Genomic DNA, 56330 nt, shown 5'->3' on the forward strand with positions numbered 1-56330 from the left:
GACGAGAACCGCCATGGCGATTTCTTTGATGCCTTGATGAAGGCTCAGCCAGACACCGTTCGGGGCTTCACCGCCAGGCTTTGGTGCCGCTTCTTCCTGCTGGCAGTGTTTGCCACCATGTATGTCCGAGATGTTGCTCGCAAAGAGTTCTACGAAGCCCTGGGCCTCGATGCTCGCGAATACGACAAGGTCGTGATTGCTAAAACCAATGAGACCTCCGCCAGAGTGTTCCCAGTGGTGCTGAATGTTGACCATCCCAAGTTCTACATCCGCCTAGAACGTCTGGTTAGCAACAACGCCAAGCTCAGCGAGGCCGACGCAAGCGGTGCTCCTGGAGCAATAAAAGTTTTGCGCAAGCTGCCTTATTGGATCGCCAATGGCGCAGAAATGGCCAAGCTCTATTTCACCCCTGCTATCCGCAGCGAGCAATTCCAGCCCTCAGTTCGCTGAGCAAGTGCGCTGATTTTTTCTTGGGCCTGGCCTGCCTTTGCCTGGCCTGCAGTTACATCATTCCTTCGCTTAGTTCTTTTGGTTGCCTCCAAACCGGTTGTTCTCCAGTCGGCTGCAGCCCAGCCGGCAGTGGTAGTTGCAGATGCATTTGATCAAAGCTGGATGCTGCGGCTGGAGGCCTTACTGGCGAGCGGCAGGGCAGCAGGTGCCGATTTAGTTGAGATTTTCCTGGAGCGCACCGACCACCTCGGCGTCTTGGCCGAGCAGGACACCATCACCAGCGTCAGCCCCGCCTTCGGCATGGGCGCTGGTATCCGGGTGTTCCTGGGAGACCGCGATGGCTTTGTTAGCACCAACGACCTGAGTGATCGCGGCCTGATGCAGGCCCTTGAGCAAGCCCTCGGCATGCTCGGGCTGAGCCACAGCAGCAGCAACTCCAGCCCTTTCGAAGGTCTGCAGGTGATGCGAGATTTCGCCGCCGCCAAGCTGGACTGGCTTGATAGCTGCCCCTCCCTAGCTGAAGCCACCTTGAAGCTGCTGGAGGGCACCTGCCGTCTCGATCACCACGGCCGCCACCTCCAGGCCAGGCGAGGCAGCTACTCCCGCGACTGGCAGTCGGTGCTGGTTGCTGCCAGTGATGGCACCTTTGCCCGCGATATCCGCCTGCACCAGTCCCTCGGTTTAAACGTGCTTGCCGCCGACGGCGACCACCGCGCCGGCCTCGGCCGCCGCTACGGCACCTCCGATCGCCCCGATGACCTGCGCCAATGGGACGCGGACGCCGCCGCCCAGGAGGTGTGCTCGAGTGTGGGCACCATGCTCTACGCCGATTACGTCGAAGCCGGTCAGATGCCTGCGGTGCTGGCCAACCGCTTCGGCGGCGTGATTTTTCATGAGGCCTGCGGCCACCTGCTGGAAACCACCCAGGTGGAGCGGGGCACCACCCCCTTTGCTGAGATGGTTGGTCAATCCATTGCCCACGAGGCCGTCACGGCCATCGACGAAGGCCTCAGCGATGGCGCCTTCGGCTCCCTTTCCATGGATGACGAAGGCATGGAGCCCCAGCGCACCGTGCTGATCGAAAACGGCGTTCTCAAGCGCTTCCTCAGCGATCGAGCCGGCGAGCTGCGCACCGGCCACAGCCGCACGGGCAGCGGCCGGCGCCAGGGCCATACCTTTGCTGCGGCCAGCCGCATGCGCAACACCTTCATCGCCGCCGGCCCCCACACACCGGAGCAGCTGATCGGCTCCGTCGACAAGGGGCTCTATTGCAAATCGATGGGCGGCGGCAGCGTCGGCCCCACCGGCCAGTTCAACTTCGCCGTGGAGGAGGGCTACTTGATTGAAAACGGCCAGCTCACCAAACCGGTAAAGGGAGCCACCCTGATTGGCGAAGCCAAGGAGGTGATGCCGCGCATTTCGATGTGCGCCAACGACCTGGAACTAGCAGCGGGCTTCTGTGGCTCCGTGAGCGGCAGCATCTTCGTGACCGTCGGCCAGCCCCACATCAAGGTGGATTCGATCACCGTGGGAGGACGCTGACCATGACCCAGCCCACCATCCAGACCCTGAACGCCGAGGCCCTCAGCGGCCGGCTGCAGCAACTCGCCCAAGGCGCCGGCATCCAGCAATGGGATCTCGGCGCCTCCTGCAGCACCGACACCTCCGTGCAGGTAGACCGCGGCGAAGCCAAACAGATGAAAGGGGCCCAACGCAGCGCCATCACCTTGCGGGTTTGGAACGGCGACGGCCTAGTTGGCATTACCAGCACCTCAGACCTCAGCGATTCCGGGCTGGCCCGGGCCCTGAGCGGCGCCCGCGACGCCAGCGCCTTTGGCAATGCGGAGGAAACACCAGCGTTCTCGCCCCTGGCCACCGCACCCCTGGCCCCACTAGATCAACCGCTGCATCAACCCCAGCCGATCCTCAGCCTGCTGGACACCCTCAAACAGGCCGAACGGCAACTGCTTGATCGCCACATAGCCATCGGCACAGTTCCCTACAACGGCCTGGCCCAGCGCAGCAGCGAGCGCCTCTATCTCAATAGCGAAGGGGCCTGCCGCCACCAGACCCTGACCACCGCCAGCCTCTACCTCTACGCCAGGGCAGAGGAAGCCGGTCGCAAACCACGCAGTTCCGGTGCCGTGCGCCTGGCCTACGGCACCACCGAACTCGACATCGCCGGCTGCATTGAGGAGGCCGCCGAGCGAACGATCGCCCACCTTGACTACGCACCGATCGAAACCGGCTACTACACCTGTGTTTTCAGCCCGGAAGCCTTCCTCGACTTGATCGGCGCCTTCAGCAGCCTGTTCAATGCCCGGGCCGTGCTCGATGGGGTGAGCCTCAGCCACCGCGACGCCCTCGGCGACAGCGTGGCCGTGCCCTTTTTGAGCATCCGCGATAACGGCCTGCACCCCGGCAATGTGGGCGCCTCTGCCTTTGATGGCGAGGGCACCCCCACCGCGCCGCTAGACCTAGTGGCTGGCGGTGTGCTGAAAAACTTCCTGCACTCGGAGGCCACGGCCCGAGCATTTGGGGTGGCGCCCACCGGCCATGCCGGCATGGGAGCAAAGGTGTCTGTGGGGGCCGATTGGTTCGAGATTGGCGTTACCCCTGGCAGCGACGGCGGCCAGCAGGGGCTAGACCGCTTAAACCATTCTGGCCCAGTTGTGGTGATCGACTCCCTATCAGCTCTGCATGCTGGAGTTAAAGCCAGCCAGGGTTCCTTCTCCTTGCCTTTTGACGGCTGGTTAGTTGAGGGTGGTGTCAGCCGCTCGATCGAAGCCGCCACCGTCGCCGGCGACATCCGCACCGTGATGAAAGCGATCGTCGGCTTTGAAGGCCTGGCCAAGATCACCCCAGATGGCCTCTGCCCTTACGTCTGGGTGGAAGGGCTCTCGATCACCGGCGAGGCCTGATCATCTGTCCTTGAAGATCCTGTTTTGGGGCACCCCCGCCTACGCCGTGCCCAGCCTTGATGCGCTGGTGGTGGCAGGGCACGAGCTGGTGGGGGTGGTTACCCAGCCCGATCGGCGGCGGGGCCGGGGCAAGGATTTACTGCCAAGTCCTGTCAAGGCCCGGGCACTGGAGCTAGGCCTGCCGATATTCACGCCGGAACGGATCCGCCGCGAGCCAGAGCTCCAGGCCAGGCTTGGCGCCCTCGGCGCCGATGTGTCCATTGTGGTGGCATTTGGCCAGATCCTGCCGCCTGAGGTGCTTGCCCAGCCCCCCCTGGGCTGCTGGAACGCCCACGGCTCCCTACTGCCCCGCTGGCGTGGCGCCGGACCGATCCAGTGGTGCCTGCTGCAGGGCGACAGCAGCACTGGCGTAGGAGTTATGGCCATGGAGGAAGGCCTCGATACCGGGCCGGTGCTGCTGGAGCGCTCTATTTCCATTGGCCTGCTGGAGAACGCCCAGCAGTTGGGGCAGCGGCTGGCCCAGCTCAGCGCCGAGCTGCTGGTAGAGGCCCTGCCGAGCATAGAAACCGCTGGAACGGGACCAGAAGCCGAACGGCTAGCCCGGCTAGGGGTTCGTGTCCAGGGAGAAGTGGGCCTCAGCTACGCCCGGATGCTCACCAAAGACGACTTGGTAGTCGACTGGAACCAGTCGGCTCTGGAAATTCATCGTCGGATCATGGGCCTGTATCCCGGCGCGGTCACCCAGTGGCAGGGCAAGCGGCTGAAACTTCTAGCCACCGAACCTCTGGTCGCCAGGCTCGCTTCTCAACTGAGTCCAGAAGCCCGCTACTTACTAGCTGAGCCAGCAGTATTTTCGAAAGGATTGTTGTCGGAAGGAGCGTTGTCGAAAGGATTGTTGTCGGCAACAGCCGCACCCGGAACCGTGCTGGCGGTTGCTGCCGATGCGGGACTCGTGGTTGGCACTGCTGGCTGCCCATTGCTGGTAAGAGAAGCCCAACTGGAGGGCAAGTCACCTGCCCAAGGCCAGAGCTTGCTGCAACAACTCGGCTGCAGCGCAGGTGATCAACTTGGGGGCGCCTAGAGCCAACTTAAGTTCTGTGTTGTTAGGGCTCCCTCACTTTTCGGCGCCAGTAACCGCAGCTAGAGAGGAAGGAGACCTTGCTCGGGAACCATGGGAAACGAACTGTCCTACGTCGGTGAAACCGGCACTGGTTGTCTGATCTACAGGGAAACGACAGGCCGCTACGTGGTCAGCCACGAGCAACAGCCCCACAGGCGCCGCCGGGTTGCAACCCTGGCCAGCGCCTATGCCACCTGTCACGGTTTTGAAATGGGGCGACAGACCAGCGGGCTCCTAGCTGCCCAGGCAGCTAGTTGATCCTCAAGGCTCGCCCGCAGACAGTGGAGCGGCAACTGCCTTGCGGTGGATGGCGTGCAGCCCCTCAAGTTGGTTATACACAGACAACAGCTGGTCGAAGATGTGCTGGCTGTTGTCGATGCGCCCCAGGGCCAGCAGCATCGACTCGATCTGAACCTTGCAGTCGATCAGGACGCGGCATTCAGGGGATCCGGGCTCGTAGGGCATTGGGGGAGATATCAACGTCCCCATCCGAGCGGAGACAACCCTTAGCCGGTGTGTCGATTGCTGCCGTTAGGGCTTTGATCAACGCCCAGAGCTATAGCGCCCCCGGCGGCCCCCATCGCTGCCGCTGCGGGAGGGTCCTGCTGGGGGGCCACCCCGGCGAGCACCACCGCCCCTGCCCTTACCCCGACCACCGCTGAGATCCAGGGGTGGAGCTGAAAGCACCTTGGGCTCAAAACCCGGCACCTCCTGCCGCGGCAGACGGGTGCCGATCATGCGTTCAATGGCCCGCAGTAGCTCACTTTCCTCAGCTGCCACCAGGGAGATTGCGTGGCCGTTGTGGCCGGCCCGGCCGGTGCGGCCGATCCGGTGTACGTAGTCCTCCGCCTGGTTCGGCAGGTCCAGGTTGACCACATGGGGCAGCTGGTGAATGTCAATGCCCCGGGCAGCCAGGTCTGTTGCCACCAGCACCCGCAAAGAACCAGCCTTGAAGTCGGCCAGGGCTCGGGTGCGAGCTCCCTGGCTCTTGTTGCCATGGATAGCCGAAGCCGACATCCCCTCGCGGGTGAGTCGCTCGGCCATGCGGTTGGCGCCGTGCTTGGTGCGTGAAAACACCAGCACCTGCTGCCAGTTGTTGCTGCTGATCAAGTGGCTGAGCAGATCACCCTTGCGATCCATGTCGCAGGGATGGAGCAGGTGCTCCACCGTGGGAGCGGTGCGGTTTTCGGGAGTGGCCTGGAGCTGCACGGGGTTGTGCAGCAGGCCGGTGGCAAGGCGGCGAATATCCCCAGAGAAGGTGGCTGAGAACAGCAGGTTTTGACGCTTGGGGGGCAGCAGGGCCAGGATTTTCTGGATATCGCGGATGAAGCCCATATCCAGCATCCGGTCGGCCTCATCGAGCACCAGGATCTCGACCCGGTCGAGCCGCAGGGCTTTCTGCTGATAAAGGTCCATCAGCCGGCCCGGGGTGGCTACCAGCACGTCAGTGCCGCGCTGCAACCTGGAAATCTGGGGATTCACCTTGACCCCGCCGAACACCACGTCGCTGCGCAGATCGAGGTAGCGGCCGTAGGCCCGCACGCTTTCGCCAACTTGGGCAGCCAGCTCGCGGGTGGGGGTGAGCACCAGGGAGCGCACAATGCCGGCGCGGGCGGGGGGGCCGTGGCGCAGGCGCTCCAGCATCGGCAGGGTGAAACCGGCGGTCTTGCCCGTGCCGGTCTGGGCCGCCGCCATCACGTCGTGACCCGCCAGCACCGCCGGGATGCACTGGCCCTGGATCGGTGAGGGCTTGGTGTAACCCTTTTCGGTTACCGCCTTCAAGATCGGCTCACCCAGCCCAAACGATGCAAAGTCGAGCAGCTCGGGAGCATCGCTGCTGAGCGCAGCAGCGTCCACCGCCGCCGTACTGGAATCGGCAACCTCTGTGCCGGATCGTGGAGAGGGCTGACGGATTGCAGGTGTTGCGTGATCCCCCACCCTAGGGACCAGCTAAGTGGCTGCAGCGCTCACATGGGCCATCGGGAAGCACGGCACAGCGCAGCAGCGGGCTGCGGGCGTTGAAACGGCAATCGGGGTTCCCGATCACCCACTGGTTTTGCCACCAGTGGGCATCGGTGGGCTGGCGCTGGGGCTTCACCTGCAGAGCGACACTGGCAAGTTCGTAGCACCCATTGCGCAATTGATAGCGGTGGCGCCGCTGCAGCACCAGAAAACTGCGGCCGCCAGCCTCAAGCCAACGGCCCGGATGGGGCACCTCAGCCAGCTCTGGCACCTCAAGCCAATCGAGCAGGCGATCGCTGCCGATCTGGCGCAGCTCCACCCTCATGGCTCCAGCGGTTTCGGCGCCAGAGGCAGGCGCACCGAAAAGCCCCAAGTAAACAAGGCAGCCACCAGCAGCAGCAGCAGCCACTCCGGCGGCACCACCTGGGGCAGGCCCAGGCGCAGCAGCAGCTTCATACCCACCAGACCCACCGCCAGGTAGCCGGCCGTTTCCAGATGCTTGTAGACCTCAAGCCAACGAATAAACAGCTCTGCGGTGAGTCGCAGGGCGATAACGCCGATCACCCCACCGGCCATCACCAGCCACAGCCGATCACTCACCGCCACCGCTGCGGCAACGCTGTCAAGCGAAAAAGCCAGATCGGTAAGGGCCAGGGTGGCCACAATTGAGCCAAGCCCGGCGTGGTGCAGCGAGCCGGGCTTGGCTCCTGCAGTGGCTGCACCATCAGCAGCACCAGCCGCGCCGGCCCCCTCTTCGGGCTCAAACCACACCAGCAGCAGGTGGCGCCCGCAAAGCCACAGCAGATAGGCCGCCGCCGCCAGTTGCAGCGGCCAGAAATTGAGCACCCAGCGGGCAGCCACGATCAAACCAAGCCGAAAAACCAGGGCCAAGGCCAGGCCGAGGTTGAGGGCCTGGCGCTGACGGGCCGGATCCTCCAGGCCCCGGGCGATCGCCGCCAGGGCAATCGCGTTGTCGGCGGAGAGCACCGCCTCTAAGGCCACCAACAGGGGCAGCAACAACAGCACCTCACGCCACTGGTCTGCCTGGTTCAGCAGGGGGGTGAGGGATTGGATCGACTCCGCTTCCACGGGCTGCAGCGGGTCAAGATGGGATCCACTCTAGAAAGCTGGGTTGGAGTATCCGTTAGGCGAACTGCAGTTCAACGTCCAGCTGCTCCATGCCGAACCAGGCAGCCGAGTGGTACTGGTGCAAATAAGCCGTGCTGGCCAGGTAATCGACGCGGCCCTGGGCGAAGCAGCGACCGCCGAGGCTGCAGAAGACCGCGCCCGCCAACGCCTGGGTGAACACCTTCCAGTGGCCGCGCCCCCCACTTCGACCGCCCCCACTCCCGTCAGGGTTAGTAGTCCGCCCGCCCAGGTTCAGCCCAAACCCCAAGCCGAGCGCCCAGCGGCGCCAAGCCCCCCGCCGGCCCAGGCGATCGAAGAACCGCCGGCCGACCCGGAGGATTGGAGCAGCGAGTTGGCCAGACTGGATTTACAGCTGCAGCGGCTCGGCTGGAATCGCGAGCAGGAGGCCGTATATCTCGAGCGGGTATTCGGCCACCCCAACCGCAACCGACTCACCAGCTATGGGGACCTGCTGGCCTACCTACAAGCCCTAGAAGGCTTTGCCGATGGCAGCGAACCCGCCAGCGCACCACCCCCCTTACGGCGCAAGGAGCTGCTCAACCAGTGTGAGGAGCTGCTTAGCCAGTTGCAGTGGGATCCGGGCCAGGGTCGTGCCTTCCTCGAGCAGCACTTTGCGTTAGCCAGCCGCCAACTACTTAGCGACAGCCAACTACTGCAATTTAATATGTTGCTGGAAAGTGAGTGGCTCGCCCGCAATGATGCGCCAGGGACGTCACCTTGAAAGAGACGACGCTCGATTTAGCAATGGAGGCGCACCAACTGGGCCCCCAGGTTCAAGCGGGTTTGATTGGCATAGGCCTCCCTCTCCAGTTGCCGCTCCTGCTCCGATGCCTGGCTGTAGACAGATTCATTCAGCACACCATTTAGGTGATCGGGCAAGGCCGAGGGCAGACCCAGGGGCCGGGGGCGGGAACGCAATCCCCGATTACTGCAGCTCTGGGCAACGTGAATCGCCTCATGGTTGAGCACCCGGGCAAACTCCACACTGCCCTTAGCCACCACCCGGGGCTGAATGCGCAGGGTGCGTGCTGCCGGGTCCCATTCCCCCGCCGCCCCAGGCTTGCGGGGCTGACCCAGCTCCAGACGCACTCCTGCTTTGGCCAGCACCACGAGCAGCTCACCGATCGCCAGGCGCTCGGCCCCAAAGCTGGGCGGGTTGGCGATCAAGGCCCGCAGCTCCGCCACAGACAGCCTGGGTTCGTTGGCCCGGCGGCGGTAGTGGTAACGCACCGCCCCACTGGGAAGGGTTTCAGCCCGCGGCAGCCACTGACGATCAGCTGTAGCCAGTCGCTGCAGCAAAGCCGCCTCCTGTTCAGGCAGCAGACCCGCCGCCTGGGCCGTTGGGCGCGCAGGCTCGCTTGCCAAGCAAGCCCCCAGCAAAGCCAGCAAGCCGCCCAGCGCCAACACGGCTGGCGCCTTGCGCAAGCTGTTGGTGTTGGACAGGCTGTTGGTCTTGGACAGACAGTTGGTCTTGGACAGACAGTTGGTCTTGGACAGACAGTTGGTCTTGGACAGACAGTTGGTCTTGGACAGACAGTGAAGTCGAAGCAGAAGTTGGCGGCAACCAACACCACTCTGGTGCCAGTTGCGAAGATCGGAGCCTTCTGAGATTCCCTGACCCCATGCCCCTCACCGCCCTGGTGCGCCAGCTGCAGCAGGTGCCCCTCACCGGCGAGGTTTTGCTGCGTCTGCAGCGGGCCGACCGACTGCGGCTCAGTGGGGCGGGGCGCAGTGCGCGGGCCCTGGTGAGCAGCGCCCTGGCCGGGGCTGCCGAGGCGCCCTTGCTTGTTCTGGTTCCGACCCTGGAGGAAGCGGGCCGCTGGGCAGCGCTGCTGGAGCTGATGGGGTGGAACAGCTGCCAGCTCTACCCCACCAGCGAGGGCAGCCCCTACGAGCCCTTTGACCCCACCAGCGAAATCACCTGGGGCCAGTTGCAGGTGCTCAGCGAACTGCTGGATGCCCCCCGCCGCCTGGCAATCGTGGCAACGGAAAGGGCCCTGCAGCCGCACCTGCCGCCTCCCGAAACCCTGCGGGATCAATGCCTGAGCCTGCGCAAGGGCGACACGATCGACCTTGAACAGCTCGCCACCACCCTCAGCCGGCTGGGCTACGAACGGGTGCCCACCATCGAGCAGGAGGGCAGCTGGAGCCGTCGCGGCGACATCGTTGATGTGTTTCCGGTGAGTGCCGAGCTGCCCGTGCGGCTGGAGCTGTTTGGCGAAGAACTGGAGAAACTGCGGGAATTCGATCCCGCCTCCCAGCGCTCCCTAGACGCCATCGAGGTGGTGCGGCTCACACCCACCGGCTACGGCCCCCTGATCGCCGATGCCCTGCGCGAGTCGATGCCGGATGGGCTCGAGCAAATGCTCAGCCCTGAGGCCCTCGAGCAGCTACTCGAAGGGGGCACCCCGGAGGGCATGAGGCGGCTGATGGGCCTGGCCTGGCAGCAGCCGGCCTCCCTACTGGATTATTTGCCGGCCCACACCCTCATCGCCATCGATGAGCGGCGCCACTGCCTCTCCCATGGCCAGCAGTGGTTTGACCATGCCTGCGACCACTACGCCGACGTGGTGCAGGAGCTGGAACTAGATGCCAGCGCGGCGCCAACCATCCTGCCGCCGCTCCTGCATCGCCCCGCGGCAGACGCCCTGGAGCAGGCGGAGGTGTTTGCGGGTTTCGATCTGGCCGAGCTGCACGAAACCGACCAGCACCCCAACAGCTTTGACCTGGCCTCCCGCTCGGTGCCGGCCTACCCCAACGCCTTCGGCAAGCTGGCCGGCCTGGTGAAGGGCTTTGTGGCCGAGAAAGCCACGGTCTGGCTGCTGTCGGCCCAGCCCTCGCGGGCGGTAGCCCTGCTGGAGGAACACGACTGCGTCACCCGCTTCGTGCCCAATCCGGCCGACTTTCCGGCCATCGACCGACTGGTGGAGCAGGCCACGCCGGTGGCCCTGAAAACCAAGGGCACCGCCGAGCTCGAAGGGCTGCAGCTACCGGCCTGGCGGCTGGTGCTGATCACCGACCGGGAGTTCTTTGGCCAGCACGCCCTGGCCGCCAGCGGCTACGTGCGCCGGCGCCGCAAGGCTGCTAGCCGCACCGTGGATCCGGGCAAGATGCAGCCGGGCGATTTCGTGGTGCATCGCAACCACGGCGTCGGCAAGTTTCTGAAGCTGGAAAAGCTGGCGATCGGCGGCGAATCCCGCGACTACCTGGTGGTGCAATACGCCGACGGCCTATTGCGGGTTGCCGCCGACCAGCTGGGCAGCCTCGGCCGGTACCGCGCCAGCACCGATGCGCCTCCAGAGCTCAACCGCATGGGCGGCACGGCCTGGGCCAAGGCCAAGGAGCGCGCCAAAAAGGCCGTGCGCAAGGTGGCGGTGGATCTGGTCAAGCTCTACGCCGAGCGCCACCAGGCACCGGGCTTCGCCTTCCCCGCCGACGGCCCCTGGCAGCACGAACTCGAAGACTCCTTCCCCTACGAGCCCACCCCCGACCAGGTGAAGGCCATCGCCGATGTCAAGCGGGATATGGAGCAGCCCCAGCCGATGGACCGGCTGGTGTGCGGCGACGTGGGCTTCGGCAAAACCGAGGTGGCGATCCGGGCCATCTTCAAGGCCGTCACGGCGGGCAAACAGGTGGCGATGCTGGCCCCCACCACGGTGCTGGCGCAGCAGCACTGGCGCTCCCTTTCGGAGCGCTTTGCGCCCTACCCGATGAAGGTGAGCCTGCTAAATCGCTTCCGCACCACCGCCGAACGCAAAACAATCCTGGAAGGATTGGGCGAAGGCACGGTCGATGTGGTGGTGGGCACCCACCAGCTGCTGTCCAAAAACACTGGCTTCAAGCAGCTGGGTCTGCTGGTGGTGGATGAGGAGCAGCGCTTTGGCGTCAACCAGAAAGAAAAGATCAAGGCGCTGAGAAAAGACGTAGACGTGCTGACCCTTTCCGCCACGCCGATCCCCCGCACCCTCTACATGAGCCTTTCCGGTGTGCGGGAGATGAGCCTGATCACCACACCACCACCGCTGCGCCGGCCAATCAAGACCCACCTGGCCGCCCTCGACGAGGAGGCGGTGCGCAGCGCCATCCGCCAGGAGCTCGACCGCGGCGGCCAGATCTTTTACGTGGTGCCGAGGGTGGAGGGTATCGAAGACGTGGCCTCCGGCCTGCGGCTAATGATCCCGGGCCTGCGGCTGCTGGTCGCCCACGGCCAGATGGCCGAAGGCGAGCTGGAGAGCGCCATGGTGGCCTTCAACGCCGGCGAAGCAGACCTGATGCTCTGCACCACGATCGTGGAGAGCGGGCTTGACATCCCCCGGGTGAACACGATCCTGATCGAGGACGCCCACAAGTTCGGCCTGGCCCAGCTTTATCAGCTGCGGGGCCGGGTGGGCCGCAGCGGTATCCAGGCCCATGCCTGGCTGTTTTATCCCGGCAATGCCTCCCTGAGCGAAGCGGCACGGCAACGGCTGCGGGCGATTCAGGAATTCGCCCAGCTGGGATCCGGCTACCAGCTGGCTATGCGCGATATGGAGATCCGTGGCGTCGGCAACCTGCTGGGGGTGGAGCAGAGCGGCCAGATGGAAACCATCGGCTTCGACCTTTATATGGAGATGCTGCAGGAGTCGCTGGCTGAAATCCAAGGCCAGGACATCCCAGTGGTGGAAGACACCCAGATCGACCTGCCTGTGACCGCCTTCATCCCAGGCGATTGGATCACGGAAAACGACGAGAAGATCGCCGCCTACCGGGCCGCCGCCGAGTGTGGTGGCAAGGAGGAGTTGCTGGAGTTGGCCACCGGCTGGGTGGATCGCTATGGCGCCATTCCGGCGCCGGTGATCTCGCTGTTGCAGTTGATGGAGCTGAAGCTGGTGGCCAAGCGCTGCGGCTTCTCCCGCATCAAGCCGGAAAAACCCAACATCGCCCTAGAAACCCCCATGGAGGAGCCCGCCTTCCGCCTACTGCGCCAAGGCCTGCCCCAGCACCTCCATGGCCGCCTGGTGTTTCAGCCCGGATCGGGCGCCACTGCCAAGGTGCTGGCCCGGGGCCTGGGGGTGCTGCCTGCTGAGAAGCAGCTCGAGGAGCTGATGGGCTGGCTCAACCAAATGGCGGAGCAGATCCCAGGCAGCGATGGCCTCACCGAAGCCCAGCGGCGCGAGCAGCTCAAGGCCCGCAATGAAGAGGTGCTGGCGGTGTAGGCGCCGCAAGCGAGCCGCTCTTAGGCCCAAGGCCCCTTAATCCGACCGGGGCCCGCAAAAATCCGTTACATTCATGAGAAGTTGTGTAACGGCGATCCATGGGCGAAGTGATCGGAGCAGGTTCGGGCTTAGGGGGCGGGTTCAGCCTCGTTTCTGGAGTGGTGAGCCTCCTGGCGATCGGCATGTACGCCCTGCTTCAACCAGGCCCCGGCAACAACAACGATGACGACGATTCCGGCCCAGGCGGTGGACTGATGCAGCCGGTAGCCTGATTTCGCCTAGTTAGGCGCTTGAAATCAAGCGGATTTCAAGGCTTTTCAGGTTCTTCAGCAGCCCGGAGTTCGGCCTGATAGCCAGCTGGCACCACAACCAGAAAAAGCAGCCACCAAGCCAGCACCCCTATGACTACGGGCGCGGTGATCCACCAACGCTGAAGTAGCAACCAGCTTCCTGCCACCACAACTGCACCGGTGAGCAAGATGCTCCAGGGCTGGCACCACCATGGCTTGATCTCCCAAATAGATGCAGGGTGGATCATTTGAGGTGGGGGCGAATCAAGCGGCAAAGCCACCAAATTTCTATATGAATACGCCATCCTCGCCGCTTACTGCCCAGATGCGGCGTGAAACCTTGCTCTCCCACAACTCTGGCGATTGGCAGGGCTGCTTCATTCGCTGTGATGGCCGTGGCCTGGAGCAGGAGCGCTTCAAAAGCCAGCTCTCAGTGCAAGACCAGGGCGGCAAAGTAGTGGCTGCGTTAACCAACGTCTGCAGTGGCCAGGTGCGCTCAATGAATTTTGCTGAGCCTCCGGCGGAAATGCAAATCAGCCCACAGGGGCACTGGAGCCTGGGCCCCGATCGCATCGGTGCCTGGCCCTGGGTGAGCGAGCTCTGCTTGGTGTGGGGAGAGCGCCGCCGCCGCGCCGTGATTCGCCATGGCAGCGAACGGCTCGAATCGCTGGTGGTTGTAAGCGAGGCGAAGCCAGGGATGGAGGAACCATTACCTCCCGCGCCGCTCCAGGCCCTAGCTAGCCCGGCCCCCGCTAGCGCTGGCTTGATCTGGAGCCTGCCGGCAGCTTTAGGCGTAACCCTCCAAACGGCGGATCGCCGGCAGTCTGGGGTGCCAGAAGAGGTAGCCCTGTGCTGGCAGCCCGAACCGGGGATTCACCTGGAAATTCGCAGGCGCTACAGCGCCTATGGCGCGCTGGAGTCCTGGGGGGCCACGGCCGCCGGCACATTGGCGCTGCGTGGGTTGTAGGCCTTCTCCACGCTGTTTGCATTGCGAAGCCGTTTGACCAGCGTGGATTCCGCCACCCGGTATTGGCTGTCCTTCTTGGTGCCGAGATCCTCGAGCTTGAGGCGCTGGGCCTCGAGCTCAGTCATTTTTGCCGTCACATCAGGGTCGATGCCGTGCTTGTGGATGTCGCGGCCACTGGGGGTGAGGTATTTGGCGATGGTCACGGTCATCCCGGAGCCATCAGATAGCCCCCGCACCGACTGCACCAAGCCCTTACCGAAGGTTTTCTGGCCCACCAGCACCGCCCGGTTGTTGTCCTGCAGGGCGCCGGAGAGAATTTCACTGGCGCTAGCTGAACCCTCATTGACCAGCACCACCATGGGCTTGGTGGTGAGGGCACGGCCGTTTGCGCGCTTGACATCCTGGATGCCGTCACGGGTTTTGGTGGAAACGATCGTGCCTTCGTTTAGCCACTGGCGGGCAATCTCCACGCTTGCCATCAGCAGGCCGCCTGGGTTGCTGCGCAGATCGAGCACATAACCTTGGGCCCCTTTTTCTTCGAGGTCCCTCACCGCCTGGCGCATGTCCTTGGTGGCGGTGGCATTGAATTGCTTGAGGCGGATATAACCCACCTTGACGCCATCAGCACTGGTGTTGATCTGGTGGTCGACGGCATGGAGCTCGATGCGCTCCCGAGTAAGGGGCAACTCCAGGGTCTGAGCCTTGCGCTTGAGGGTGAGGGTCACCGTGGTGCCGGCCTGACCACGAATCAGCTTGACGGCATCTTCGGTGCTCATGCCCTTGGTCGACTTGCCGTCGATCGCCACAATCACATCCTTGGGCTGAACGCCAGCCCGCGAAGCGGGCGATCCTTCAATCGGTGAAACCACCACCAGATTTTTTGTTTCCTTATCCAGGCTCAGCTGGATTCCCACCCCGGAGAGTTCTCCGGAGGTGTCGATCTGCATCTCCTTGAATTCCCTTGGATCGAGAAAACGGGTGTAGGGGTCATCGAGACTGCCAAGCATGCCCCGGATCGCTTCATAGGCCTCCTTAGGGCTGCCGTAACTCTTGGCGAGTACGTCACGCCGCAGGCTGCGCCATTGCTCTGGCTTGTACTTGCCGTTGATATCCAGATAGTCGCGGAAGACGATCTGCCAGGTCTGGTCGATTACTTCCTTGGGGCTGTCGCTGATGCGGGAAGAGCCCCCGGGAGGGGTCACCACTTCCCTGGCCACCACCGCCGTGGCCGCACAAGCGCCTATGCCAACCAGCACAAGCATGCTGGCGCGGGGGCTGGCCATCGGGAAGAGCCGTTGCGGCGAGGGAAACGTCCTTTCAAACTAGCGCCGCAATCCAGCCCTAACCGGGGCGGGTTACCGGAAGTGAGCAGGCGCTCAGGGATCAACCCAGCGACCGTCCTCCTTGATCAGGGCGATCAGGGCTGACACTCCCTCGGCCTCCGGCACCCGCCGGATCTCGTCGCGGCCCCGATACAGGGAGATGGTGCCGGGGGTTTTACCCACATAGCCGTAGTCGGCGTCGGCCATTTCGCCCGGCCCATTAACGATGCAACCCATCACGGCGATATCGAGGCCAGTGAGATGGGCGGTGGCGTTGCGCACCTGATGCAGCACCTCCTCCAGGTTGAACAGGGTGCGGCCGCAACTGGGGCAGGCCACGTATTCCACCATCGTCTTGCGCAGCCCCAAGGCTTGCAAGATCGAATAGCAAACAGGAATTTCCTTCTCGGGGGCCTCCGTGAGTGACACCCGGATCGTGTCGCCTAGGCCCTCAGCCAGCAAGGGCGCAATGCCGGCGGTACTTTTAATTCGCCCGTAGTCGCCATCGCCTGCCTCGGTGACTCCCAAATGCAGGGGGTAGGGGAAGCCCTCCGCATCCATGCGGTCGGCCATCATTCGGTAGGCGGCCATCATCACCGGCGCCCGCGAGGCCTTCATTGACACCACGATGTTGTGGAAGTCGAGCCGGTCGCAGATGCGGATGAATTCCATGGCGCTCTCCACCATGCCCAGGGGCGTGTCGCCGTAGCTGAACAACATCCGCTCAGCCAGGGAGCCATGGTTGACACCGATGCGCAGGGCCTTGTCCTGCTGCTTGAGCAATTGAACCAATGGTTCAAATGTTTCGGCGATGCGCTCGCCGATGGCAGATACCTCCTCTGGGCTGAATTCGGTGCGATTTGGGTCGGGCTTGTCAAACACGAACAGACCCGGGTTGATCCGCACCTTGTCGACGTGCTGGGCAACCTCCAGGGCAATCTTCATGCCGTTGTGGTGCACGTCGGCCACCAATGGCACCGGCTGGTAAGTGTCTTCAAGCCGCTGGCGAATTTCTTTTACCGCCTTGGCGTGGGCCAGGGAAGGCACCGTAAGTCGCACGATTTCGCAACCGACTTCGTGCAGCCTCCGGATGCCGGCGGTGGCACCCTCAATATCGAGGGTGTCCTCGTTGATCATCGACTGCACCGCCACCGGGTGATCGCTGCCGATCCAAATATCTCCCACCCGCACGCTGCGGGTCTGGCGGCGGTGAATCACGGTGTCGTAGCGAGCCGGGGTGTCGTAGGGAGCCACGCTGTCGTAGGAAGCCGCGCTGTCGTAGGGAGCCGAGTTGCCGGTCATGGCTGGGTGAAGCGGGGGGCCGGGAAGGCCAAAGCCTGTCACAAAAGCCGCTCAAGCGAAGAGGGTGTCAAACGGATTGAGCAGTTCAGCAAGGCGGGCGGGATTGGCCAGAAAAGGATCGGCGTACCTCCTGGAAGTCGGCTGCCGTGAGCGCGCGGGGCGAGCCCTCGGCCTGCGAGTTAAAGCGCAGTAGATAGGAGGGATGCAGGACCGGCATCAGGCGCCGGCCCCGCAAAATTTCAATCTCGCTGGCTTGCCACTGGCCCCGCAGGCTGGTGATGCCGCCCTTAATTCCAAGCACCCCCTCCAGCGCCGTGGCCCCCACCAGCAGGATCACGGCCGGATTCACTAAAGCGATCTGATGATCAAGCCAAGGGCGGCAGGCCGCCAGCTCCATGGGCTTGGGCTTGCGGTTGCCGGGGGGGCGGCACTTGACCACATTGGCCACGTAGGCATCTCGGTTGCTGTCGATGCCAGCGGCAGCCAGCAGCTGATCGAGCAGCTGGCCGGAGCGACCCACAAAAGGCAAGCCAGCGCTGTCTTCCTGAGCGCCGGGTCCCTCGCCGATCAACATCAGCCGGGCGGCGGGATTGCCCCGACTCACCACCACCTGCTGCCTGTCCGCGGCCAGATCACAGCGGCGACAGGCTGCGCAATCGAGCAGCAACTGCCCCAGGGGATCGGGCGCTGCAGGGGTAGATGTCGTCACGGCAAAACCATCAACGTGTAACTAGCTGGCCATTTCGTGCCCCTTTGAACCGTACGCGGCAAATCCGTAAGGCAGGATGCCAGTCAGTGCTGAAGCCGCGCGTCCTGATGCCGGACACAGGGATGACCGCCGCGCCCACCACCACTCCGGCCCTCTCTGCCCGGGCCCGGGCCCTCCAGCCCTCCCTCACCCTGGCCATTGCCGCCCGAGCCAAGGCCCTCAAGGCCGATGGTCAAGACATCTGCAGCCTCAGCGCCGGCGAGCCTGATTTCGACACCCCGGCCTTCATCCGCCAGGCCACCACGGCTGCTCTGGAGGCAGGCCACACCCGCTACGGCCCAGCTGCCGGAGAGCCTGCCCTGCGCGATGCGATAGCCGCCAAGCTCAGCACTGAAAACGGCATACCGACCAGCGCCCAACAGGTGCTGGTCACCAACGGCGGCAAGCAGGCGCTCTACAACCTGTTCCAGGTGCTGCTCGAGCCCGGCGACGAGCTGCTGCTACCTGCGCCTTACTGGCTCAGCTATCCAGAAATAGCCAAGCTGGCCGGCGCCACGGTGACCATGCTGCCCAGCTCAGCGGCCCAGGGCTTCCGCCTCGATCCGGCCCAACTGGAGGCAGCCATCACTCCAGCCAGCAAGTTGCTTGTGCTCAACAGCCCCGGCAATCCCACCGGCATGGTGCTGAGCCGGCCTGAGCTGGAGGCGATCGCCACCGTGCTGCGCCGCCATCCCCAGGTGGCCGTGGTGTGCGATGAGATCTATGAATTCCTGCTAGCCCCAGGCCACACCCACCACAGCTTTGCCGCCGTGGCACCAGACCTGGCCGATCGCGTCTTCACGGTGAATGGCTTCGCCAAGGGCTGGGCCATGACCGGTTGGCGCATTGGCTGGCTGGCCGGCCCCCAGCCGGTGGTGGCCGCCGCCAGCGCCCTGCAGAGCCAGAGCACAAGCAACGTCTGCAGCTTTGCCCAGTTCGGTGCCCTGGCTGCAATCGAAGCGCCCCGCGACTGCGTGCACGCCATGGCGGCCCAGTTCAACGAGCGCCGCAGCCTGCTCAGTGCGGGGCTGATGGCAATCGAAGGATTGAAACTGCTGCCGCCTGAGGGGGCGTTCTATGCCTTCCCCGATGTAAGCGGCTTCGGCCTCGATTCCATGACCCTGTGCAACCGCCTGCTCGATGAGGTGGGCCTAGCGGTGGTGCCTGGAGTTGCCTTCGGCGACGATCGCTGCATTCGTCTCTCCTGTGCCGCGTCACCTGCCACGATCGAGGATGGCCTCGAGCGGCTGCAGCGCTTCCTGGCCGCCCTCTGATTCCCACCCCGTCCCATGCCTACCCGAGAACGTTGGACCGCCGCTGTGGCGGGGCTTTGCCTAGCCCTGCTACCGGCGGTCCTTCCCCCCGTGCCCGCCTCCCTGCTGCCGGCGGCCGAAGCCCAGCAGGTGCTGCGCATCGGTGCCATCCCCGACCAGAACCCTGAAAAGCTGAATCGCCTTTACGGCCTGGTGGCCGATGAGCTCAGCCAGCAACTAGGGGTAAAGGTCAGCTATGTGCCCGTCACCGATTACGCAGCTGCTGTAAGTGCCTTCCGCACCGGCAGTCTTGATCTGGTCTGGTTTGGCGGGCTCACCGGTGTGCAGGCAAGCCTGCAGAAACCCGGTGCCCAGATGCTTGCCCAGCGAGACATCGATGCGCAGTTTTACACCGTGTTTATCGCCAATGCCCGCAGCGGCCTCAAGCCGATCCAGAACCAGAAGGGGCTAGTGGCCCTTAAGGGCAAGCGCTTCACCTTTGGCTCGGAAAGCTCCACCTCCGGCCGGCTGATGCCCCAGTACTTCCTCGCACAGGCCGGCGTCAAGTTGGCTGATTTCGCCGGCGGAGCCCCCGGCTTCAGTGGCAGCCACGACGCCACCATCGCCCTAGTACAGAGCGGCACCTACGACGCCGGCGCCGTCAATGAGCAGGTGTGGAAGAGCAACCTGCGCAGCGGCAAGGCCAACCGCAGCAAGGTGGTGCAGATCTGGCGCACCCCCAGCTACCCCGACTACCTATGGCTGGGCCAGCCCAACCTCGACCAGCGCTTCGGCAAGGGCTTCAGCGCCAAGCTGCGCCAGTCGATCATCAGCTGGCGACCCACTGACCCAGAGCAAAAGCAGATCTTGAGCCTATTTGGTGCCCAGCAATTCACCACGGTGAAGCCGGACGAATACAAGCAGATCGAGCAGGTGGGGCGGCAAATCGGCAAGATCCGCTGACACAGGCCGGCGTTTGGGTCCAGCAGCATTCAGAATCAATCCTCTCCAGCGCCTCAGATCCGTGGTCTGGTTGATTGATTTGGTCTTGCTGCTGGCAGGCTTTGTGCTTTGGAGCCGCGCCAATAATGAAGGCGATGAGGCTTGGTCCCTGTTTCTGCGCAGCATCGCCTTTCTTGATCTGGCCTTCATCACCTTCGGCAACGGCCAACTGCTGATTGAGATTCCCGCCCTCGCCCTTGCCCTGGCCCTGCCATCAGCGGCCAGCCTGCACCGGCGGCGCACCTGAAACGTCAATGAATCCCCGCGGCCCTGATCTGATTGAGGTGTCCTTAGTGGCTCTGATCCTGGCGCTGATCGTTTACCGCCTCACCCTGGTCTGAAGGGGGGCATGTCTGCACTGCTCAAACTTCAAGACATCACCGTCAAGGGCCGCAGCCAGCCTCGCCTTGATCGGGTGTCGCTGCAGGTTGATGCCGGTGAACGGATCGCCCTGCTCGGTCCCAGCGGAGCTGGCAAAAGCACCTTGCTTGCCGTGGCCAATGGCTTGCTGACCCCGCAGCAGGGCAGGGTGTTTTGGCAAGGGGAGGCACGGGCCCGCAGCGGACGGGCCCGACGACGACAGCAAGCCCGGATCGGCACCCTCTGGCAAGACCTGCGCCTGATCGAGGAGCTCACCGTGCAGCAAAACCTCAACGCCGCCCGGCTAGCGGTCTGGGGCTGGCCGCGGGCCCTACTCAACCTGCTGATGCCCCTAGAGACCAAGGCCTGCACAACGATGTTGCAGCGGCTTGATCTCGATCCAGCCCTGCTCAGCCAGCCCGTCTCCGCCCTCTCCGGCGGCCAGCGCCAGCGGGTGGCCCTAGCCCGACTACTGCGACAGGAGCCCGAACTGCTACTAGCCGATGAACCCGTAGCCAGCCTTGATCCCCGCCTGGCCAGCGAACTGTTAAACCTGCTGCTGGAGCTCGCCAACCCGCCTCGGGCCTTGCTGCTGAGCCTGCACCGTCCCGATTTGCTGGCTGGTTTCGATCGGGTGCTGGGGCTGCGGGCCGGGCGCCTTGTCTTTGACCAACCCATGGCCAGCCTTGAGCCAGGCCAGCTCGAGGAGCTTTACGCCGGGACCCCAGGGGCATGAGACCAGCGGCGCCGTTGTGGGTGTTGCTGCCCGCCCTAATCGTGCTGCCGCTGCTGGCGTTGCTGCCGGGAATCAGCCATGGCGGTGGCTGGGAGCTGGTGGGGCAATTTGCTGCCGCAGCCCTGCGGCCCTCCCTTGATCCCATAGTGCTGGGATCGGTGCTGGGCGGCCTAGCCGTAACAGCCGGCATGGCCCTATTGGGCTGGGCCGGCAGCCTGGTGCTGGGCTTGGTGCTGGGAATTGCTAGTTCAAGGGTGGTGTGGCGCACCTGCTACGGCAGCGCTGCTCCAGCCAGCGGGATACGCCGCCTACTAGCCATACCGCGCTCGATTCACGAGCTGCTCTGGGGGCTGCTGTTGCTTCAGGTGGTCGGGCTTCAACCAGTGGTGGCGGTAGTGGCAATCGCCATTCCGTTTGGAGCGCTGGTAGCCCGGGTGGTCAGCGACCTGCTGGATGCCCTGCCCACCGCCAGCCTGGAGGCCCTGCGCTGCGGCGGCAGCCCCGCCCCCACCGCCCTATTCACGGCCCTGGGGCCGCCCCTGCTGCCCCAGGTGATCAGCTACAGCGGCTACCGGCTCGAATGCGCCTTGCGCAGCGCCACCCTGCTGGGAGTATTTGGCCTGGGCGGGCTGGGCACCGAGCTGCGCCTCACCCTGCAATCGCTGGCCTTCAACGAGCTTTGGAGCGGCCTATGGCTACTACTGGCGGTGATGCTGCTGCTGGAGGCATTGATGGGCTGGCTGCGGCGTCGCTGGGCCATGCCGGCACGGCTGGGGCTGAGCCAGCAGGGGGTGGGCAGCCAGGGCCAGGAGATGGTGGCTGTGGCCATGGCCATGCTGCCCGTGCTGGTGCTGGTGGCATGGCGCCTGGAGGTGCAGCCCGCCACCCTGTTGCAGTGGCAAGGCCTGCCACCGCTGGGCGCGTCCGACTGGGGATCCGTGGCCGCCCTGCCCTGGCCGAGCCTGATACGCAACACTCTGGTGCTCACCTTCGTAGCCGCGGCCCTAGCTGTGGGGCTGGCGCCGCTGCTACTGCTTCTAGCGACGCCCTGGCCTGCGGCGGGCGCGCTGGTGCGGGGGCTGTGGGCCCTGGGCCGGCTATGGCCGCCACCGCTAACGGCGCTGTTGCTGCTGTTTGTGCTCCAGCCCGGGGTGCTTACAGGTGCCCTTGCCCTGGGCTTCCACAACCTGGGCATTCTCGGACGCCTGCTCCTAGAAGCCGCCGAAACCAGTGGCGGCAACAAGGAGCAGGCCCTGCTAGCCGCAGGGGTGGGTCCTCGCCTGGCCCTGCTCTACGGCCGCTTCAGCGGCCTGGCCCGTCCCTACTTGGCCTATGGCGCCTACCGGGCTGATGTAATTTTGCGCGAATCGGTGGTAGTTGGGCTGGTTGGGGCCTCGGGCCTGGGCAGCCAGCTGCTGGAAGCCCTGAGTTCGTTTGCCGGCGACCAACTGCTGGCCCTTGTGCTGGCCTATGCGCTGCTGACCTTGCTGGGGGAAGATCTCAGCGACCGCGCACGCCAGTGGCTGCTGGAGACCCCCCATGGTGATGGCCATCCCCAGGAAGCTGGTGGCACTTGGCGATAGCGGCGTTTTGGGCTGGGGTGATCCCCTTGAGGGGGGCTGGTGCGAACGGCTACGGCGCCACTGGATGGAACTGCCGGGCGGCCCGGTGCTCTACAACCTCGGCGTGCGTGGCGATGGCCTGGAGCGACTGGCAGCCCGCCTCAGCGCTGAGGTTGGCTGCCGCGGTGAGCTACGACGCCAGCTGCCCCAGGGGATCCTGCTCGGCATAGGCCTCAACGACACCGCCCGGGTGGGACGTCCTGATGGGCGACCCCAACTGGATGCCGAAGGCTTTTTGTTTGGCTTGCAGCAGCTGCTGCACAAGGCCAAGGAGATCGCTGCGGTGCATGTGATCGGCCTCACCCCGGTGGAGGAGAGCGCCATGCCCTATGCCGGGGTGCTCTGGTATTCCCTGGCAGACATCCGTCGCTACGAGGCCCTGCTGGAAGAGGCCTGCCTGGAGGCGAATGTGCCGTTCCTGCCCCTGCTGGAGGGGCTGCTGGCCGATTCCGACTGGCCCCTATGGCTGAGCAACGACGGCCTGCACCTCAACAGTGAGGGGCATCGCCGGGTATTTGAACGGGTGCGCTCCTGGCCGGCCCTTCTGGACTGGGCCGATCTGCAGCTGCGCCAAGAGCCCACCCCCTTGGGCTACTAAGCAGCACAGAGCGAAGGTTTCTTATCACCCATTCGGGTGAGAGCGCTTCACCGCCCTGGGGGAGCCAGCCGCATGGGCACCGCGGCGACGGTAATAACACCGACGCCTCCACCCCATGGCATCTGCCTTCCCAGCTACTGCCCACTCGAAAACATCTGCCCGCCAGCGCCGCAGCGGCCAAGCCGATCCAGCCCAGGCCGAGCTGGGCCCCTCCCAGCTGCACACCCGCAACCGCAGCTGGCTTGAGGCCATGGCCGCCAGCCCTGACGCCGCAACCAAGCTCTGGTGGCGCAACGCCCTGGTGGAGCACAACCTGGCCCTGGTGCGCATGGTGGCCCAGCGCCAGAGCCAACGCACGGGTCAACCTTTTGATGAGCTGGTGTCTGCAGGCTGCCTGGGGCTGATCCGGGCCGTAGAGACCTTCGACCTGCGCCAAACCTGCAATCTCAGCAGCTATGCGGTGCCCTTCATCCGCGGCGCCATGCTTCACGACGTCCGCGACCACGGCCAGCCGCTGCACACCCCCCGGCGGCTGCGGGAGCTACAGCAACGGGCCAGGCGGCTACAGGAGCAGCGCCGCAGCCAGGGCCTTGCACCGCTTGCCGCCGCTGATCTGGCCTTAGAGCTCGGTTGCAACACCGCCCAACTTGAGGAGGCCAGCGCAGTGCAGCGGGCACTGCAGGTGCGCAGTCTCGATGCCCCGCTCAGCGGCGAAGGCGAGCAGGCGGGCACCCTGCTCGACCAGCTGGCAGCCGGGTCAACAGCCGCAACCAGCGCCGGCGACGATCTGGGCGAAGATCTGACTGCTGGCGAAAGGGTTTTAGAGGCCCACTGGTTGCAGGCTCAGCTAAGCCGGCTGGGCGGCATCGAGCAGCGGTTGCTGCTGGGTCACTGGATCGAGGGTCTGGGCTGGTGCGAGCTGGCCCTTGAGCACAAGCTCAGCAGCCGCCAAGCCCGGCAGCGTGGCGAGGCTCTGCTGGCCTGTCTTCAGGAGAACGCCATCGCAAGCAGCGCCGCGATCGCCGTCTGAAGCCCGTTCACCAGCTCGTTGCTGAGCCAGCCCCAACGCTGTTGGAAGCTGGCTCCGATCAGGCTTTCGATCAAGGTGGCCCCCAGTCCCACCAGGGTCACAAGCAGCCAGGCGCCGCTGCCAGCCAGCAGCCCCAGGGCCAGCATCAGGGCCGCCATCAGCGCACTGCCCGCCAGGCTGGCGGCGGTGCCCTCCAAGCTGATCGCCCCTTCCGTGCCGGGGGGCACCGGACGCAAGGTGGTGATCAGCAGCGTGTGGCGCCCCCAGCGCTTGCCGATTTCACTGCCGAATGTGTCGGCCAACTTGGCGGCGAAGCTGGCAGCAAAACCAACCAGCAGCAGCGGCGCCGCTGCCGGCGCCAGGGCGGCAGCGCCAGCCAGTAGGGCACCAGTAGCGGCCGAACCCCAAACGTTCTCCGGCCCTCGCAACCCGCCCCGCGCCTCCGCCAATCCCCGCGCCTGCTTAGTGCGAAAGCCCAGGCGCGTCACCAGGGAGCCCAGAGCCAGATAGATCACCACCGCCAGCCAGCCCCGCAGGCCGAGGCAACCCCACAGCAAGCTGCCGAGGATGCCGGCATGCACCCAGCCAGCGCGGGTGAGCAGGGGCAGGCGCTGGGCAAGGAAGATCAGCACCGCATTGAGGGCCAGGGCCAGGAGCCAGTGGCTCCAGGTCTGTGGGGCGACGAGTGCAGGGGAGAGCAGGGCAGGCACTACAAGGGCCTGGGCAGACATCAGCACAGGGCAGCAGCGGCGCCAACAAAGTGTGTTGCACAGCGTGGCAGCAGCGTCATAGGGCAGCGCAGCAACGGATAATCCCCATTACGACGCTGCTGCCGTGATGGTGTTCAACCGCAAGGCCTCCTTCTTCTTAGATCTGGGCAGCGAAGGGGCCACACCAGCGCAGGTGGCGATCGCCGAGGCCAAGCCCGATCCCAGCGAACCGGAAGCCAGCCAAGCGGCAACTTTCCAAATAGGTATTGACTCGTCCAGTGCAGCTGCTGCTGCTGCAGCAACGCCAGCGAGCCCAGCTCCAGCAGGCTCGGCACCCACTACTGCTGAAGCGATCGCTGCCGAATTGCGGGCCGCCCAGGAGGCCCTACCCCCACCCAGCAACGCCACCTTCGCCCCCGACTGCCTCAACCCCGCCAACGCTCTGCCCAGCCGCCGCCGCCTAGCCGGCGCAAACCTGGCTGGTTATAAGGCGATGGCCTCCGGCATGTTCCGCAACTAACTCAGCTGGGCGCGCCAATCTGCTGGGCACGCCAGTGGCTTAGCAGCCCTGCTGCCGACACTGCAGCGGTGCTGCAACGCAAGATCGTGGTGCCCAAACTCACGGCTTGCCATCCGTGGGCCAGCGCCAAGGCTTCCTCCCCTGAAGTCCAGCCCCCCTCCGGGCCAATCGCCACAGTGAGCGGCTCGCCGCTGGCCCCAGGCGGGTCTCCTAAGCGCTCCAGCGCCTGGGCTAGCAGGGCCAGGCCCGGCCGTCTGGCGGTGCACAGCAGCCCCCGGCCTGAACCACCGGGCGGCCGGGCCCCCAGCAGCTCGGCGGCTGGCCGCAGCGACTCCAGCTGGGGTTGCCACAGGCGCTCACACTGCTCCACCGCCTCCCGCAGGATCGCCTCTGCTCGCTCCGGCTTCAGGGAGTCGGCGGCAACGCTGCGCTGGGCCTGTAAAGGGATGAACCGATCCACACCAAGTTCACAGGCCATGCGCAACAACACGTCGGCATCGCGCTTTGGCAGGGCCACCGCCAGCTGCAGTGGCGGCGCCGGTGGAGGCTCAAACGCCAGGGGGGAGCTGGGGGGCTGCTCCAGCAGAGCCTGATCGGCAGGACCCAGCAGGGCAGTCCAGAGACTGCCTGCCCCATCCACCACCGCAAAGCGATCACCGGGGCGCAAGCGCAGCACCCGGGTGAGGTAATGGAGCTCCTGGCGATCCAGCTCCAGCTCAGCGCCAGCAGAGGGGCCGGCGGGCAAGCGACCGGGGGTAATTAGCAGACGGCGCAGATCCCGAGTCACGCTGCTTTCTAGTCGCGGGACTGGGGGTCTTCATAATCATCGTCAGCTTCACCAACGTCTTCGTCATCTTCATCGTTGTCGTCTTCGTCGTTGTCTTCGTCCTCAAGCTCATCGAGGCCAGGGAACAGGGCATCGGGTTGCTCCTCGATCGGCCAGTCGTCGTTGAGGCCACCAATCAGCAACTCCTCAATTTCGAGCACGTCGTTGTTGAGCTGGCCCAGGGCATTGATCAACACGTCGAGGGCGAAGGCATCACTGGTGCCGAGATCCACCCAGCAACGCGCCCACTCCTCCTGATATTCCATAGGGCCCATGTTGTGCATCAGGGCTGGCAGGGCGCCGGCAGCAGCCTCGTGGCTGTAGGCCATCCAGCCCAGCTCCGCTCCCTCCTCGTGGGCCTGGAGGTTTTCGGCGTTGAAGCCCCCCAACTTGCCCAGGTAAAACCAACTATCGAAGGCGGTTTCCAAGTAGCCGCGCTCACCCGAACCCACCGGGTGGGGGAAACGCATCCAGATCCAGCAGTTGAAGGGATTGAATTCGCGGAAACGCACCTCCATGGCGGATTGGCTGCAACAGAGAACTGGCTCAATCAAACACGCCCGCCGGCATGCTGGGGGGATGCTTGAGCTCCGCAACGTCAGCTACCAACCGGCCACGGCGGTGGCACCGGTGCTCTGCGGCGTCAGCCTCACCCTGGCCGTGGGCCGCGCTTACCTGGTGGCCGGCCGCAGTGGCAGTGGCAAAACCACCCTGCTGGAGGTGATCAGCGGCTTGGCCGAGCCCTCTAGCGGCCAGGTGCTGTGGGAAGGCGAGCGGCTCAATGGTCGCCAGCTTCGCTGGCTATGCGGCCTGGTATTTCAGTTTCCGGAGCGCCATTTCCTCGGCCTCAGCGTGGGGCAGGAGCTGAAGCTCGGTCACCGCCGGCTCACAGCAGAAGAGGCCCAGGCAGCCCTGCAACTGGTGGGTATGGAAGGGTTGTCATTGCAGCAGGCGCCGGAGCAGCTCAGCGGCGGCCAGCAAAGGCGCCTGGCCCTGGCAGTGCAGCTGCTGCGCAACCCCCGGGTGCTGCTGCTGGATGAACCCACCGCAGGCCTCGACTGGGCCGTTCGTGGCGAAATCCTGGAGCTGTTGGCGGCCCTCTCCCAGGAGCGGGCCGTGCTGGTGGTCACCCACGAGCCGGAGCTATTTCGCGGCGTGATCGATGGTGGCTGGCGGCTGGAGCGGGGCCAGCTGGAACCTTTCGGCGCGCTGCCTACGATGGCCCCAACAATGGCCACACCCCAGGAAAACCAGCCTTGAGCGACCAACTTCTCCGGGCCACGGCCGCCGGCGGCGGCATCCGCATGGTGGCGGTCAGTACCACCCAGGCCAGCCGCACCGCCAGGGAGCGCCACCAGCTCTCTTTTCTCGCCAGTGCCCTGCTGGGCCGGGCCATGACGGCTGGGCTGCTGCTGGCCAGCTCGATGAAGGTGGCCCATGGCCGCGTCAACCTGCGGATTGCCTCCGATGGCCCCTTGAAGGGCCTGATGGTGGATGCGGGCCGCAACGGCACTGTGCGCGGCCATGTGGGCTACCCGGGCTTGGAGCTCGAGCTGCTGAAAGATCCAGAAGGCCTGGCCCACTTTGACTTCAAAACCGCCTGCGGCACCGGCTATCTGCACGTGGTGCGAGATCTGGGTGAAGGCGAGCCCTTCAGCTCAACGGTGGAGCTGGTGAGCGGCGGCATCGGCGAAGACCTGGCTTCCTATCTGCTGCACTCCGAGCAGACCCCTTCAGCGGTATTCGTGGGCGAGCAGCTCGACAAGAGTGGTGTGGTTTGCAGTGGCGGCGTGCTGGTGCAGGTGATGCCAAAGGCCGCCCGCGAACCAGCGCTAGTGGCCCTTCTCGAGGAGCGCTGCCGCGAGGTAAAGCACTTCAGCCAACGACTAGCCGAGTGCGAAGGCCAGCTACACAACCTGCTCGAAGATATTTTCCCAGACCTCGATCCCCAGCCCCTGGAAGATGCTGAGGCCTGTACGCCGGTGCGGTTCCACTGCCCCTGCAGCCGGGAGCGCAGCGTCAGCGCCCTGAAACTGCTTGGCCACGCCGAACTCAACTCAATTTTAGTGGAAGACGGCCATGCCGAACTTACCTGCCACTTCTGTAATGAGATCTACACGGTTGGGTCAGGAGAACTTAGCGAACTAATCGCAGAGTTCGCTCCTGGCATGTAGACAGCAATGCCTGGGCTGTTCCAATAATCAAACAATTAGCTGGTTAAGTCATTAACCAAATCAACCAATCAGCAGGGCACCAAGCAACAACAGCAGCAGAGCCGGCAGGCTTTGCACTTGGGTCAGGTTCAATGGCAACCCAAGCGGCAAGGTGCTGGAGAGAGCACCGGCCAAAATCGCGCCCACCAGCAACCCGGCGCAGAGAAGGGCGAAGCCCCAGCCCACCGCAGCCAGGAAGCGGCGGTTACGCCACTGCAGGTTGATAACTGCCATTGCAGTAGCAAAGGCAAGCACCAGATCCGGAGGGAAGCCTGGAGCGAGCAGCAGTAGGAGCAGTAGAGCCCCAGATGTGGCCAGGGGAAACCAGAGCTCCCGACCAGTGGCTAGAGCCAAGCCAGGAAGCCTGAGCTGGGGAGCGGAAACCCTGGGCAACTGAAGCTGAGGCAGGGCAGGTACTGCCAGCTTGGGCGGCGGCGGCGCCAGTTGCTCCCGCTGGGAGGCGGACTTAGCCGCGCTACTCACGCGACCCTGCTGACGCTCTTTGAGGCGCTCCATTAAGACAGCGTCGTAGGCAGCCTCGATCCGCGAGCGCGCCATGGTGTCGTCACCCACCTCGTCGAGCCGGGCCAATTTGGCCGCCTGCACCTCGTCGAAGCCAGCATCAGCAGGCACACCCAGCAGCTCGTAAGGGCCAGACGGGTCGGCAGCAGGTGATGGCTGGTCGGAGCGTTGGGTCATGACAAGCCGCGGAACGGCACAGGGGGGATCACAAATCGATCCCTGGAATCAGGGTATCGAGGCATGACTAAAACAGGGGCTCACAGGAGAGAAATCCAGACTCGAGTTGCAGTCGGCGGCTGCAGCTCTCGGCTTCCTCAGCCCCGAGTCGCTTGCGGTGTTTGAGCAGGGGAAGCTGGGGTGGCAAGTGGCTACCTTCCCGCATCTCAACCGTGGTCGCACCAATAGGTCCCTGGGCGGGCAGGAAACTCACGTAATCGCAGCCCCCGTCTGGGCGGGGACGCACCAGCCAAAGAGGCTTGGGCATCACTGTAATGGTTCGTTACCTAACATTCTGGCGCGCCCGCTCCCCTGCCGTGAGCGCTCCCCTGCCGCGAAGCCCATGACATGGGAACAGCGCTCAATTCTCATAAACCAAAGGGAACCATCGCCTCAAAGCCCGCGAGACGTAAACCAGGCCCACCAAAACGGGTACCTCGATCAGGGGGCCGACGACCCCGGCCAGGGCCTGCTGGGAAGTGACACCCCAAACACTGATACTGGCGGCAATTGCCAGTTCAAAGTTGTTGCCGGCAGCAGTGAAGGCGAGCGACGAGGTGCGGCGATAGTCGAGACCACTGCAGCGGCCAATAACAAAGGCCAGGCTCCACATCAAAACGAAATAAATGAACAGTGGAATGGCTATCCACAACACCTGAAGCGGATCAGATGTAATGGCCTGACCCTGCAAGGCGAACATCACCACAATCGTGAACAGCAGTCCATAGAGGGCCCAGGGAGCGAGCCGCGGCAAAAAGGTTTTTTCATACCAGCGCACACCTTTGGTTCGCACGCCAATGCGTCGGGTGAGGAAGCCTGCAAGCAAAGGGACTCCCAAAAAAATCATCACTGCCTTGGCAATCTCCCAAAGCGAGAAATTCACCACCTCACTATTAAGGCCAAGCCAGCCCGGCAGGATCTGAAGATAAAAGCTGCCAAGCAGGGCGTAAGCGAGCACTTGAATAACGGAATTAATGGCCACAAGCAAAGCAGCCGCTTCCCGATCGCCCCCAGCCAGATCAATCCAGATCAACACCATCGCAATGCACGGGGCGATTCCTATCAGGATCAAACCGGTGCGAAATTCGGGCTGATCCGGCAAAAACAACCAAGCCAGGCAGAACATCAGCAAGGGTCCCAAACCCCAAACCAAGCCAAGCGCCATCCCCAGCAGCTTGCGGTCGCTGGCCACCCGCGCTAATTCCCCGTAGCGAACCTTAGCCAGCACCGGATACAGCATCATCAATAGACCCAGCGCAATCGGCAGGGAGGTGTGGCCTACCTGCACGGTGCCAAGCAGCGACTGAAGACCAGGCAATAGGCGACCAAGCAACAGACCGCTCGCCATTGCCAAAAGGATCCACAACGGCAAAAGCCGATCAAGCAAAGAAAGTCGAGCCAAAACGGGCTCTTGAGCAGGGGAGGTCATCGGCAAGAGGGGGCAGGAGTTGAGCATTTGGCAGCCAAATCTCCTAGCCAGCAGCGCAACTGCTCAATCGCATCGGTGCGCAGGCTGTAGTACACCCAGCGGCCCTCATCTCGGGCCTCAATCAAACCAGCCTCTCTCAACACCTTAAGATGGAAAGAAAGCTTGGATTGGGCCAGGCCGAGCTGACTGGTGAGCTCACAAACACAGCGCTCACGAACCCCCAAGGCTTCAAGCACCTGGAGCCTGAGGGGATCGGCCATGGCCTTAAGCAGGGCCCGAGCCTTGGCGGGATCAAGCGCCACAGGGTGATCTAGAACACTCATGCACCAATTTTAGTTGATCAATCAACTGATGTTGATTTAGGGTTTGGAGACCCGTACCGCCATTGTGGGCTCTGCGCCATGAAAATCGGCATCAACGGCTTTGGCCGCATCGGCCGCCTGGTGTTTAGGGCCCTGTGGGGCCGTCCCGGCATTGAGCTTGTCCACGTCAACGATTGCAGCGGTGATGCTCAAACCGCCGCCCACCTGCTCGCCTTCGACTCCGTTCATGGCCGCTGGCAACAGGCGGTGCAAGGAAATACGCGCGGCTTCTTCGTGGGTAGCCAGGCGGTGAGCTACAGCCGCCAGAGCGATCCCACAGCCGTGCCCTGGAAGGAAGCTGGCGTGGAGATGGTGCTGGAGTGCAGCGGCAAGTTCAAAACACCGGAAACACTCCAGCCCTACTTCGACCAGGTAGGCCTCAAGCGCGTTGTGGTGGCCTGCCCAGTGAAGGGTGTGATCGCCGGGGCCGAAGCCCTCAACGTTGTATTCGGCATCAACCACCACCTCTACGACCCCGAGCAGCACCATTTGCTCACAGCGGCCTCCTGCACCACCAACTGCCTGGCACCGGTCGTGAAGGTGGTTCACGAGAGCTTTGGCATCAAGCACGGCTCGATCACCACCCTCCACGACGTCACCAACACCCAGGTAGTGGTGGATGGCTTTAAAAGTGACCTGCGCCGGGCCCGCTCTTGCATGCAGAGCCTGATCCCCACCACAACGGGATCAGCCAAGGCGATTGGATTGATCTTTCCAGAGCTGCAAGGCAAACTAAACGGCCATGCCGTGCGGGTGCCGCTGCTGAACGCCTCGCTCACAGATGCGGTATTTGAACTAAGGCGCGAGGTGACAGTGGAGGAGGTAAACAGCGCCTTTGAAGTCGCTGCCAACGGAACACTGCGCGGCATTCTTGGCTACGAAACCAGGCCGCTGGTTTCAGTTGATTATGTAAATGACGATCGCAGCGCCATCGTCGATGCCGCCTCGACCATGGTCGTTAATGGCACCCAGCTCAAGGTATACGCCTGGTATGACAATGAGTGGGGATACAGCTCTCGCATGGCCGATCTGGTGAGCCATGTGGCCCTGATCGACGAGCGCTGAGCCAGAGCCATGAGCCGCGCCCTTTCAGCCCTGCAGCAATACATGATCGTGACGGCCAATTACTGGGCCTTCACCCTCACCGATGGCGCCCTGCGCATGCTCGTGGTGTTCCACTTCCACGAACTTGGCTACAGCACCCTTGAGATCGCCTTTCTGTTTCTTTTTTATGAGTTTTTTGGCATCATCACCAACCTCTATGGCGGCTGGCTGGGAGCTCGCTTTGGTCTGCGGCTAACTCTCTGGTGCGGCACCTTAATGCAGGTGGCGGCACTGCTGATGCTGATCCCAGTGGCTGAAGACTGGCCCAAATGGTGGAGCGTGGCCTATGTGATGGTGGCCCAGGCGATCAGCGGCATAGCCAAAGATCTCAACAAAATGAGTGCCAAGAGCGCCATTAAAACCGTGGTGCCTGAAACTCCGGAAGACCACAGCAAGGGAGAGGGTCAACTTTTTAAGTGGGTAGCGATTCTCACCGGCTCCAAAAATGCCCTCAAGGGTGTGGGCTTCTTTCTTGGCGGAGTGTTGCTCACCACAATCGGCTTCAATCTCGCCGTAGCAGCAATGGCGGCCGGATTGTTTTTGGCTTTCCTAGTGACCCTGGTGCTGCCTGCAGAAATAGGCAAGATGAAACAGAAGCCTGGCTTCACAGCGCTGTTTTCCAAGAGCCGCGGCATCAACGTTTTGTCGCTGGCACGCTTCTTCCTATTTGGTGCTCGCGACGTATGGTTTGTGGTGGCCCTACCCGTATTTCTACAGAGCGCCCTGGGGTGGCGCTCCTGGGAAGTAGGCGGATTCATGGGCCTGTGGGTGATCTGCTACGGAATAGTGCAGGGGTCGGCACCGGCCCTGCGCAGGGCCTGGGGCCAGAGCGCACCTCCAGGAGTAGCAGCAGTGCAGTTTTGGAGTGCGGTCCTCACCGCTATTCCAGCCCTGATTGCAATTGCGTTGTGGCGAGAGGTTGGCCAGCCTGGGGTAGCAGTAGTGGCGGGATTGGCCGTATTTGGCGTGGTGTTTGCGATGAATTCATCAATTCACAGCTACATGGTGCTGGCATACACCGACACTGAATCTGTGAGCCTAAATGTGGGCTTCTATTACATGGCAAATGCAGCAGGCCGCCTACTCGGCACCGTGCTCTCCGGAACCCTATTTATGCTCGGAGGGCTTCAGACTTGCCTGTGGAGCTCAGCCATAATGGTTGCTCTAGCTGCCTTAGTGAGCACTCGCCTGCCAACGCCGCCCCGGCAGCTTATAGAAACCAGCTAATTCTGAAGGGTACCGAGCTGAGTTAATGATTTTTCGCCGAAAGTCAGCGGATTGGCCACGCACCTTTTTCGGCACAAACATCCAACCAGTGTTAACTATTTGGAGGCAAGGATGCAGCTCTTATGCTCAGAGGAATAAATGCAGCACTACTTGCCCGACAGCAGAAGACAACCAGAGCATATGTAGCAGCAATTTAGATTCATTATCCCTTATTGGTTACATTGCGGCAAGGCCAGCAGTGAAGCGGGAGTTGGCCCACGAAACATTGCCAAGGCATAATTTGACCAACAGAGAATGCATCGATTGCAATTGATACTTAGGCTGGTTTTAAGCAATAGCCAGTCAAGTGACAGGGAAATCAAAATCCCGTTGGCAGAACTTTTGGCTCCTGCGCTGACGAGGAATTAATCTGGGCGAAATGGCGCTTCCACGCCGATCGCAGCCCATCAAAAAAGGGGGCTCATAGAGCCCCCTTGCTAAATGGGATCACAAGATCCAGACGATCACTCCTTAATCCGTGCCACAGCCTTCTGAGCTGCAGCCTGAATCGAGTCACGCAGGGGCACATAACCGAGGTCGTCGGCAATGGCTTGGGCCTTGTCACTCAGGATGAAGGTCGCCATTTCACGCAGGGACTCTGCCTTGGCACCATTCCCCTTGGCATAGAAGAGGAGATAGGTGAGCGTGGCGATCGGATAAGCACCCTTGGCGGCTGGGTTGGGATTGCCACCAGCCAGGTTCTTATCGAGCTTGATGTCAGCCAGAGCCTTGGCACCAGCGGCGGCAGTGGGAAGCGTGAATTCACCCGCCTTGTTCTGTACGGCAGCGGCCTTCAGTTTGCCCTTCACGAAGGCCTGGTTCAAGTAACCAATGGAGCCCTCCGTGGTATTCATCGTACCGGCAACACCATCGTTACCCTTGCCACCCACGCCCACTTTCCAGTTCACGGATTTACCGTTACCGAGAGTCCATTCTGTCGAGAATGACTGCAGCGATTCGGTGAAGGCCGCGGTGGTGCCAGAGCCGTCGGAACGGTGCACCACGGTGATCTTGCCATCAGCGCATCCGAGCTGCTTCCAGTTGTTGATAGATCCCATGAAGATCGATACAACCTGCTTCTGGGTGAGCTTAGGAGAGCAGCCAGACTTGTTGTAGGCCACCGCGATTGAGCCACCAACGGTGGGGATCTGAACCACACCGCGTTTCACGCTCTTGATATCCTTTTCGGTGATCGGGTCATCGCTGGCACCGAAAGCAACGGTTTCGTTGATGAAAGCCTTGCGGCCACCACCAGAGCCAATGCCCTGATAATTCACTTTAGGGCCACCCGATTTGGCCAGCATGGAAAACCAGCGGGTATAAATCGCATCAGGGAACGTTGCACCGGCACCAGCCAAGCGCACGGCAGCCTGGGAAGCTGCTCCACCGATGAGCCCAGCAAAGACCAAAGTAGTAAAAGATCGCTTCAGGAAAGTCATTAAGTAGAAGACAGTTCCAAAAAAATATTAGCAACCGACCTCCCTGACCAACGTTATGAGGCCATTAAGGGGCGGCAAAGCAATGGGTGATGATCGCCTTGAATAGGCAAACGGAAACTACAAAAAAACCTCCCCGAAATGGGGAGGCTTTGGAAGTGTGAAATGGGCAGCCGAGGACTGCGTGAGGAGCTGAAGAAGCTAACCAGGGATCAGAAGCGGAACGTGGTTTGAATCACGCCACCCCAGGTGTAAGAGCCTGCGTTGCGCTGATAATCGTTAACCCAGAAAATAGCTGGAGTAACGGAAATATTGTCGGAGACTTGATACTTGTAGAAAAACTCGTACATCATGGACTGGGAAGCTGCCACGTCGGTCGAGAACGGTGCTTGGCCAAAGGCAAAGCCAGCGTTGTTGCCCTTCAGCAACACATCTTTCCACTGCAAGCCCACCATCCAAGATTGGGTGGTGATGGTTTGAGTCAACCCTGCACCGCTTGAAGCGAGAGCGGTGCCACCATCGTAATAACCGTAGCCAGCGCTGATCGAAGGCACCCAGCCGGAATCCAAGGGCTCCCAGAAGCCAGCAATGGAGACACCATTGAGGCTGTTACCCGAACTCACAAGGGAATTGGCCAGGTTGGCATCCCTCAGGGCGGAGTTAGCCGAGCCATAACGATAGGCAATCGCAGCGCCGTAGTTCGGGCCGCGCACACCAAACTGGGTTAAAACGTTGATAGCGCTATCGGAATCGAAGGCGCCAATACTGGAATTTTCGTAGCCGTTCGTAGTTCCGCTTACTAGATTGCCGGTTTGAGCAACGTAGTTTGCGTCAAAGACGAGGAAGGGCTTGCCCTTGGCTACTTTCTGTTTCCAGTTAAAGCCGAAGCCAGCACCGGTTGCCTTGTTATAGGTACCGGAGACACCAGCCAGATTGAAGAAGTCGAGAATGTCTGCCTTGTAGGCGCTGGGGATGAAGGTAAGGATCTCAGTGTTACGCACCAGAGCACCGGCGGTAAGCTTGATCTCATCGCCCACTGGGAAGGTGTAGAAGAGGCGATCGATCCAAACGGAGCTTGTGCCAGAGCCTTGGGTTTCAGCCTTATCAAGCTTGAAGACCTGACTGCCGCTCCCAAAGGGGAAGCTGCTGAAGTTACCACTTCTCAGGCGAGTGCGCAGCAGATCTTTACCGCTGAAGCTGGTATCGAAGGCTAGGCGAGCGTCGTAATTGAATGTTGTGGCGTTGGGCTTTGCTGTACGCGCTGCTTGTGCGCGAGATCCACCCGAACATCCAGTTGTACCTGCAGAGCAAAGCACAGTGACGCCGGCAACTGTTCTGGTACCAGGGACCGCAGCGACCGCAGCGACCGCAGGAGTTACGGCGACAGGTGTGTTGAAGTTCGGGGTGCCCCCGATCACGAAGCTCGCTTCACCACGCAGCTTGGTGGTGGTGGAGAACTGCTGGGCCTGCAGCTGGCCAACCTTCGACTCGAGGCCGTCCACCCGGGAGGTGAGCACGGTGAGCTCGGAGTCAAACTCGTTGAGCAGCTTCTGCAGCTCGTCGGTCACCTCGGAGACGCGGTCCAGGCAAGCGTTAAGAAGAGCGGCCGCTTCGTAGCGGGTCATGGCGTTGCCGCCTTTGAACTTGCCGTTGGGGTAGCCGGCCACACAGCCGTACTTCTCCACCAGGTTGCTCAGTGCCTGATAGGCCCAGTCGGTGGGCAGCACATCAGAGAATTGGTTGACGCTGGTCACCTGGTTTTTCGATTCCCAGGCGCGGAAGCGATCAACGTCTTGCTGCTGCATGTACTCGTTGATGGCGGCCGAGCCGTTCAACGAGGCTACTTCTTGGGCAGAAGCGGCTAGGGGTGCTGAAATGCTGGCGCCGGCAAGAGCCAGCAGCAATTTTTTGGAAAGATTCATCGGGTCCTCACACCGATAGGGGTGACTTCACAGAGGAAGTCGGAGGCAACTTATCGAGCGCGCTTGGCAACTACGAGCAAGCGGACTACATGCGTTGGGTGTTGCAGAACACATGGCGTGCGGCAGTTCTGATGCTCAGCTGCCGAAGCGAGCAAATGCCAGCTCTTCAAACCTTAGATGAAGCGGGCCACAGCCCGCTTTGACCCATCCTTGAGCCAAAACCAGGGGCGCCACAGCCGCGGTCGTGGCAGCAACGCCCGCCAGAGAGATTGCCGCCGCCTGCTCGGCAGTACATCGCAGACCAGTTCGCGCCACTGCTCCCAGCAATGGCGTTGATGCTGCACCAGCAGCCACTCCAGCTGGGGCAGCACCTCCTCCAACCGACCTGGCACCTGGTCGTTGATGGCGCACTGCAGCACCTGCAGATCGTTGAATTCACCAAGCAGCTCCTGCCCCTGCTTAAGGCTGTCGATGCAGGCGGCAGTTTGAACGCCCTCCAGCGCGGAGAGATTTTCCAGGCGATAGCGAGCCTGCTTGATCTGCCGCCGCAGCTCGTGCAGCACCTCCACCTCGCCCTCAGCGCTACTGACCTGCCAGCCCGGATGGAGAAACACGCTGGCCAGGCAGGGCCCCTGCCATTCGATCAGCCACTCCCGGACCGGCTGATCCCCCAACAGCGTGTATTGCGGCTGCTTCAACCAGAGCTGCAACTGGGCCAATCCCTCCAGATAGGAGCGGCTCTGCAGCACCTCCACCACATGGCCGTAGGCCAACTGCCGCTCCCGGCGCAGTTGCTTGAGCACGGGCCGGAGGGCCTTCACCTCGGCCTGCGGCAGCTGGGGCAGGAAGCCCTCTTCTAGGCGCTCCCGCAGCACATCGAGATCCCGGGCCAGACCCAGTCGCCGCACCCATTTGGCCAGGCGCTGGTCATTGATGGCCGAGGGCAGCTGCAGGGCTGGCTCGAACTGGAGCACGGTGGTGCGCAGCCTCCGCATGGTGACCCGCATCTGATGCAACGGCTCGGCACCCTTGCCCTCGGAAACAGGGGTCTGCAACTGCACCAGCTTGGCAACCTGCCGCTGCAGCAGATCCCGGGCAAACCGGCCATTGCTGAGGGGGTGGGAGGTTGCCTGGAACACCATGCCGAGCTCAGCGGAATTCCGGTTTCTTGATGCTGTCGAGACTGCGCTGCAGGGCCTGGCTGGTGGTGAGTCCTACGGGGATATCGCCACCGAAAGCCGTGCCGCTCACTTTTTGATGCAACTTACTTTCCACCAACCTATAGGTACTGGAGGAGATGGGCACAGACCCAGCCTGTTTCACCAGAGTGAGACCATTTTTGATGGTGTAGTTCACAAATTTCTGCAGCTCCGGGCGTTGCCGCAAGGCCTTGTCGTTTACGTAAATAAACAGGGGCCTGGACAGAGGAACATAGGCTTCCTTTTGGACCGTCGCCAGCGAAGGAAGCACAGCACCTTTTGACCCAACAATGCTGAGGGCCTTCAAACGCTTGGCGTTGGCTTGGTAGTAGGAAAATCCAAAATAGCCCAAGGCATCAGGATTCTTGGCAACGCAGGCAACTAGTTCATTATCGTTTTCACTGGAAAAGTAATCCGACCTCGAATTGTCTTCATCACCATTTATGGCCTTATTGAAATAATCATAAGTACCAGAGTCCTTACCAGGGCCACACAGTCGAATCGGCCGATTGGGCCAATCGAGGTTGACCTGACTCCAGGTTTTTACCGATCCAGCCGCCCGCGCACTCCAGATACGCGCGAGCTCCCGGGTGGTGATGCTGGAAGCCCAGGTGTTGACGGGGTTCACCACCACAGTGATCGCATCAAAGCCAATCGGCAGCTCCAGGAAAGTCACCCCCTTGGCCGCGCAGGCCTTGAGCTCCTTGGCATTGATCGGACGCGAGGCGTTGGCCACGGGCAACTTACCGCTGCAGAACTGCCTAAATCCCGCCGAGGTGCCGGTTTCCTTGAGCTCAAAGCGCACGTGGCGATTGGCGCCGCCCTTCTGATAGGCCGCGATCGCCGCCTGCATCACCGGGAACACCGTGCTCGAACCGCCGATGAGGATCGGCTCCGGTGCTGCCAGCGCGCCCGCCGGCAGGAGGGACACCATCGGGGCAAGCCAGGCAAAGCGCAAGGTAGGGCGCATAACGATCACAACGGCAATAGAACTCTGGGTGATCGGAGGGCTTATGGGGGTTAAGGCCAGGTTGTGGCTTCAGCGCGGTGCCGTCCAATCCGCAAACCAACCACGGCGCCACAGCCAGTAGGTCTGGATCACCGACACGATCGCCATCAAAACAATGCAGTAGAGATAGCCCAGATGCCAACGCAGCTCCGGCATATTCTCGAAGTTCATGCCGTAGATACCGGCGATGAAGGTGAGCGGCGCGAAGATGCTGGTGAGGATGGTGAGGGTTTTCATCACCTGGTTCATCCTGTTGCCCACACTGGCCGCATAGGCCTGGGTGATGGCATCACATTGGTGTCGCAACAACTCACAGTTTTCAAACAGCAACTCCACCAGATCTGCCATCTCCTGAAAGCCAACCAGGGCTTCGGCGCCTAGTAGCTGCTGCCTTTGGCGCAGCAGCACCCGGATCTGGTGGCGCAGGGGCCACACCTGGTTGCGAATCGTGCGCAGGTTGCTGCGATACACAAAAGCCCGGGCCAATAACTTCGGCTTGGGGTCCCGCAAGGCAGCTTCTTCCAGATCGTCGAGGCGATTGGCGATCTGCTCAAGCATGGGGAAGAGGGCATCGAGCAACTCATCCACCAGGAAGTGGAGAATGTCATCAAGGTCGCGATGTTCCACCTCACCCACCCTGGATTCCAGCCAAGCGGTGAGCTCCGGAAACGACTCCCCCGCCGGCGCCTCCTCAAAGGTGACCAGCAGATTGGGCAGCAGCAGCAGACCCACCTGGGAGCTGAGCAGGTGAAATGGATCACGGGCAAAGCTGAGCCGGTGCAGCACCACAATCACGGCTTCCCCTAGCCCGTCGACCCGTGAGCGCTGGGGTACCTCCAGTAGGGGAGGCAGCAACATGCGAGGCACCTGGACTACGTCGAGCATGGCCTCAACTGCCCCTGGATCCCCCAGGCCCATCACCCTCAGCCAGATGGGATAGCCGAGCGCCTGCAGAGGCAAAAGTTCAGCAGGATCGTGCAGGAATATCAGCCGGGGGCCGTCTGGCTCAAACAACACGGCACTGAAACAACTGCGGTGCCGCCCGCCAGAGACGTAGAGGTGGGCTGGCAAATTGGCCGGCCGCTCCTCCAGGAGGTGGGAATTCAGAGCACCAGGGGTGGGGCGCAGCACGTTGGGGTCAGTTCAGGAGCCTGCCAGCGGATCAAGAGTTGACCACCGGCAATGATGCTGGCCTGGATCAGCAGACACATCACAACCTGTAGCCACCTACTACCCGTGGACTGATCCATGAGAGCGCAGATCTGATGGTTTGGCATGTTGCGGCCGCCGACCTGATACCGCCGGTGCTCCTGACGACACCGAAGCGCCCTTCAACGCCCCTTAATCCAATTCTTCTAAGTTGGCCAGGGTTGGAAGATCTCAATGTCCAGTGCGGGGCCCAGGCCCACCCCATCCGATCCGCAAGGCATAGCCAACGGCATTAGCTCGCCTTTTGAACCCCATTCCGCCTACCGGGGCTCCGATTGGACTCCCGAGCGTTTGATGTTCCACCAAAACCTCGAATCATTTGCCGAGAGGGTCGGGCTAGTGGTGGGCCTGCAAAGCAATGGCAAGATGAGTCAGGAGCAGGCCTACGACGAAATCCGCCGCATCTGGAACGATCTCAAGGAAAGCAAGAACATCCTGCTCAATCTCCCGGAGCAGGGCTGAGCCCTAAATCACTAAGCATTAATACCGCTTCCCGGCTACTGGCGCTGCAGCCGTCTTTCCATAGGGTGTGGGCAACGATTTTGGTCTGGCTTGGATCCTGTCTCCCAGTTCCCCCTGGTGTTCCACGACCAGCAAGCGGTGGTGGATTTAGATCCCCAGGCCCTCGCGACCAAGCTGGCCCAGCACTTTCCTCTCCAGGATTTTGCCCCTCGCAACCCCTTGCTCAACCCGTTTCGGCACCGGGCCAGCACTGCCGTAGCGGGAGACCTCACCCTCACCTGTGGATATACAAGCCCTATCCATGGCTGCATCGGTGATAACCCCGGCGTAGGCGCAATCAACATCTGCTATCAGGGGGAATCTTCCTACGGAGTGGACGGGAACACCTTCCAAATTCACGCTGAAGCCCCCCTTTATTTCAACCCAGGCTTCTCTTACACCTACGCAAGTGGGCACTACAACGGACTAGTGCTGCACGTAGATCTACAGCGATTGCAGGACACGGCCGCTGCCATCGGCGGCATGGGGCTCTCCGGTCGACGCTTTGCCCCTGATCTGCAGCGTCCCCAAGTGCTCTCAACGACCGAGGAGCGGCAGGCCAAATTGCTGCTCACCATGCGTCGAGCCTTTGCCCTGCTGGATGCGCCGGAGCTGCAAGCCCGTGGCGATCTGGAGGTGCTGCAGCTCGACGACCTCATTTATCGCATCCTGGCCCTAGCCCTTTGCCCCCAACTCGAGCAGCGGGGTAGCGGGCATGGCGAGGGGCTCTCCAGGGAGCTGATCTTCGAAGAATTGCTGGAGTGGATTGGGGCCAATCTGCAATCACCAATCAACCTCACGCAGCTGGAGCAGCGCAGCGGCTACTCGAGGCGCAACCTGCAGCTCGCCTTCAGCCAACGCTTCGGTTGCGGACCAATCCAATGGGTCCGCCGCCAGCGCCTTGGCCTGGCCCGTCAGCACCTGCTCAACCCCTCGCCGAGCGACAGCGTGGCCGGCATCTCCTCAAAACTGGGCTTTAGCAACCTCTCCGCCTTCAGCCGCGACTTCCACAACACCTACGGCATTCGCCCCTCAGAGATGTTGCGTGAAGGGCGGCGCCTACACGGCTAGCCCTTCAGTCCGGGGATAAAACGCCGCTCGTGCTGGGCACCGGTGAGCATGCGATTCCAATAAAGCCCAGGCAACAGCTTGCGCTTGATCCACCACATGCTCCAGCGCTCCTTAGTGGGGTCGAGCGGGAAGGAGGGGACCGGCTGCTGCTCATAGTTGAACTCAGCCATGATCGCCTTGCCATAGCCGGTGATCAGGGGGCAGCAGCTGTAACCGTCGTAGGCCGCCGCTAAGGGCTGGCCATCGAGCAGGGAAAGCAGGTTGGCCACCAGCACCGGCGCCTGGCCGCGCACCGCCGCGGCCGTCTTGGAGTTCGGCATGCCACTGACATCGCCGAGCGAAAACACATTGGCGTAGCGGGTGTGCTGCAGGCTGAACTTGTCGACCTCGACGAAGCCGCTCGCCGCTGCCAGCGGGCTATCGGCCACCACCTGGGGCGCAGCCATCGGCGGCGTCACGTGCAGCATCCCGTAACCGATCACTTCTACGCGGCTAGTTTCGCCCTGACTCACCTTGAACACCGCCTCCCGGCTCTGGGGACGTACCTCGGTAAGCACGTGGTTGTAGCGGGCATCAATACCCTTGCGCTTCACCACCTCCCGCAGCGGTGCGGCATATACGGGCACCCCGAAGATGCCAGGGGTGGCGGTGGCATAGATCACCTTTGCCACCAGTCGCTTCTTGGCAACAACATCGGCAGCCAGATAGGCGATCTTCTGGGGCGCCCCCGGACACTTGATCGGCATCGGCGCACAAGTAAACACGGCGTTGCCGGCCGCCCCCTGGCCGCCCTTGAAGGCCTGGAGCGTGTCCCAGGTGTAGGTGGCGTGGTGCTGGCTGTAGTTGCTGCACACCCCGCCCTGGCCGAGGGCCTCGGGCAGTCCCTTGATCTTGTCCCAGCAGAGCTGCAGGCCGGTGGCTACCACCAGCACGTCGTAGCTGAGGCTCTGGCCACTGGCCGTGCTCACCAGGTTGCGATCCGGATCGAAACCAGCCACCGCATCGCGGATCCAGGTCACCCCCGCTGGGATGAGATCGGCCTCAGCGCGGCGAGTCTCCTCAAGGCTGAACACACCTGCACCCACCAGGGTCCAGCCCGGTTGGTAGTAGTGATTGCTGGAGGGCTCGAGAATCGTCACCGCAAGGGCCGGACGGGCCCGTTTCAGCTGGGCGGCGGCGGTGATGCCGGCGGCGCCGCCGCCGACAATCAAAATTTGGTGATGGGCCATAAAAAGGGCCGCTGGTGGAGCAGCGGCTGGATGCCATTCCTCCCGCTCTAGACGGGAAGCGTCAAATGGACAAGCCCGAAGGGTTCACACCGCTAAGGATTCACACCGCTTCGGTCACCTCCCGTTTGAGCAGGGCGTAGAGATAGTCGGGTGCCTTGTAGCGGGTGGGTAGACAGGAGTGGAGCAGGCTGAGTCGGTCCCAGGCCACGGTGCGCTTGATCGCCTCCAAGCTGCGCCCTTCCCGGATAAGTAGCCGCAGGGCCTTGCAGCAGCCGGAGTAACCAGCTTCCAATTCTCCGATCGTGGGTTTGGGGGCAACGGTCATGCTGGGAAAGTTCGGAAGGAAGCCCGCCGGCGAGCTAAATACAACGCTAAACAGAGGACTGTGTGCCCGCGGCAACAATGCCGTGAAGACACGAATCCTTACCAGTTCCAACTCAACCGATCCCACGCCATGCCATGCCAAGCCAGCAGCTGAGCCTGCGTCAACCCGATGACTGGCATGTGCATCTGCGCGATGGCTCCATGCTCCAGGCCGTCGCCCTGGCTACGGCCCGCCAGTTCGCCCGGGCGATCGTGATGCCAAATCTGAACCCGCCGGTAACCACGGCGGCGGCAGCCGAGGCCTATCGCCGCCGCATCCGCGAAGCCTTGCCCGACGGCAGTCGCTTCCAACCACTGCTGACGGCGTACCTCACCGATGCCATCGATCCCGCCGAGATCGAACGGGGCTTCAACGCTGGCGCCTGGGTGGCCTGCAAGCTCTACCCGGCAAATGCCACCACCAATTCCGCCGCCGGCGTCAGCTCAATCGAGGCGATAACGCCCGTGCTCGACGCCCTGGAGCGCATCGGCATGCCCCTGCTGATCCACGGCGAAGTAACCAGCGCCGATATCGACATTTTTGATCGGGAGGCGGTATTCATCGAGCGCCACCTGGAGCCCCTACTGGGGCGCCACCCCGGCCTGAAGGTGGTGCTTGAGCACATCACCACCAGTGATGCGGTTGATTTTGTGCGTAGCGGGCCGGCCAACCTGGCGGCCACGATCACGCCCCACCACCTGCACATCAACCGCAATGCCCTGTTTGCGGGCGGCCTGCGGCCCGACTTTTACTGCCTGCCGGTGGCCAAGCGGGAATTGCACCGCATCGCCCTGCGGGGCGCCGCCACCTCCGGCAATCCGAAGTTCTTCCTGGGCACCGATTCCGCACCCCACGCCCGCACTGCCAAGGAAGCGGCCTGCGGCTGCGCTGGCATTTTCAATGCCCCATTTGCGTTGGAGAGCTACGCGGCGGTGTTTGAGCAGGAGAATGCCCTGGAGAGGCTGGAGGCCTTCGCGTCGGAGTTTGGGCCCCGGTTTTACGGGCTACCGCTCAACGAGGCCACGGTCACCCTGGAGCGGCAGCCCCTGGAGGTGCCCAGCCGGCTCCACCTCAATGATGCGGCCGGCACCGCCGTCGAACTGGTGCCCTTCCATGCTGGAGAAACCCTGCCCTGGAGATTGTTGCTGCCCTGAAAATCCGGCTTTAGAGAGGCTTTGTTGGCGCCGAAGGTGGTGCCCAGGAAAAACTGAAGGCCGTGCTGCCAAGCGGTCAGCGCCGGGCTCCTGCCGGCAGTTTTAAGGCAAGACTTGCAACGCTATGCCCAATAAAGGCCTGCACCCGATCGCATGACCCACGCCCTGGTGGTGAACACGGGCAGCTCCAGCATCAAGCTGGCCCTCTGCGATACGAGCGGCCGCCGGCTCTGGCAAGTGCAGCGCAGCTGGGGTCTTCCCCAGGCCGATGCGGGCGGCCAGCCGCTGGTTGAACTTCTGGAGCAGTGGCTCTCCCCCCTGCTCGCTGCCCTTGAGCCCCTACCCCAGCTTGTAATTCACCGGATCGTGCACGGTGGTGCCCACTTCAGCGCTCCCACCCTGCTAACCCCGCAGGTGCTGGCGGAGCTAGCAAACCTGGTGCCCCTGGCCCCACTGCACAACGGTCCAGCGCTGGAGGCCATCAACTGGCTGCAGGGCCAGCTGGAGGGCCAGCTGGAGGGCAGCGCCATCCAGCAGTGGGCCTGCTTCGACACCGCCTTCCACGCCAGTCTCAGCGAAGCCGCCTCCACCTACGCCATCCCGGCAACCTGGCGCCAGCAGGGCCTGCGCCGCTTTGGCTTCCACGGCCTCAATCACCAGCACGTGGGCGAAACGGTCGCGGCCCGAGATCCAGACATCCGCCGCCTGATCAGCTGCCAGCTCGGCGCCGGCTGCTCCCTCTGCGCGATCGAAATCGATCCCCAGGGAAGGCCGCGCAGCGTCGACACCACGATGGGCTTCACGCCGCTCGAGGGACTGGTGATGGCCAGCCGCAGCGGCAGCGTCGATCCCGGGCTGCTGCTGCACCTAATGCGCCAGGGAATGGGCGTCTCCGAACTGGATACGGCCCTTAACCGCCAGAGCGGCCTGCTGGGGCTATCCGAGCTCAGCGGAGACATGCGGGAGCTGCGCCTCCAGGCTGGCGAGGGGCACCGCGGCGCCCAGCTGGCAATCGCGGTGTTCCGCCACCGGCTACTGCAAGGGATTGGGGCCATGGCAGCCAGCCTGGGTGGAGTGGAGGCCATCGCCCTCAGCGGCGGCATCGGCGAACACGACGACGCCCTCGCCACCGAACTGGAGCAGGCCCTGGCCTGGTTGCCGGGGCTGCGCTGGCTGCGGGTGGCCGCCGATGAGGAAGGGTTGATGGTGCGGCTGATTGCAAAGAGCTGTGTCACCAGCCGGCGGACAGGCCAACGGCTGACTTAACAACGAGCCCTAACAGCCTGCGGGCGATGGGCTTCTTCGTCAAACTCACCGACGCCATCGCCGACCGCCAGTCGCTGCTGGTGACCGGGCTTGATCCCAACCCGGAGATGCTGCAGAGCTGGGCAGCGCGGCGGGGTCTGGCGGGCCGCTCCTTCCTCAGCCAGGCCCGCCACTGGATCAAGGCGGTGATCGAGGCCACAGCGCCCCATGTGTGCGCCTACAAGCCCAGCCTTGGTTTTTATCAGGCCCTTGGGCCGGTGGGACTGGAGCTGCTGCTGGAGGTGCGCGACCTGGTGCCCCGCGATCTGCCCCTGATCATCGACGCCAAACACGGCGATCTCAACTCCTCCTCGGCCCTGGCCCACTACCTGTTCAAGGACCTGGGCGCCGATGCGGTGACCCTCTCACCCCTTGCCGGCCAAGACATCGCAGCCCCCTTCCTGCTCTATCCAGACAAGGCCGTGGTGATGACCTGCCACAGCTCAAACCAGGCGGCGCGCCAGATCCAGCACTACCCAAATGAGGAGACACCCCTATACCTGCAGATTGTGCGCGAGACCCAGCTGTGGGCCACCCCCGACCAGCTGTTGCTGGAGGTGGGAACCAGTGATCCGCAAATCCTGGCGCGGGTGCGGGCCGAAGCGCCGGAGCGCTTCTTGATCCTGCGCAGCCTCTGGGGGGAAGAGGAAAAGCTCGACGCCATGCTCCAAGCCGGCCTGGGGGCCGCCGCCGATGGGCTGCTGCTGCCCCTACCTCAAAACCTGCTGGTAGAAGACGACATGGCCAGTCGAGCCGAGGCGCTCAAACAGCAGATCACGGCCAAGCGGCAACAGTGGCTGGAAAATCACCACAAGGGCAACCCGGATACCTGCGCCCTCTGGCTACCTGAGAAGCAACCAAGCGCCGACCCGCTCGAGAGCCTGATTGTTGATCTGTTCGACATCGGCTGCCTGCTATTCGGCGATTACGTACAAGCCTCGGGCGCGGTCTTCAACTACTACGTCGATCTGCGCCAGATCATCTCCGACCCAAACCTGTTCCACCGAGTGCTCCACGCCTATGCCGGCAAGCTGCAGGGCCTCGAATTTGACCGCATCGCCGGCATCCCCTACGGCTCCCTGCCCACCGCCACTGGTCTTTCACTGCAACTGCACAAGCCGCTGATCTATCCCCGCAAGGAGGTGAAGGCCCATGGCGCCCGGCGCCTGATCGAGGGCGACTTTGAGGAGGGCGACCGGGTGGTGGTGGTAGACGACATCTTGATCACAGGCGGCAGCGTCCTGGAGGGCATCGGCAAGCTGGAGAGCTCGGGCCTGACGGTGCAAGACGTGGTGGTGTTCATCGACCATGGCGGCGACCATGATCGCCGCGCCCGGGAGCGGCTGGCGGCGGCGGGCTACAGCTGCCATTCCGTGCTGGACATCGCCCAGATCACCGCTGTACTGCAGCGGGCCGGCCGCCTCAGCGAAGCCCAGGCCGCGAGCCTCGGATCGAATCACGACGACTCAGTCCGGTCGTGATCGCACCCCTCTTTGCTCAGGCACCCCTCTTTGCCCAGGCACCCCTCTTTGCCCAGGCACCCCTCTTTGCCCAGGCACCAGGTCTTAATGGGGTGCCCTTGGAGGGCCAGCTGCTGTTCATCGGCCTGCTGTTTTTAGGCACGTTGGCGATCAGCCGGTTCTCGATCCAGATCGGGATCCCGGCGATTCTCGGGGTGCTGCTGCTGGGCCTAGCGATCAACATCCAAAGCCTCAACGTCACCCATGAACAGGCCGAAAGCCTGCATGTATTTGCGCTAGCCCTGCTGCTTTTTTATGCGGGGCTGAAAACGGATGTCAAAACCATTCGAGGCTTTTTGGAATATGGCCTGGCCCTGGCGGTAGGGGGGGTGGCGATTGCCACGGGTCTGCTGGCCGCCCTGATCTGGCTGCTTTCTTCCGCTGGTGGAAACCAACTAGCGCCAGGACTCAGCGACGCCATGCCCCTGGGGGCTGCCCTGCTGATTGCCGCCTGCCTGGGCTCCACCGATGCCGGAGCCACCATCAACGTGCTGAGTTCGGTGCGTCACCTGGTGCCAGAACGGCTCAAGCACATGCTCGAATTCGAATCCTCGGTCAATGACCCAACGGCCCTGCTCCTATTCGGCTTGATCGTGGGCCTGTTCAGCACTTCCAGCTCCGGGGCCAGCCTCGAGCAAGCAGCACCTGTTGTGGTGATGCTCAACGGCCTGCGCAACTTCGTGCAACAGGTAGGCGGCGGCCTAGTCATAGGGGCACTGTTTGGCTATGTGGCCAAATTCGTGATCAATGAGCTGGCCCACGACAGATCCCAACTACTGATTGTGGCCATGTCTATTGCCTTTGTAGACTATGGCTGCAGCTACTTTCTAGGCGGATCCGGATTGATTTCGGTGTACATCACTGGAGTAATGATGACCAACATGATCTACCGCCAAGCGGATATCAACCATGAATCGATTCAGGAGGTGCTGCTGCCTTTCAATACAATGGCCGAGATTTGTATCTTTTTAATATTTGGTCTACTTGTGAATCCAAGCAGCCTGCTTCCCGCCCTGCCTGTTGGCTTGATAACCGCCGCGGTGCTGATGCTGGTGGTGCGACCAATAAGCGTCTTGGTGTTTCAACCCCTCTCCCCCTTCCGCTGGAAGGACAGCGTGCTGGTTTCTTGGTGTGGCCTAAGGGGGGCAGTGCCTTTGGCCCTCTCTTACAACGCGGTCGATCAGATCAGTCACCTACGTGGTGTCGACCCAGGCTCCGTCGATGCTCTAGCCCACAACGCCCAAAGCATCGTGTTCGTTGTGGTGCTGATCAACCTGCTAGCCCAAGGCCTCACCCTGCCGCGGCTCTGCCGGCGGCTCAACCTGATCTCGGCGCCCCCTGAAGCCGTAGGGTAATAAGTGCGTCTTTGCAACTCTTGGACGCCCACCCGTGCGATGAGCAGCAGTCAGGGACTCACCATCGGGGAACTCGAAGCCAATTATTCGCTTTATTGCAAGGCCCTTAGGCTTCTCTTAAAGGAAGGAAAAACCGTAGCCGCCATTCAACGCACCGTCTGCTGGAGCCGTTTGGAGCAACTTCATATCTGCCTGCCTAGTCGCTATAAAGCGCCTGACTATCTCTGCGTTGTGCTGAAGCGCGATCTCGGCTGATCATTCATCCCGGCCCGAGCAGCGCAACGCAAAGGCTCCCATGAAATCGATCTCAGATCCCTTTCTGCGCCGGCCCGTGCTCACCCTGGTGGTGAGCCTGCTGGTGCTGTTGATAGGGCTGGTGTGTTTACCGCTGCTGCAGGTGGAAAACCTGCCACCGATTGCTCCCGGCCGAGTCACGGTGCGGGCCACCTACCCAGGCGCCGGCCCAGAGGTTGTGGAGCAGGGGGTCACAGCCCTGCTGGAACAACAGCTAAACGGCCTCGAGCGGCTCGACAGCATCCGCTCCACCAGCTCCGCCAACGGCAGCTCCATCACCCTGGGATTCGAGGGCGGCGACCCCGAGCTCAACCAGATCAACACCCAGAACGAAGTGGCGGTGATAACCCGCCAGCTGCCAGCACCGGTGGCGCGCTTCGGGGTGCAGGTGCGGCGCAGCTCCGACGACCTGCTGATGGTGCTGAGCTTCAGTGCTGATCCCAAGCTCTATGGCGAAACCTTTTTGAGCGGTTGGCTCGATCAGGTGGTGAAAGAGAGGCTGCAGCGGGTGCCTGGGGTGGGAAACGTCACCCTTTCAGGTGGCAACAGCCTGGCCTTCAGGCTCTGGCTCAACCCGGCCCAACTCGAGGAGCGCGGCCTCACCATTACCGATGTTCGTGCGGCCCTGCAGCAGCAAAACGTGCTGGCTGCCTTGGGCCAAACGGGCGAAGCCCCCAGCCCCAGCGGCCAGGAGCTCACCCTGCCGCTGCGCATGGAGGGGCGCCTGCGTAGTCCAGCGGAATTTGAACAGCTGGTGGTGGCCCGCAGCGCTAATGGCGGCGTCACCCTGCTGCGGGATGTGGGCCGGGTGAGCCTGGGCAGCGAGAGCTACGACACGATCGCCACCAACCTGCAGGGCAGGCCAGCGGTAGCCGTGGTGATTTACCAGCGAGACGGCAGCAACGCCATCACCGTGAGTAGGGCGGTGAATGCAGCACTAGATGAGCTCGCACCCCAATTTCCACCGGGGGTGGATCAGCAACTGATTGTTGATGAGGCCGACTTTGTGCGAGGCAGCATCCAGGGCACCCTCGACAGCCTGCGCGATGCGGTGTTGCTGGTGTTCTTGGTGCTACTTCTTGGCCTTGGCAACAGCCGCCTGGCCCTGATCACAGCTGCCGCAGTGCCAGTGGCCTTGATCGGCTCGTTGAGCGTGCTGAAGCTTGCCGGCCAATCGCTCAACACCCTCACCCTGTTTGGCTTGGTGCTGGCCTCTGGGCTGGTGGTGGACGACGCCATCGTGGTGAGCGAGGACATTGGCCGCCGCCTAGAGGACGGCAAGCCCCCCCTGCAGGCCGCCCGCGAAGCCATGGCCGAGCTCGGCGGGGCCGTGGTTTCCACCTCTATAGCCCTGGTGGTGGTGTTCATCCCGGTGCTTGGCCTGGGGGGCAGCTTGGGCCGGCTGTACGCCCCGATCGCAATCACGATCAGCGGCGCCATTGCCTTCTCCACCCTCAATGCCCTGAGCTTCACGCCGGTGGCCAGCAGCCGACTACTAAACCCCCAGCAACGCGAACCGGCCTGGTTGCTGCGTTGGATCGACCCACCGCGGCGCTGGCTCGAGGGACTGGAGGTGCCCTACGGGCACTGGCTGGCCTGGACGATGGAGCGGCGGCGGCTGGTGGTATCCCTACTGCTGGGCGGTCTACTGATCACAGGATTCGCCCTGCAAGCCCTGCCCAAAGCCTTCATCCCCCAGGAAGACAACGGTCAGCTGCGGGGGGTGGTGATCCTGGCCGATGGCCTGGGACTGCAGCAGACCCAACGGGTGCTGGAGCAGGTGCGCCAGGTGGTGGCTGAAGAACCCCTGATCACCCGCGCCAATTTCTATGCGGGGCGCTCCTTTGGCGATAGCAGCCCCAACAAGGGCAACTTCTTCCTGCGCCTGGCGCCAATCGAGCAGCGCCGCAGCCCCGAGGCGGCTACACGGGCCGTGGGAGAGCGACTCAAGGGCAAGTTGCGCCGCCGCATCACCGGTGCAGTGGTGCAGCTCAGCGAGGCACCCTCCGTGCGGGGTTTCAGTTCAGAAGGGGGGCTCGAGCTTGAACTGCTGGACAACAGCAACGGTCAACTCAGCCTGCCTGACTTCGAGCAGCAAGCCCAGGCCTTCATCCGCGCCGCCCAAGCCACCAATCGCTTTGAACGGGTTTCAACCCGCTTCACCGCCGGTGCACCCCTGGTGCAGCTGGTGCCAGATCGGCTGCAGATGGCCTCGCTCGGGGTGGATCTCAGCACCGTGGTCGACACCCTCGGAGCCAGCTTCGGCAGTGACTACGTCAATGACAGCTTTGAGAGCGACCAGGTGCGCAAGGTAATCGTGCAGCTTGACGGCGCCTCGCGCCGCAGCGCCGATGACGTGCTCGCTCTGCAGGTGAAAACCCGCGATGGCCAGCTGATCCCCCTGGCCCAATTGGTGCGGATCGAACAAAACACCGGCCCAACCTCAATCAACCACACCCGGCTGGTGCGTTCGATCAGCATCCGGGCCCTGCCCCGCCCTGGCGTGAGCAGTGGCCAAGCCATGGCCAGCCTGATGGAAGTGCAGCGGCAGGTAGGAGGCGGCACCGAATTGGAATGGGCCGGCCTGGCGCGGGAAGAGTCGCGCGCCGGTGGCGGCAACATTCGGGTGTTTGCCTTGGCAATCCTGGTGATGGTGCTGGTGCTAGCAGCCCTCTACGAAAACTTCGCCGACCCCTTCATCATTCTGGTGACCGTGCCTCTGGCCATGTTGGGAGCGGTCGGCGGCCTGTTGCTGCGGGGCCTGCCGCTGGACGTGTACGGCCAGATGGGCCTGCTGATGCTGGTGAGCCTTACGGCCAAGAACGCCATCCTTATCGTGGAATTCGCCAACCAGCGCATGGCCGAAGGCCTGGATCTAGACACGGCGATCCGCGGAGCGGCTATCGCCCGCCTGCGGCCAATCCTGCTCACCGCCCTCGCCGCCCTTGCAGGAGGCATACCCCTACTCTTCGCCAATGGCTTCGGCTCAGGCGGCAGGGTGAGCATCGGCACGGTGGTGTTCTTTGGGTTGCTGGTGTCTACCTTCCTGGGCCTGTTTGTTGTTCCCGTGATGTATCGCATCATCAAGGGCTGGGAGCGGGGAAACCCTAAGGCTGCTGGCTTTCCTGCACAGTTAGGCGGCTGATCAACACCCCCATCACTGCGGCCACATAAAACGTGCCAGCTATGGCGATGGCCACACTCGCCATCTGGGCCTGGGGTGTCTGGGGGGTCACATCGCCATAGCCCATCGTGGTGAGACTCACAAAGGCGAAATAGTTGAGTCGCACAAAATTGAGGCCCCACACTGGGCTGCTCTGGCCCAGATCCTGCGCCGAGAGGTTCACGTTGCTGAAGCTGGCCGGATCGATGGTCTCCAGGGCACAACAGAGCAAGCCGGCCGCCAGCCCCAACATCAGGTAGCCAGCCAGCGCCCCCCGCAACACCACATCCGAGACGCGCCGCTCCTGGGCCAGGCCCCGGATCAGGCGAATAGCACTCCAACCACTGAACAGGGCCCAGAGGGCAATCACTGGGATGCCGGTGCTACGCAGCTCCAGGGGGGTGACATACCAGAGCACGCCCACTGCAATGGCCGCCACCCCTAGCCCCTTGAACAGCCGGCGCGGCACGGTGCCGAACTGCAGGCTGCCGGTGGGATTGCCCAGGCCCCGGATCATCACCAGAGCCAAGAGCAGATAGCCCAGCGAGGAAAAGTTATTCCATGGCTCGGGCAGGGTGAAAGTGACCAGCAACAGCAGACAGATGCTCAGCAGATGGCCGTAGCTCTGCTGGCGTGGGGTAGATCCCCCATCCATCAATCGAAGCCGAGCAGGTCGAAAATCTCCCGATCCTTGAGGGATTCGGCCTCCAAGGGCTCGACGTCATCGAGCATCCGGCGGGCCAGATTGAGGTATTCCTCCTGCACCGCATCCACTTCCGGTGTGCTTTCCATCTCGAAGATGGTGCACTTCTTGAGGCGGGATTTACGAATCGCGTCCACGGTCTTGAAATGGGCCATGGTGCGCAGGCCCGTGCGGGCATTGAACTTGTCGATTTCGTCGGTCTCCTCAGAGCGATTGGCGATCACACCACCGAGACGCACCTTGTAGTTCTTGGCCTTGGCATTGATGGCCTGCATGATCCGGTTCATCGCGAAGATCGAATCGAAATCATTGGCAGTAACGATCAGGCAGTAGTGGGCGTGCTGAAGCGGTGCGGCAAAGCCCCCACACACCACATCTCCCAACACATCAAAGATCACCACATCGGTTTCCTCGAGCAGGTGGTGCTCCTTGAGCAATTTCACCGTCTGACCTGTGACATAGCCACCGCATCCAGTACCCGCCGGCGGACCACCAGACTCCACACACATCACGCCGTTGTAACCCTCAAACACAAAGTCTTCGGGCCGCAATTCTTCAGTATGAAAGTCAACCGTTTCGAGAATATCGATCACGGTGGGTACCATCCTCTTGGTGAGGGTGAAAGTGCTGTCGTGTTTGGGATCGCAACCGATCTGCAGCACCCGCTTGCCCAGCTTCGAGAAGGCCGCCGAAAGGTTGGAAGAGGTAGTGGATTTACCGATCCCACCTTTGCCATAAACCGCCAGCACCAAGGCACCCTCCTCGATAGCCATGGTGGGATCAAGGTGTACCTGCACGCTACCCTCGCCATCGGGCTTGGAAGTGGCTGGAGGATTAAGTGTTGTGGTCATTGAAGTTGGGGGAACAGGAAAGATCGGAACTGAAACTCTTAGCTAAATAATTAAGAACCGTAAGACTTAGCCCTGGGCTTTTGGAATCAGTGAAGGAGCGTCAGGGTCACCCCCGCAGCGCGGGCCTGCTATTGCCATCCAACCCATCATGGAGCGAAATGGGCCTTGGCCTCATAAAGGGCTTCGCTGTCGATCAGAGCTAGGCCCTGCTCGCGGGCGTAGGCCTCCGTGTTTTTACGCACCTTGCCCCGCACAAAGAAGGGGATCTTGGCCAGCTCAGCTTCACCATCCGGGCTCCAAACGATCACCCCATCGCCGGGAATGCTGGCTGGCGCAGTGGCAGTAGCAGTGGCTGTGGCCGTAGCCGTGGCCGTGGCAGTAGCAGTGGGGTGCTTGGCGGGGGCACTGGCACCCTCTAGGTGGCTGAGGTGTCCATCCACGAATTCAAAATCGTGGCGGAACATGCCGATCAGGTGCTCCTCCAGACCCATCATCAGCGGATGCACCCAGCTGTCGAAGATCACGTTTGCCCCCTCCCAGCCCATTTGGGGCGAGGTGCGCGCTGGCACATCCTGAACGTGCAGCGGTGAGCTGATCACGGCACAGGGGATGCCGAGGCGCTTGGCGCTGTGGCGCTCCATCTGGGTGCCCAGCACCAGCTCCGGAGCCGCCTCCGCCATCGCCGCCTCCACGGCCAGGTAGTCGTCTGAGATCAACGCCTCCAGCCCCAGCTCCTGGGCGGCCGCCCGCACCTCCCTTGCCTGCTCGCGGCTGTAGCTCCCCAGGCCGACCACCTTGAAGCCCAGCTCGCGGCTAGCAATGCGGGCTGCAGCGATGGCGTGGGTGGCATCGCCAAAAATGAACACCCGCTTACCGGTGAGGTAGGTGGAATCCACCGAGCGCGAATACCAAGGCAGCCGCGAGCGCCGTTCAGCGGCGCAGGTGCCATCGGCTGCGGTTTCAAGCTCAGCGGGCAGCTCCAAACCCAGCACCCCGTGCAGCTCCCGCAAAAAGGCGGCCGTAGCGCCGATACCGATCGGCACTGTCTTCACCGTCTGCATGCCGAAGCTGCGCTCCAGCCAGCTGCATACCGGGCCCGCCAGCTCGGGATAAAGGCTCACATTGGCATCAGCCGTGGGGATCCGCATGAGGTCGGCCGGACGGGCCCCCAAGGGCGCCACCACCGCCACATCAATGCCGTAGCCAGCCAGCAACTGGCTGATCTCGCGCACATCGTCGCGGCAGCGGAAACCCAGCAGGCTTGGTCCCAGCAGATTCACCCGGGGCCGCCGGCCCTCGGCACGCCAGCGAGTCGGGTCGGGCTTGGGCTCGCCGGGCGGTGGCACCTGGGCCTTGAGCAGTCCTCGCACCAGTTGATAGAGAGTTTCAGCGCCACCCCAGTTCTCCTTCTTGGAGTAGGCCGGCAGTTCCAGGCTCACCACCGGGATGCCGCCCAGGTCCATGGTCGCCGCCAGGGAGCCAGGTTGGTCCTGGATAAGTTCGGCCGTGCAGCTCTCGCCCACCAGCAGCGCCTCGGGCTGGAAGCGCTCCACGGCTGCAGCGATCGAACTCTTCACCAGCTCGGCGGTGTCGCCACCCAGGTCGCGGGCCTGGAAGGTGGTGTAGGTAACGGGCGGGCGCCTGTCCCGCCGTTCAATCATCGTGAACAGCAGATCGGCATAGGTGTCTCCCTGGGGGGCGTGCAGCACGTAGTGCACCCCCTCCATCGAGGCGGCTATGCGCATGGCACCCACGTGAGGGGGGCCTTCGTAGGTCCAGAGGGTGAGTTCCATGACTGATTAGTGAGACGGGTGGTCAGGAAAAGGAGAGTGCGGCGCGGCGGCGCAGGGAGCGGGCAAACAATTCGGCTAGTTCGCCGGCCTGGTCGCAACCGTGGATGGGGCTGAATACCAGCTCAATCGACCACTTGGTGGCGATGCCCTCGGCCTCCAGGGGATTGGCCAGGCCGAGGCCACACACCACAAGATCTGGCCGCTCGGCGCGGACCCGCTCCAGCTGGCGTTCCACGTCTTGCCCCTCGGTAATACGGGTGCCAGGTGGCAACAGGGCCAGCTCCGCATCGAGCAGCTGGCGATCGAGGTAGGGCGTGCCCACCTCCACCAGCTCCATGCCGCACTCGCGCTGCAGGAACCTCGCCAAGGAGAGCTCCAGCTGGGAATCGGGCAGCAGAAAAAGCCGCTTACCGGCCAGCAACTCCCGGTGGGGAGCGATGGCACGCTGGCCCCGCTCCACCAGCGGATCGAGCACCTCGGCCACCAGGGCCGGGGCCACCCCGAAGGCAGCGGCGCCCGCCGCCATCCACGCCCGACTGCCCTCCACACCAAACGGATAAGGAGCCGTAAGCAGCTGGCCGCCGCGGCTCACCAGGGCCCTTGCCGTAGCCGAGAGGAAGGGCTGGGCCAGCAGCACCCGGGTGCCGGGACCAATCGGGGGCAGCTCGGTGGAGCGCCGCGGCGGCAGGCTCGTGACCACCGGAATACCCAGGCGACCAAAAAGCTGCACCAGCCGGTCTTCCACCGCATCGGCCAAGGTGCCGACGATCAACAGCTGATCCACCTCGCTGCTGGGCATCAGGGGAACCATCGCCAGCAGGGCTTGGTCCTCCCCCTGGGTGAAGGTGGTTTCGATGCCGCTGCCGCTGTAGTTCAGCACCATCACCCGGCCGGTTAGCTGGGTATTGAGCCGCTCGGCAGCCTTAGCCAGATCCAGCTTGATCACCTCGCTGGGGCAGGAGCCCACAAGAAACAAGGTGCGGATTTCGGGGCGCCGCTCCAGCAGATCCTTCACCAGCCGGTCGAGCTCATCATTGGCATCGGCCAGGCCGGCCAG

The 56330-nt window shown here is 62.9% G+C and carries 54 protein-coding genes and 1 pseudogene (2 of these 55 only partly in view); 28 read left to right on the forward strand and 27 right to left on the reverse strand.

Translation table 11 applies throughout. The features are described from left to right. The 5 genes from acsF to KBZ22_RS02120 form a co-directional block, all read left to right on the forward strand. Window positions 1–450: the 3' end of a magnesium-protoporphyrin IX monomethyl ester (oxidative) cyclase gene (acsF, locus tag KBZ22_RS02100; RefSeq protein WP_255020833.1), read on the forward strand. The gene continues 669 nt to the left of window position 1, outside the view; only the last 450 of its 1119 coding nucleotides appear in the window; its start codon lies beyond the left edge, outside the window; it ends in the stop codon at window positions 448–450. Window positions 451–612: 162 nt separating this feature from the next. Further along, the gene (locus KBZ22_RS02105; protein WP_255020953.1) at window positions 613–1992 is read left to right on the forward strand and encodes a TldD/PmbA family protein; all 1380 of its coding nucleotides are present in this window, start codon (window positions 613–615) and stop codon (window positions 1990–1992) included. A 2-nt stretch (window positions 1993–1994) separates the two neighbouring features. Then, on the forward strand, window positions 1995–3371 hold the full coding sequence (locus KBZ22_RS02110; RefSeq protein ID WP_255020834.1) for a TldD/PmbA family protein: 1377 nt from the start codon (window positions 1995–1997) through the stop codon (window positions 3369–3371). Window positions 3372–3381: 10 nt separating this feature from the next. Beyond that, window positions 3382–4452, forward strand: a complete 1071-nt coding sequence (gene fmt / locus KBZ22_RS02115; RefSeq protein ID WP_255020835.1) for a methionyl-tRNA formyltransferase — start codon at window positions 3382–3384, stop codon at window positions 4450–4452. 90 nt (window positions 4453–4542) lie between these two features. Then, window positions 4543–4749: a hypothetical protein gene (locus KBZ22_RS02120; RefSeq protein WP_255020836.1), complete on the forward strand. Its 207-nt coding sequence runs from the start codon at window positions 4543–4545 to the stop codon at window positions 4747–4749. A gap of 3 nt (window positions 4750–4752) precedes the next feature. On the opposite strand, the gene KBZ22_RS02125 is transcribed toward KBZ22_RS02120, so the two are convergent. The 4 genes from KBZ22_RS02125 to KBZ22_RS02140 form a co-directional block, all read right to left on the reverse strand. Further along, window positions 4753–4956 carry a hypothetical protein gene (locus KBZ22_RS02125; RefSeq protein ID WP_255020837.1) on the reverse strand — a complete coding sequence of 68 codons (204 nt, stop codon included), beginning with the start codon at window positions 4954–4956 and terminating at the stop codon, window positions 4753–4755. Window positions 4957–5034: 78 nt separating this feature from the next. Beyond that, window positions 5035–6312 (reverse strand): DEAD/DEAH box helicase, encoded by a 1278-nt coding sequence (locus KBZ22_RS02130; RefSeq protein WP_396093466.1) that lies wholly within the window; start codon window positions 6310–6312, stop codon window positions 5035–5037. A gap of 118 nt (window positions 6313–6430) precedes the next feature. Continuing rightward, entirely contained in the window at window positions 6431–6778 is a 348-nt protein-coding gene (locus tag KBZ22_RS02135) for a DUF6464 family protein (protein WP_255020838.1), read from the reverse strand. Continuing rightward, on the reverse strand, window positions 6775–7542 hold the full coding sequence (locus KBZ22_RS02140; protein WP_255020839.1) for a TerC family protein: 768 nt from the start codon (window positions 7540–7542) through the stop codon (window positions 6775–6777). The genes KBZ22_RS02135 and KBZ22_RS02140 overlap by 4 nt, the downstream gene beginning before the upstream one ends. A 43-nt stretch (window positions 7543–7585) precedes the next feature. On the opposite strand from KBZ22_RS02140, the gene KBZ22_RS02145 reads away from it, so the two are divergent. Then, complete coding sequence (locus tag KBZ22_RS02145) at window positions 7586–8323, forward strand: hypothetical protein (protein ID WP_255020840.1); 738 nt, start codon at window positions 7586–7588, stop codon at window positions 8321–8323. 17 nt (window positions 8324–8340) lie between these two features. Here KBZ22_RS02145 and KBZ22_RS02150 read toward each other — a convergent pair whose 3' ends face one another. After that, complete coding sequence (locus KBZ22_RS02150; RefSeq protein WP_254943182.1) at window positions 8341–9009, reverse strand: hypothetical protein; 669 nt, start codon at window positions 9007–9009, stop codon at window positions 8341–8343. 215 nt (window positions 9010–9224) lie between these two features. Between KBZ22_RS02150 and mfd the strand changes: the two genes are divergently transcribed. Continuing rightward, entirely contained in the window at window positions 9225–12797 is a 3573-nt protein-coding gene (gene mfd, locus KBZ22_RS02155; protein WP_255020841.1) for a transcription-repair coupling factor, read from the forward strand. A 307-nt stretch (window positions 12798–13104) separates the two neighbouring features. On the opposite strand, the gene KBZ22_RS02160 is transcribed toward mfd, so the two are convergent. Continuing rightward, entirely contained in the window at window positions 13105–13335 is a 231-nt protein-coding gene (locus KBZ22_RS02160; RefSeq protein WP_255020842.1) for a DUF6737 family protein, read from the reverse strand. Between the two features lie 77 nt (window positions 13336–13412). Here KBZ22_RS02160 and KBZ22_RS02165 point away from each other — a divergent pair, with 77 nt between their 5' ends. Further along, window positions 13413–14054, forward strand: coding sequence for a DUF3598 family protein (locus tag KBZ22_RS02165; protein WP_255020843.1), 642 nt, complete (start codon window positions 13413–13415; stop codon window positions 14052–14054). Here the strand turns inward: KBZ22_RS02165 and KBZ22_RS02170 are convergent. From KBZ22_RS02170 to KBZ22_RS02180, 3 genes are all read right to left on the reverse strand, one after another. Further along, window positions 13991–15337: a S41 family peptidase gene (locus KBZ22_RS02170; protein WP_255020844.1), complete on the reverse strand. Its 1347-nt coding sequence runs from the start codon at window positions 15335–15337 to the stop codon at window positions 13991–13993. The two genes, KBZ22_RS02165 and KBZ22_RS02170, sit on opposite strands and share 64 nt — an antisense overlap. Window positions 15338–15430: 93 nt before the next feature. Then, on the reverse strand, window positions 15431–16678 hold the full coding sequence (gene ispG / locus KBZ22_RS02175) for a (E)-4-hydroxy-3-methylbut-2-enyl-diphosphate synthase (protein WP_255020845.1): 1248 nt from the start codon (window positions 16676–16678) through the stop codon (window positions 15431–15433). Window positions 16679–16763: 85 nt separating this feature from the next. After that, complete coding sequence (locus KBZ22_RS02180; protein WP_255020846.1) at window positions 16764–17387, reverse strand: uracil-DNA glycosylase family protein; 624 nt, start codon at window positions 17385–17387, stop codon at window positions 16764–16766. 122 nt (window positions 17388–17509) lie between these two features. Between KBZ22_RS02180 and KBZ22_RS02185 the strand changes: the two genes are divergently transcribed. From KBZ22_RS02185 to KBZ22_RS02215, 7 genes are all read left to right on the forward strand, one after another. Then, on the forward strand, window positions 17510–18700 hold the full coding sequence (locus tag KBZ22_RS02185) for a pyridoxal phosphate-dependent aminotransferase (RefSeq protein ID WP_255020847.1): 1191 nt from the start codon (window positions 17510–17512) through the stop codon (window positions 18698–18700). A 15-nt stretch (window positions 18701–18715) separates the two neighbouring features. After that, window positions 18716–19642: a putative selenate ABC transporter substrate-binding protein gene (locus tag KBZ22_RS02190; RefSeq protein ID WP_255020848.1), complete on the forward strand. Its 927-nt coding sequence runs from the start codon at window positions 18716–18718 to the stop codon at window positions 19640–19642. A gap of 61 nt (window positions 19643–19703) precedes the next feature. Continuing rightward, window positions 19704–19928, forward strand: a complete 225-nt coding sequence (locus KBZ22_RS02195) for a hypothetical protein (RefSeq protein ID WP_254929692.1) — start codon at window positions 19704–19706, stop codon at window positions 19926–19928. A gap of 102 nt (window positions 19929–20030) precedes the next feature. Further along, window positions 20031–20777, forward strand: coding sequence for an ATP-binding cassette domain-containing protein (locus KBZ22_RS02200; protein ID WP_255020849.1), 747 nt, complete (start codon window positions 20031–20033; stop codon window positions 20775–20777). Then, on the forward strand, window positions 20774–22360 hold the full coding sequence (locus KBZ22_RS02205) for an ABC transporter permease (protein WP_255020850.1): 1587 nt from the start codon (window positions 20774–20776) through the stop codon (window positions 22358–22360). The genes KBZ22_RS02200 and KBZ22_RS02205 overlap by 4 nt, the downstream gene beginning before the upstream one ends. Then, the gene (locus KBZ22_RS02210) at window positions 22317–22997 is read left to right on the forward strand and encodes a GDSL-type esterase/lipase family protein (protein ID WP_255020851.1); all 681 of its coding nucleotides are present in this window, start codon (window positions 22317–22319) and stop codon (window positions 22995–22997) included. Before KBZ22_RS02205 ends, KBZ22_RS02210 begins: the two co-directional genes overlap by 44 nt. Window positions 22998–23112: 115 nt before the next feature. Continuing rightward, on the forward strand, window positions 23113–24027 hold the full coding sequence (locus KBZ22_RS02215; protein WP_255020852.1) for a sigma-70 family RNA polymerase sigma factor: 915 nt from the start codon (window positions 23113–23115) through the stop codon (window positions 24025–24027). Here the strand turns inward: KBZ22_RS02215 and KBZ22_RS02220 are convergent. After that, entirely contained in the window at window positions 23985–24758 is a 774-nt protein-coding gene (locus KBZ22_RS02220; RefSeq protein WP_254942634.1) for a DUF92 domain-containing protein, read from the reverse strand. The genes KBZ22_RS02215 and KBZ22_RS02220 overlap by 43 nt on opposite strands. Before the next feature lie 106 nt (window positions 24759–24864). On the opposite strand from KBZ22_RS02220, the gene KBZ22_RS02225 reads away from it, so the two are divergent. Next, a complete protein-coding gene (locus KBZ22_RS02225) occupies window positions 24865–25257 on the forward strand; it encodes a hypothetical protein (RefSeq protein ID WP_255020955.1) in 393 nt (130 codons plus the stop codon). A 1-nt stretch (window position 25258) separates the two neighbouring features. Here the strand turns inward: KBZ22_RS02225 and KBZ22_RS02230 are convergent, their stop codons facing one another. Then, complete coding sequence (locus tag KBZ22_RS02230) at window positions 25259–26044, reverse strand: 16S rRNA (uracil(1498)-N(3))-methyltransferase (protein ID WP_255020853.1); 786 nt, start codon at window positions 26042–26044, stop codon at window positions 25259–25261. A gap of 113 nt (window positions 26045–26157) precedes the next feature. Next, a pseudogene (locus tag KBZ22_RS02235) lies at window positions 26158–26601 on the reverse strand (DUF3531 family protein); the annotation flags it as partial. Window positions 26602–26662: 61 nt separating this feature from the next. Here KBZ22_RS02235 and KBZ22_RS02240 point away from each other — a divergent pair. Together KBZ22_RS02240 and hslO are read left to right on the forward strand one after the other, a co-directional pair. Continuing rightward, window positions 26663–27343 carry an ABC transporter ATP-binding protein gene (locus KBZ22_RS02240; protein ID WP_255020854.1) on the forward strand — a complete coding sequence of 227 codons (681 nt, stop codon included), beginning with the start codon at window positions 26663–26665 and terminating at the stop codon, window positions 27341–27343. Then, window positions 27340–28257 carry an Hsp33 family molecular chaperone HslO gene (hslO, locus tag KBZ22_RS02245; RefSeq protein ID WP_255020855.1) on the forward strand — a complete coding sequence of 306 codons (918 nt, stop codon included), beginning with the start codon at window positions 27340–27342 and terminating at the stop codon, window positions 28255–28257. Before KBZ22_RS02240 ends, hslO begins: the two co-directional genes overlap by 4 nt. 60 nt (window positions 28258–28317) lie before the next feature. Here the strand turns inward: hslO and KBZ22_RS02250 are convergent, their stop codons facing one another. The 4 genes from KBZ22_RS02250 to KBZ22_RS02265 form a co-directional block, all read right to left on the reverse strand. Next, window positions 28318–28995: a CPP1-like family protein gene (locus KBZ22_RS02250; RefSeq protein WP_254997959.1), complete on the reverse strand. Its 678-nt coding sequence runs from the start codon at window positions 28993–28995 to the stop codon at window positions 28318–28320. A gap of 67 nt (window positions 28996–29062) precedes the next feature. Then, window positions 29063–29302: a hypothetical protein gene (locus tag KBZ22_RS02255; RefSeq protein WP_254997962.1), complete on the reverse strand. Its 240-nt coding sequence runs from the start codon at window positions 29300–29302 to the stop codon at window positions 29063–29065. A gap of 93 nt (window positions 29303–29395) precedes the next feature. Next, window positions 29396–30463 (reverse strand): ACR3 family arsenite efflux transporter, encoded by a 1068-nt coding sequence (gene arsB / locus KBZ22_RS02260; protein WP_255020856.1) that lies wholly within the window; start codon window positions 30461–30463, stop codon window positions 29396–29398. Further along, window positions 30460–30786 carry a helix-turn-helix transcriptional regulator gene (locus tag KBZ22_RS02265; protein ID WP_255020857.1) on the reverse strand — a complete coding sequence of 109 codons (327 nt, stop codon included), beginning with the start codon at window positions 30784–30786 and terminating at the stop codon, window positions 30460–30462. Before KBZ22_RS02265 ends, arsB begins: the two co-directional genes overlap by 4 nt. Before the next feature lie 78 nt (window positions 30787–30864). Here KBZ22_RS02265 and KBZ22_RS02270 point away from each other — a divergent pair, with 78 nt between their 5' ends. Next, window positions 30865–31890: an ArsJ-associated glyceraldehyde-3-phosphate dehydrogenase gene (locus KBZ22_RS02270; protein ID WP_255020858.1), complete on the forward strand. Its 1026-nt coding sequence runs from the start codon at window positions 30865–30867 to the stop codon at window positions 31888–31890. Between the two features lie 9 nt (window positions 31891–31899). After that, complete coding sequence (gene arsJ / locus KBZ22_RS02275) at window positions 31900–33156, forward strand: organoarsenical effux MFS transporter ArsJ (protein WP_254997966.1); 1257 nt, start codon at window positions 31900–31902, stop codon at window positions 33154–33156. A 503-nt stretch (window positions 33157–33659) separates the two neighbouring features. On the opposite strand, the gene pstS is transcribed toward arsJ, so the two are convergent. The 5 genes from pstS to corA form a co-directional block, all read right to left on the reverse strand. Next, the gene (gene pstS / locus KBZ22_RS02280; protein ID WP_255020859.1) at window positions 33660–34634 is read right to left on the reverse strand and encodes a phosphate ABC transporter substrate-binding protein PstS; all 975 of its coding nucleotides are present in this window, start codon (window positions 34632–34634) and stop codon (window positions 33660–33662) included. 209 nt (window positions 34635–34843) lie between these two features. Then, a complete protein-coding gene (locus KBZ22_RS02285) occupies window positions 34844–36553 on the reverse strand; it encodes an iron uptake porin (RefSeq protein ID WP_255020860.1) in 1710 nt (569 codons plus the stop codon). A 173-nt stretch (window positions 36554–36726) separates the two neighbouring features. Then, complete coding sequence (locus KBZ22_RS02290) at window positions 36727–37695, reverse strand: CHAD domain-containing protein (protein WP_255020861.1); 969 nt, start codon at window positions 37693–37695, stop codon at window positions 36727–36729. Between the two features lie 7 nt (window positions 37696–37702). Further along, window positions 37703–38722 carry a PstS family phosphate ABC transporter substrate-binding protein gene (locus KBZ22_RS02295; protein ID WP_117434954.1) on the reverse strand — a complete coding sequence of 340 codons (1020 nt, stop codon included), beginning with the start codon at window positions 38720–38722 and terminating at the stop codon, window positions 37703–37705. Window positions 38723–38791: 69 nt separating this feature from the next. Continuing rightward, the gene (gene corA, locus KBZ22_RS02300) at window positions 38792–39892 is read right to left on the reverse strand and encodes a magnesium/cobalt transporter CorA (protein WP_255020862.1); all 1101 of its coding nucleotides are present in this window, start codon (window positions 39890–39892) and stop codon (window positions 38792–38794) included. 252 nt (window positions 39893–40144) lie between these two features. Between corA and KBZ22_RS02305 the strand changes: the two genes are divergently transcribed. Together KBZ22_RS02305 and KBZ22_RS02310 are read left to right on the forward strand one after the other, a co-directional pair. Beyond that, entirely contained in the window at window positions 40145–40432 is a 288-nt protein-coding gene (locus KBZ22_RS02305; RefSeq protein WP_241518074.1) for a hypothetical protein, read from the forward strand. 90 nt (window positions 40433–40522) lie between these two features. After that, the gene (locus KBZ22_RS02310) at window positions 40523–41542 is read left to right on the forward strand and encodes an AraC family transcriptional regulator (protein WP_254942877.1); all 1020 of its coding nucleotides are present in this window, start codon (window positions 40523–40525) and stop codon (window positions 41540–41542) included. Here KBZ22_RS02310 and KBZ22_RS02315 read toward each other — a convergent pair. Together KBZ22_RS02315 and KBZ22_RS02320 are read right to left on the reverse strand one after the other, a co-directional pair. Further along, on the reverse strand, window positions 41539–42771 hold the full coding sequence (locus KBZ22_RS02315) for an FAD/NAD(P)-binding oxidoreductase (RefSeq protein WP_255020863.1): 1233 nt from the start codon (window positions 42769–42771) through the stop codon (window positions 41539–41541). The genes KBZ22_RS02310 and KBZ22_RS02315 overlap by 4 nt on opposite strands. A 100-nt stretch (window positions 42772–42871) precedes the next feature. Further along, complete coding sequence (locus KBZ22_RS02320; RefSeq protein WP_106501525.1) at window positions 42872–43096, reverse strand: DUF3136 domain-containing protein; 225 nt, start codon at window positions 43094–43096, stop codon at window positions 42872–42874. A 134-nt stretch (window positions 43097–43230) separates the two neighbouring features. On the opposite strand from KBZ22_RS02320, the gene pyrC reads away from it, so the two are divergent. The 6 genes from pyrC to KBZ22_RS02350 all read left to right on the forward strand — a co-directional run bounded on the left by pyrC (window position 43231) and on the right by KBZ22_RS02350 (window position 51908). After that, window positions 43231–44289: a dihydroorotase gene (gene pyrC / locus KBZ22_RS02325; protein WP_255020864.1), complete on the forward strand. Its 1059-nt coding sequence runs from the start codon at window positions 43231–43233 to the stop codon at window positions 44287–44289. A 153-nt stretch (window positions 44290–44442) separates the two neighbouring features. Further along, window positions 44443–45555: an acetate/propionate family kinase gene (locus KBZ22_RS02330; protein ID WP_255020865.1), complete on the forward strand. Its 1113-nt coding sequence runs from the start codon at window positions 44443–44445 to the stop codon at window positions 45553–45555. Between the two features lie 26 nt (window positions 45556–45581). After that, complete coding sequence (locus KBZ22_RS02335) at window positions 45582–47075, forward strand: bifunctional orotidine-5'-phosphate decarboxylase/orotate phosphoribosyltransferase (RefSeq protein ID WP_254941333.1); 1494 nt, start codon at window positions 45582–45584, stop codon at window positions 47073–47075. Continuing rightward, complete coding sequence (locus KBZ22_RS02340) at window positions 47072–48469, forward strand: cation:proton antiporter (protein ID WP_255020866.1); 1398 nt, start codon at window positions 47072–47074, stop codon at window positions 48467–48469. Before KBZ22_RS02335 ends, KBZ22_RS02340 begins: the two co-directional genes overlap by 4 nt. A gap of 39 nt (window positions 48470–48508) precedes the next feature. Beyond that, window positions 48509–48724 carry a DUF3136 domain-containing protein gene (locus KBZ22_RS02345; protein ID WP_094561403.1) on the forward strand — a complete coding sequence of 72 codons (216 nt, stop codon included), beginning with the start codon at window positions 48509–48511 and terminating at the stop codon, window positions 48722–48724. 40 nt (window positions 48725–48764) lie between these two features. Beyond that, window positions 48765–51908, forward strand: a complete 3144-nt coding sequence (locus KBZ22_RS02350) for an efflux RND transporter permease subunit (RefSeq protein ID WP_255020867.1) — start codon at window positions 48765–48767, stop codon at window positions 51906–51908. On the opposite strand, the gene KBZ22_RS02355 is transcribed toward KBZ22_RS02350, so the two are convergent. The 4 genes from KBZ22_RS02355 to KBZ22_RS02370 form a co-directional block, all read right to left on the reverse strand. Beyond that, a complete protein-coding gene (locus KBZ22_RS02355; RefSeq protein ID WP_255020868.1) occupies window positions 51871–52581 on the reverse strand; it encodes a potassium channel family protein in 711 nt (236 codons plus the stop codon). The genes KBZ22_RS02350 and KBZ22_RS02355 overlap by 38 nt on opposite strands. Then, window positions 52581–53480: a ferredoxin:protochlorophyllide reductase (ATP-dependent) iron-sulfur ATP-binding protein gene (gene bchL, locus KBZ22_RS02360; RefSeq protein ID WP_254997990.1), complete on the reverse strand. Its 900-nt coding sequence runs from the start codon at window positions 53478–53480 to the stop codon at window positions 52581–52583. The genes KBZ22_RS02355 and bchL overlap by 1 nt, the downstream gene beginning before the upstream one ends. Before the next feature lie 146 nt (window positions 53481–53626). Then, a complete protein-coding gene (locus tag KBZ22_RS02365) occupies window positions 53627–55273 on the reverse strand; it encodes a ferredoxin:protochlorophyllide reductase (ATP-dependent) subunit B (protein ID WP_255020869.1) in 1647 nt (548 codons plus the stop codon). Between the two features lie 22 nt (window positions 55274–55295). Further along, window positions 55296–56330 carry the 3' portion of a ferredoxin:protochlorophyllide reductase (ATP-dependent) subunit N gene (locus KBZ22_RS02370; RefSeq protein ID WP_255020956.1) on the reverse strand. 228 nt of this gene lie beyond the right edge of the window, so only the last 1035 of its 1263 coding nucleotides appear in the window; its start codon lies off the right edge, out of view — the gene reads right to left on this strand; its stop codon occupies window positions 55296–55298.

Source organism: Cyanobium sp. L1E-Cus (genome assembly GCF_024345755.1).
GTDB classification, from domain to species: domain Bacteria; phylum Cyanobacteriota; class Cyanobacteriia; order PCC-6307; family Cyanobiaceae; genus Cyanobium_A; species Cyanobium_A usitatum.

Coding starts and splice junctions, on each gene's coding strand:
- KBZ22_RS02335 (WP_254941333.1), top strand. CDS start 45,582: ATGGGCTTCTTCGTCAAACTCACCGACGCCATCGCCGACCGCCAGTCG.
- KBZ22_RS02170 (WP_255020844.1), bottom strand. CDS start 15,337: ATGGCCAGCCCCCGCGCCAGCATGCTTGTGCTGGTTGGCATAGGCGCT.
- KBZ22_RS02350 (WP_255020867.1), top strand. CDS start 48,765: ATGAAATCGATCTCAGATCCCTTTCTGCGCCGGCCCGTGCTCACCCTG.
- KBZ22_RS02185 (WP_255020847.1), top strand. CDS start 17,510: ATGACCGCCGCGCCCACCACCACTCCGGCCCTCTCTGCCCGGGCCCGG.
- KBZ22_RS02295 (WP_117434954.1), bottom strand. CDS start 38,722: ATGCGCCCTACCTTGCGCTTTGCCTGGCTTGCCCCGATGGTGTCCCTC.
- KBZ22_RS02105 (WP_255020953.1), top strand. CDS start 613: ATGCTGCGGCTGGAGGCCTTACTGGCGAGCGGCAGGGCAGCAGGTGCC.
- KBZ22_RS02265 (WP_255020857.1), bottom strand. CDS start 30,786: ATGAGTGTTCTAGATCACCCTGTGGCGCTTGATCCCGCCAAGGCTCGG.
- KBZ22_RS02365 (WP_255020869.1), bottom strand. CDS start 55,273: ATGGAACTCACCCTCTGGACCTACGAAGGCCCCCCTCACGTGGGTGCC.
- bchL (WP_254997990.1), bottom strand. CDS start 53,480: ATGACCACAACACTTAATCCTCCAGCCACTTCCAAGCCCGATGGCGAG.
- KBZ22_RS02220 (WP_254942634.1), bottom strand. CDS start 24,758: ATGTCTGCCCAGGCCCTTGTAGTGCCTGCCCTGCTCTCCCCTGCACTC.
- KBZ22_RS02320 (WP_106501525.1), bottom strand. CDS start 43,096: ATGACCGTTGCCCCCAAACCCACGATCGGAGAATTGGAAGCTGGTTAC.
- KBZ22_RS02305 (WP_241518074.1), top strand. CDS start 40,145: ATGTCCAGTGCGGGGCCCAGGCCCACCCCATCCGATCCGCAAGGCATA.
- KBZ22_RS02240 (WP_255020854.1), top strand. CDS start 26,663: ATGCTTGAGCTCCGCAACGTCAGCTACCAACCGGCCACGGCGGTGGCA.
- KBZ22_RS02190 (WP_255020848.1), top strand. CDS start 18,716: ATGCCTACCCGAGAACGTTGGACCGCCGCTGTGGCGGGGCTTTGCCTA.
- KBZ22_RS02210 (WP_255020851.1), top strand. CDS start 22,317: ATGGTGATGGCCATCCCCAGGAAGCTGGTGGCACTTGGCGATAGCGGC.
- KBZ22_RS02110 (WP_255020834.1), top strand. CDS start 1,995: ATGACCCAGCCCACCATCCAGACCCTGAACGCCGAGGCCCTCAGCGGC.
- mfd (WP_255020841.1), top strand. CDS start 9,225: ATGCCCCTCACCGCCCTGGTGCGCCAGCTGCAGCAGGTGCCCCTCACC.
- KBZ22_RS02355 (WP_255020868.1), bottom strand. CDS start 52,581: ATGGATGGGGGATCTACCCCACGCCAGCAGAGCTACGGCCATCTGCTG.
- ispG (WP_255020845.1), bottom strand. CDS start 16,678: ATGACCGGCAACTCGGCTCCCTACGACAGCGCGGCTTCCTACGACAGC.
- KBZ22_RS02315 (WP_255020863.1), bottom strand. CDS start 42,771: ATGGCCCATCACCAAATTTTGATTGTCGGCGGCGGCGCCGCCGGCATC.
- KBZ22_RS02205 (WP_255020850.1), top strand. CDS start 20,774: ATGAGACCAGCGGCGCCGTTGTGGGTGTTGCTGCCCGCCCTAATCGTG.
- KBZ22_RS02225 (WP_255020955.1), top strand. CDS start 24,865: ATGGTGTTCAACCGCAAGGCCTCCTTCTTCTTAGATCTGGGCAGCGAA.
- pstS (WP_255020859.1), bottom strand. CDS start 34,634: ATGACTTTCCTGAAGCGATCTTTTACTACTTTGGTCTTTGCTGGGCTC.
- KBZ22_RS02345 (WP_094561403.1), top strand. CDS start 48,509: ATGAGCAGCAGTCAGGGACTCACCATCGGGGAACTCGAAGCCAATTAT.
- KBZ22_RS02125 (WP_255020837.1), bottom strand. CDS start 4,956: ATGCCCTACGAGCCCGGATCCCCTGAATGCCGCGTCCTGATCGACTGC.
- KBZ22_RS02215 (WP_255020852.1), top strand. CDS start 23,113: ATGGCATCTGCCTTCCCAGCTACTGCCCACTCGAAAACATCTGCCCGC.
- KBZ22_RS02135 (WP_255020838.1), bottom strand. CDS start 6,778: ATGAGGGTGGAGCTGCGCCAGATCGGCAGCGATCGCCTGCTCGATTGG.
- KBZ22_RS02120 (WP_255020836.1), top strand. CDS start 4,543: ATGGGAAACGAACTGTCCTACGTCGGTGAAACCGGCACTGGTTGTCTG.
- KBZ22_RS02165 (WP_255020843.1), top strand. CDS start 13,413: ATGCGGCGTGAAACCTTGCTCTCCCACAACTCTGGCGATTGGCAGGGC.
- KBZ22_RS02330 (WP_255020865.1), top strand. CDS start 44,443: ATGACCCACGCCCTGGTGGTGAACACGGGCAGCTCCAGCATCAAGCTG.
- KBZ22_RS02200 (WP_255020849.1), top strand. CDS start 20,031: ATGTCTGCACTGCTCAAACTTCAAGACATCACCGTCAAGGGCCGCAGC.
- KBZ22_RS02270 (WP_255020858.1), top strand. CDS start 30,865: ATGAAAATCGGCATCAACGGCTTTGGCCGCATCGGCCGCCTGGTGTTT.
- KBZ22_RS02290 (WP_255020861.1), bottom strand. CDS start 37,695: ATGGTGTTCCAGGCAACCTCCCACCCCCTCAGCAATGGCCGGTTTGCC.
- arsB (WP_255020856.1), bottom strand. CDS start 30,463: ATGACCTCCCCTGCTCAAGAGCCCGTTTTGGCTCGACTTTCTTTGCTT.
- KBZ22_RS02160 (WP_255020842.1), bottom strand. CDS start 13,335: ATGATCCACCCTGCATCTATTTGGGAGATCAAGCCATGGTGGTGCCAG.
- KBZ22_RS02255 (WP_254997962.1), bottom strand. CDS start 29,302: ATGCCCAAGCCTCTTTGGCTGGTGCGTCCCCGCCCAGACGGGGGCTGC.
- KBZ22_RS02285 (WP_255020860.1), bottom strand. CDS start 36,553: ATGAATCTTTCCAAAAAATTGCTGCTGGCTCTTGCCGGCGCCAGCATT.
- arsJ (WP_254997966.1), top strand. CDS start 31,900: ATGAGCCGCGCCCTTTCAGCCCTGCAGCAATACATGATCGTGACGGCC.
- KBZ22_RS02250 (WP_254997959.1), bottom strand. CDS start 28,995: ATGACCCAACGCTCCGACCAGCCATCACCTGCTGCCGACCCGTCTGGC.
- pyrC (WP_255020864.1), top strand. CDS start 43,231: ATGCCAAGCCAGCAGCTGAGCCTGCGTCAACCCGATGACTGGCATGTG.